Annotated in this window: 42 protein-coding genes and 1 pseudogene (2 of these 43 cut by a window edge); 27 read left to right on the top strand and 16 right to left on the bottom strand. The window is 71.3% G+C overall.

Annotated features, from left to right (window positions below; genetic code table 11):
• The 4 genes from IO36_RS06110 to IO36_RS06095 form a co-directional block, all read left to right on the top strand.
• Nucleotides 1-863, top strand: partial view of a M56 family metallopeptidase gene (locus IO36_RS06110; RefSeq protein ID WP_037616869.1) — the 3' portion only. 73 nt of this gene lie to the left of the window's left edge; the window shows 863 of its 936 coding nt (coding positions 74-936); its start codon lies off the left edge, out of view; it ends in the stop codon at nucleotides 861-863.
• Nucleotides 864-957: 94 nt separating this feature from the next.
• Entirely contained in the window at nucleotides 958-1,665 is a 708-nt protein-coding gene (locus IO36_RS06105) for an HAD family hydrolase (RefSeq protein WP_037616867.1), read from the top strand.
• Nucleotides 1,666-1,850: 185 nt separating this feature from the next.
• Nucleotides 1,851-2,081, top strand: a complete 231-nt coding sequence (locus IO36_RS06100) for a hypothetical protein (protein ID WP_037616865.1) — start codon at nucleotides 1,851-1,853, stop codon at nucleotides 2,079-2,081.
• A gap of 182 nt (nucleotides 2,082-2,263) precedes the next feature.
• Nucleotides 2,264-2,941, top strand: coding sequence for a TetR/AcrR family transcriptional regulator (locus tag IO36_RS06095; RefSeq protein WP_037616863.1), 678 nt, complete (start codon nucleotides 2,264-2,266; stop codon nucleotides 2,939-2,941).
• Nucleotides 2,942-3,065: 124 nt separating this feature from the next.
• On the opposite strand, the gene IO36_RS06090 is transcribed toward IO36_RS06095, so the two are convergent.
• Complete coding sequence (locus IO36_RS06090; RefSeq protein WP_037616860.1) at nucleotides 3,066-3,536, bottom strand: DUF6214 family protein; 471 nt, start codon at nucleotides 3,534-3,536, stop codon at nucleotides 3,066-3,068.
• Between the two features lie 214 nt (nucleotides 3,537-3,750).
• Here IO36_RS06090 and IO36_RS06085 point away from each other — a divergent pair, with 214 nt between their 5' ends.
• Nucleotides 3,751-5,100 (top strand): FAD-dependent oxidoreductase, encoded by a 1,350-nt coding sequence (locus IO36_RS06085; RefSeq protein ID WP_037616859.1) that lies wholly within the window; start codon nucleotides 3,751-3,753, stop codon nucleotides 5,098-5,100.
• Between the two features lie 3 nt (nucleotides 5,101-5,103).
• Here IO36_RS06085 and helR read toward each other — a convergent pair whose 3' ends face one another.
• Nucleotides 5,104-7,251 carry an RNA polymerase recycling motor ATPase HelR gene (gene helR / locus IO36_RS06080; protein WP_037616857.1) on the bottom strand — a complete coding sequence of 716 codons (2,148 nt, stop codon included), beginning with the start codon at nucleotides 7,249-7,251 and terminating at the stop codon, nucleotides 5,104-5,106.
• Between the two features lie 321 nt (nucleotides 7,252-7,572).
• Nucleotides 7,573-7,923, bottom strand: a complete 351-nt coding sequence (locus IO36_RS06075) for an ArsR/SmtB family transcription factor (RefSeq protein WP_037616855.1) — start codon at nucleotides 7,921-7,923, stop codon at nucleotides 7,573-7,575.
• Between the two features lie 171 nt (nucleotides 7,924-8,094).
• On the opposite strand from IO36_RS06075, the gene IO36_RS06070 reads away from it, so the two are divergent.
• Nucleotides 8,095-9,174, top strand: a complete 1,080-nt coding sequence (locus IO36_RS06070) for an NADH:flavin oxidoreductase/NADH oxidase (RefSeq protein ID WP_037617030.1) — start codon at nucleotides 8,095-8,097, stop codon at nucleotides 9,172-9,174.
• 131 nt (nucleotides 9,175-9,305) lie between these two features.
• Here the strand turns inward: IO36_RS06070 and IO36_RS06065 are convergent, their stop codons facing one another.
• Nucleotides 9,306-10,010: a sigma-70 family RNA polymerase sigma factor gene (locus IO36_RS06065; protein WP_078943015.1), complete on the bottom strand. Its 705-nt coding sequence runs from the start codon at nucleotides 10,008-10,010 to the stop codon at nucleotides 9,306-9,308.
• A 130-nt stretch (nucleotides 10,011-10,140) separates the two neighbouring features.
• Nucleotides 10,141-10,833 (bottom strand): hypothetical protein, encoded by a 693-nt coding sequence (locus IO36_RS06060; RefSeq protein ID WP_037617027.1) that lies wholly within the window; start codon nucleotides 10,831-10,833, stop codon nucleotides 10,141-10,143.
• Nucleotides 10,834-11,066: 233 nt separating this feature from the next.
• Here IO36_RS06060 and IO36_RS06055 point away from each other — a divergent pair, with 233 nt between their 5' ends.
• The 3 genes from IO36_RS06055 to IO36_RS06045 all read left to right on the top strand — a co-directional run bounded on the left by IO36_RS06055 (nucleotide 11,067) and on the right by IO36_RS06045 (nucleotide 15,894).
• Nucleotides 11,067-11,390 carry a hypothetical protein gene (locus tag IO36_RS06055; RefSeq protein ID WP_037616854.1) on the top strand — a complete coding sequence of 108 codons (324 nt, stop codon included), beginning with the start codon at nucleotides 11,067-11,069 and terminating at the stop codon, nucleotides 11,388-11,390.
• A 222-nt stretch (nucleotides 11,391-11,612) separates the two neighbouring features.
• A complete protein-coding gene (locus IO36_RS06050) occupies nucleotides 11,613-13,481 on the top strand; it encodes a phosphatidylglycerol lysyltransferase domain-containing protein (protein WP_051900050.1) in 1,869 nt (622 codons plus the stop codon).
• Nucleotides 13,482-13,734: 253 nt separating this feature from the next.
• The gene (locus tag IO36_RS06045; RefSeq protein ID WP_037616851.1) at nucleotides 13,735-15,894 is read left to right on the top strand and encodes a HEAT repeat domain-containing protein; all 2,160 of its coding nucleotides are present in this window, start codon (nucleotides 13,735-13,737) and stop codon (nucleotides 15,892-15,894) included.
• A 485-nt stretch (nucleotides 15,895-16,379) separates the two neighbouring features.
• Here the strand turns inward: IO36_RS06045 and IO36_RS06040 are convergent, their stop codons facing one another.
• Nucleotides 16,380-16,958, bottom strand: coding sequence for an Rv1733c family protein (locus IO36_RS06040; protein ID WP_037616850.1), 579 nt, complete (start codon nucleotides 16,956-16,958; stop codon nucleotides 16,380-16,382).
• 293 nt (nucleotides 16,959-17,251) lie between these two features.
• Here IO36_RS06040 and IO36_RS06035 point away from each other — a divergent pair, with 293 nt between their 5' ends.
• Nucleotides 17,252-18,337 (top strand): WD40/YVTN/BNR-like repeat-containing protein, encoded by a 1,086-nt coding sequence (locus IO36_RS06035; protein WP_037616848.1) that lies wholly within the window; start codon nucleotides 17,252-17,254, stop codon nucleotides 18,335-18,337.
• 211 nt (nucleotides 18,338-18,548) lie between these two features.
• Here IO36_RS06035 and IO36_RS06030 read toward each other — a convergent pair whose 3' ends face one another.
• The 3 genes from IO36_RS06030 to IO36_RS47650 form a co-directional block, all read right to left on the bottom strand.
• The gene (locus tag IO36_RS06030) at nucleotides 18,549-19,517 is read right to left on the bottom strand and encodes a hypothetical protein (protein ID WP_051900048.1); all 969 of its coding nucleotides are present in this window, start codon (nucleotides 19,515-19,517) and stop codon (nucleotides 18,549-18,551) included.
• A 148-nt stretch (nucleotides 19,518-19,665) separates the two neighbouring features.
• Nucleotides 19,666-20,064, bottom strand: a complete 399-nt coding sequence (locus tag IO36_RS06025; protein WP_037616845.1) for a peptidase inhibitor family I36 protein — start codon at nucleotides 20,062-20,064, stop codon at nucleotides 19,666-19,668.
• Between the two features lie 130 nt (nucleotides 20,065-20,194).
• Entirely contained in the window at nucleotides 20,195-20,629 is a 435-nt protein-coding gene (locus tag IO36_RS47650; RefSeq protein ID WP_209441156.1) for an ArsR/SmtB family transcription factor, read from the bottom strand.
• A 27-nt stretch (nucleotides 20,630-20,656) separates the two neighbouring features.
• Between IO36_RS47650 and IO36_RS49290 the strand changes: the two genes are divergently transcribed.
• The 10 genes from IO36_RS49290 (at nucleotide 20,657) to IO36_RS05975 (ending at nucleotide 36,791) form a co-directional block, all read left to right on the top strand.
• Complete coding sequence (locus IO36_RS49290) at nucleotides 20,657-21,085, top strand: hypothetical protein (protein ID WP_209441155.1); 429 nt, start codon at nucleotides 20,657-20,659, stop codon at nucleotides 21,083-21,085.
• A gap of 815 nt (nucleotides 21,086-21,900) precedes the next feature.
• Nucleotides 21,901-23,739: a VMAP-C domain-containing protein gene (locus IO36_RS42925; protein WP_051900043.1), complete on the top strand. Its 1,839-nt coding sequence runs from the start codon at nucleotides 21,901-21,903 to the stop codon at nucleotides 23,737-23,739.
• Entirely contained in the window at nucleotides 23,711-24,775 is a 1,065-nt protein-coding gene (locus IO36_RS06010; RefSeq protein ID WP_037616844.1) for an AAA family ATPase, read from the top strand. The genes IO36_RS42925 and IO36_RS06010 overlap by 29 nt, the downstream gene beginning before the upstream one ends.
• 146 nt (nucleotides 24,776-24,921) lie before the next feature.
• A complete protein-coding gene (fxsT, locus tag IO36_RS06005) occupies nucleotides 24,922-29,082 on the top strand; it encodes an FxSxx-COOH system tetratricopeptide repeat protein (RefSeq protein ID WP_051900041.1) in 4,161 nt (1,386 codons plus the stop codon).
• Between the two features lie 38 nt (nucleotides 29,083-29,120).
• Nucleotides 29,121-30,302: a hypothetical protein gene (locus IO36_RS06000; protein ID WP_037616841.1), complete on the top strand. Its 1,182-nt coding sequence runs from the start codon at nucleotides 29,121-29,123 to the stop codon at nucleotides 30,300-30,302.
• Nucleotides 30,303-30,335: 33 nt separating this feature from the next.
• Nucleotides 30,336-31,379 (top strand): effector-associated domain 2-containing protein, encoded by a 1,044-nt coding sequence (locus tag IO36_RS05995; RefSeq protein WP_051900039.1) that lies wholly within the window; start codon nucleotides 30,336-30,338, stop codon nucleotides 31,377-31,379.
• A 352-nt stretch (nucleotides 31,380-31,731) separates the two neighbouring features.
• Nucleotides 31,732-33,387: an HEXXH motif domain-containing protein gene (locus IO36_RS05990; RefSeq protein ID WP_051900037.1), complete on the top strand. Its 1,656-nt coding sequence runs from the start codon at nucleotides 31,732-31,734 to the stop codon at nucleotides 33,385-33,387.
• A gap of 582 nt (nucleotides 33,388-33,969) precedes the next feature.
• On the top strand, nucleotides 33,970-34,647 hold the full coding sequence (locus tag IO36_RS05985) for a uracil-DNA glycosylase (RefSeq protein ID WP_037616838.1): 678 nt from the start codon (nucleotides 33,970-33,972) through the stop codon (nucleotides 34,645-34,647).
• Entirely contained in the window at nucleotides 34,644-35,747 is a 1,104-nt protein-coding gene (locus IO36_RS05980) for an N-acetylglucosamine kinase (protein WP_051900035.1), read from the top strand. Before IO36_RS05985 ends, IO36_RS05980 begins: the two co-directional genes overlap by 4 nt.
• Nucleotides 35,748-35,870: 123 nt before the next feature.
• Nucleotides 35,871-36,791 carry a sirohydrochlorin chelatase gene (locus tag IO36_RS05975; RefSeq protein ID WP_107065646.1) on the top strand — a complete coding sequence of 307 codons (921 nt, stop codon included), beginning with the start codon at nucleotides 35,871-35,873 and terminating at the stop codon, nucleotides 36,789-36,791.
• A gap of 285 nt (nucleotides 36,792-37,076) precedes the next feature.
• Here the strand turns inward: IO36_RS05975 and IO36_RS05970 are convergent, their stop codons facing one another.
• Both IO36_RS05970 and IO36_RS05965 read right to left on the bottom strand, forming a co-directional pair.
• Nucleotides 37,077-38,123 carry a lactonase family protein gene (locus IO36_RS05970; protein WP_037616834.1) on the bottom strand — a complete coding sequence of 349 codons (1,047 nt, stop codon included), beginning with the start codon at nucleotides 38,121-38,123 and terminating at the stop codon, nucleotides 37,077-37,079.
• Nucleotides 38,124-38,665: 542 nt separating this feature from the next.
• On the bottom strand, nucleotides 38,666-40,165 hold the full coding sequence (locus IO36_RS05965) for an FUSC family protein (RefSeq protein ID WP_037617008.1): 1,500 nt from the start codon (nucleotides 40,163-40,165) through the stop codon (nucleotides 38,666-38,668).
• Between the two features lie 241 nt (nucleotides 40,166-40,406).
• Between IO36_RS05965 and IO36_RS05960 the strand changes: the two genes are divergently transcribed.
• Nucleotides 40,407-40,883, top strand: a complete 477-nt coding sequence (locus tag IO36_RS05960; protein WP_037616832.1) for an Lrp/AsnC family transcriptional regulator — start codon at nucleotides 40,407-40,409, stop codon at nucleotides 40,881-40,883.
• 168 nt (nucleotides 40,884-41,051) lie between these two features.
• Nucleotides 41,052-41,747, top strand: coding sequence for an HAD family hydrolase (locus IO36_RS05955; protein ID WP_037616829.1), 696 nt, complete (start codon nucleotides 41,052-41,054; stop codon nucleotides 41,745-41,747).
• Between the two features lie 144 nt (nucleotides 41,748-41,891).
• Here the strand turns inward: IO36_RS05955 and IO36_RS05950 are convergent, their stop codons facing one another.
• Entirely contained in the window at nucleotides 41,892-42,521 is a 630-nt protein-coding gene (locus IO36_RS05950; RefSeq protein WP_037616827.1) for a dihydrofolate reductase family protein, read from the bottom strand.
• 125 nt (nucleotides 42,522-42,646) lie between these two features.
• A complete protein-coding gene (locus IO36_RS05945) occupies nucleotides 42,647-43,711 on the bottom strand; it encodes an NAD(+)/NADH kinase (protein WP_037616825.1) in 1,065 nt (354 codons plus the stop codon).
• A gap of 621 nt (nucleotides 43,712-44,332) precedes the next feature.
• On the opposite strand from IO36_RS05945, the gene IO36_RS05940 reads away from it, so the two are divergent.
• The 3 genes from IO36_RS05940 (at nucleotide 44,333) to IO36_RS05930 (ending at nucleotide 49,002) form a co-directional block, all read left to right on the top strand.
• Complete coding sequence (locus tag IO36_RS05940; RefSeq protein ID WP_037616824.1) at nucleotides 44,333-45,013, top strand: class I SAM-dependent DNA methyltransferase; 681 nt, start codon at nucleotides 44,333-44,335, stop codon at nucleotides 45,011-45,013.
• Nucleotides 45,014-45,067: 54 nt separating this feature from the next.
• Complete coding sequence (locus tag IO36_RS05935) at nucleotides 45,068-46,882, top strand: SpoIIE family protein phosphatase (protein ID WP_425535510.1); 1,815 nt, start codon at nucleotides 45,068-45,070, stop codon at nucleotides 46,880-46,882.
• Nucleotides 46,883-47,412: 530 nt separating this feature from the next.
• Nucleotides 47,413-49,002 (top strand): multicopper oxidase family protein, encoded by a 1,590-nt coding sequence (locus IO36_RS05930; RefSeq protein WP_037616822.1) that lies wholly within the window; start codon nucleotides 47,413-47,415, stop codon nucleotides 49,000-49,002.
• A 434-nt stretch (nucleotides 49,003-49,436) separates the two neighbouring features.
• Here IO36_RS05930 and IO36_RS05925 read toward each other — a convergent pair whose 3' ends face one another.
• Nucleotides 49,437-52,427, bottom strand: a complete 2,991-nt coding sequence (locus IO36_RS05925; protein ID WP_245173133.1) for a helicase-related protein — start codon at nucleotides 52,425-52,427, stop codon at nucleotides 49,437-49,439.
• 157 nt (nucleotides 52,428-52,584) lie between these two features.
• Between IO36_RS05925 and IO36_RS05920 the strand changes: the two genes are divergently transcribed.
• Nucleotides 52,585-55,173, top strand: coding sequence for a DEAD/DEAH box helicase (locus IO36_RS05920; protein WP_078943012.1), 2,589 nt, complete (start codon nucleotides 52,585-52,587; stop codon nucleotides 55,171-55,173).
• A gap of 106 nt (nucleotides 55,174-55,279) precedes the next feature.
• On the opposite strand, the gene IO36_RS05915 is transcribed toward IO36_RS05920, so the two are convergent.
• On the bottom strand, nucleotides 55,280-55,702 hold the full coding sequence (locus IO36_RS05915; RefSeq protein ID WP_037616818.1) for a secondary thiamine-phosphate synthase enzyme YjbQ: 423 nt from the start codon (nucleotides 55,700-55,702) through the stop codon (nucleotides 55,280-55,282).
• Nucleotides 55,703-55,829: 127 nt separating this feature from the next.
• On the opposite strand from IO36_RS05915, the gene IO36_RS05910 reads away from it, so the two are divergent.
• Nucleotides 55,830-56,918, top strand: coding sequence for an NAD(P)-binding domain-containing protein (locus tag IO36_RS05910; RefSeq protein ID WP_245173131.1), 1,089 nt, complete (start codon nucleotides 55,830-55,832; stop codon nucleotides 56,916-56,918).
• Between the two features lie 207 nt (nucleotides 56,919-57,125).
• On the opposite strand, the pseudogene mltG reads toward IO36_RS05910, so the two are convergent.
• Nucleotides 57,126-57,671 (bottom strand): annotated as a pseudogene (gene mltG / locus IO36_RS05905) (endolytic transglycosylase MltG); its annotated part runs 291 nt beyond the window's last position; the annotation flags it as partial.

The raw sequence follows: 57,671 nt of genomic DNA, 5'->3' as shown, positions 1-57,671 counted from the left end.
CTGACTGGCCGGACCGGGAACCCGTGGTCGCCCTGTGGGTGTGGCAATGCGTGGTGGCGGCCGTCCTGTTGTGCTGCGTCCTGTCGATGACGCTGAGCGCGTCCGCCGCCTGGGCGGCCGTGCGCGGGCACGTCTTCGGCGGCGCTCCGGCGTCGGTCGTGGACGCCTACGCACCGGGTGCGGGCGCTCCCTGGGCCGCGGCCACCGCCGTGCTGCTCGCCTGCGGCGGCGCCTGGACCGCGGCGATGCTCGTCCGCGAGATCGTACGGGCGCGGGTCCGCCGCCGGCAGAGCCGCTCCGAACTCCTGGTGCGCGCACCGCTGTTGCCCGGCGAAGAGGCCGACTCCGATCGTCTCGTGGTCCTGGAGGGTGAACGCCCCGACGCCTGGTGGCTGCCCGGCACCGCTCCCCAACTGGTCATCACGACGGCCGCGTTGCGTCGCCTCAAGGGGCGTCAGCTGGACGCGGTGCTCGCCCATGAGCAGGGGCACGCGCGGGCCCGGCACGACTGGCTGCTGCACTGTTCGGCCGCGCTGGCCAACGGGTTTCCGCAGGTGCCGGTGTTCGCCGCGTTCCGTGACGAGATGCACCGGCTGGTCGAACTCGCCGCCGACGACGTGGCGTCGCGCCGCTTCGGCCGGCTCACGATCGCGCTCGCCCTGGTCGAACTCAACGAGGACCGGGGGGTGTTCGGACCCGGCCAGGCGCCGGACGCGCACGTGCCCCGGCGCGTCGACCGCCTCCTCACTCCCCGGGACCGGCTCACCACGGCCCGGAGGATGCGGCTGACGGCGGCGGCCGCCCTCGTACCGGTGGTACCGGTCCTCGTGGCCTTCGTACCGGGGCTGCGGGCACTCGGTTAGCACCGGGGCGTCGGCCCGCCCTGAGCCCCCGAGCGGGTGCGGCCGGCCGGGGGCTCCTTGACCGGCGGATCGTCCGGCGCGAAGGATCTCCCGTATGACGTTCAAGGGTGTGCTCTTCGACTTCTCCGGGACCCTCTTCCGCGTCGAGGACACGGAATCATGGCTGCGCGCGGTCCTCGCGGAGACCGGACACACGCTCCCGGAGCAGGAGCTGGCCGAGAAGGCGCGGGCTCTGGAGGCGGTGGGAGCGCTTGCGGGCGGGGCCCGGCCGGTGGTCCCGGTGCCGGACCGGCTCCGCGCCGTCTGGGAGGCGCGCGACCGGGGCACCGAGGAACACCGTGCGGCGTTCACCGGGGTCTCCCGGCAGGTGCCGCTTCCGGATCCCGCTCTGTACGACGCGCTCTACGACCGCCACATGCTGCCCGCCGCCTGGACGCCCTATCCGGACGCGGCCGAGGTGCTCGGGGCGCTGCGCGCGCGGGGTCTCGCCGTCGGGGTGGTCAGCAACATCGGATGGGACCTGCGGCCGGTCTTCCGCGAACACGGGCTCGACGCCCATGTCGGGGCGTACGTCCTGTCGTACGAGCACGGGGTCCAGAAGCCGGATCCGCGGCTCTTCGCGACGGCCTGCGCCGAACTCGGCGTCGCCCCGGAGGACACGCTGATGGTCGGCGACGACCGCGGGGCGGACGGCGGCGCCGCGGCCCTGGGGTGCGCGGTGCGTTTCGTCGACCATCTGCCCGCGGCGGACCGTCCGGACGGACTGCGGCCGGTGCTCGACCTCGTGGACCCACGCGGATGAACCGCTGAACGGCCGTTCGCCCGCCCTTGATCGCCCGCATCGGGGAATCCCGATCACAAAGGGCTGGCGCACGACCCTGGACGAGCCCTCATGGTCAATTCTTGGCCAACAAAGGCCAAATGCCTCGTAATTCGGGATCCATGGCTACGTTGGCGCCCTCGTCACACGCTTCCCCGAGGTTCGCCATGAAGACAGCGTTCTGGATCCTCCTCGCCGCCCTGCTCACCTGCGTCACCGCCACCGCGCTCCACAACACGGTGCACAGCGAAGACCGGGAGACGCTCGTCGGCAACGTGCTGCTGAGTCTGTCGGTCGGCTGGTACATGGTCACCAACTGGTGGCGTGCCTACCTCGCCGCCGCACACCGGCGCCTGCTCCCGGCCGAGTCGGGTGCGACGTGGGACGACCGCCCTTGAGGCCGCCCGAGGACGGCCGTCCCACGCCCGGCGCTCCCCCGGCGCCCGTCGCCGCGCGCCCACCTGAGGCGATCCCCCGCGTCGCCCCAGGTCGGCGGCAGCCCGGAACCGACCCGTGAGGGCCTGGATCCGGACGCGTTGAGTATAGTTGGCTGGCAGCCAGTCAACGCAGGAGTTACAGCATGTCCCCGCGAAGCGCCTCGGTCAATGAAGAGTTGCGGCGGCGTTCCCGGGAACGCCTGCTGCAGGCCGCGGTCGAGCTCGTGAGCGAGCACGGTTACGACGCCACGACGCTCGGGGACATCGCCGACCGCGCGGGATCGGCGCGCGGTCTCGTGTCGTACTACTTCCCCGGCAAGCGCCAGCTCCTCCAGTCCGCCGTGCACCGGCTGATGCACCGCACCCTGGAGGAAGCCCTCGAACGCGAGCCGCGCAGCGAGGACGGCCGGGAGCGCATGGCGCGTGCCATCGACGCGATCCTGGGTCTCACCCAGGACCAGCCGGTGCTGATGCGACAGCACATGGCCGGGCTGCTCCAGGCCGAGGGTTTCGTCCAGTGCCCGGAACAGGTGCGCCTGTCGGAACTGCTCGGGGACACCGTCGCCCGGTACGGATCGCAGCAGGTCACGACCGACTACCCGATGTTGCGCGCCCTGCTCATGGGGGCGGTCTACTCCGCCCTGGTGCCGGGCGTGCCGATGAAGGTGCCGGTGCTGCGCGCCGAGCTCTTCAAGCGCTACCGGCTGGACTGGGACATGGGAGTGCCGCCGGACGCCGACGGGTCGGACGGCCCCCGCGAGACGGACCTGTCCCGCTTCTTCGCGACCGGTCCCGAGCCCGAGGACGATCGCGCGAAGTAGCGCACCGCTCCAGGACGCGCCGAACGCGGCGAACAGCAGAGGCCCAGTTCCGGGCCGCGGGCTGCGGGCTCCGGGCTCCGGGAGCGCGTGCCGCTCCACACCCCGGTCGCGCGCCCGGCCCGCCTCAGCGGCGGGCGTGACGTGGTGTCAGGAATCCCGCGTCACGGGCCCCGGCGATCAGCCGCAGGGACTTGCGCCGGCTGTGACCGGTGGCGTCCATGACGGCGAGCACCGGGTCCACCCCTTCCTTCTGCGCCGCCCGGTACTCCTCCGCCACCAGCAGCCGGCCCTCGGCACCGCGCGGCCAGGCGGGGCGGGCGCGCCGCGCCTGGCTCTCCCGGTCCTGCTCGCGGCCGGCGGAGAGCCGGCTCCCGCACGCCTCGGACAGCGGTTCCTCGATCCACTCGGCGACCACCGCGAGATCGTCCAGCGAGAGCGGCGGCTCGGCCCGTACGTCCTCGATCGACAGGGCCGTCTCGGACAGCACGGCGAGCAGGTCGACCCGGGCCCCGTCGGCGAACGCCAGCCGGACGTCGAACCAGGACATGGCAGCCGAGCCGGACTCCCGAACCTCCCAGGCGGGCCGCACGGACACCTCGGCGTCCGCGCGGCAGCGGTCGGACAGATTAAGGAAAGATGCGTCTAGCACATACGGAACGTAACCGCATGATCACATTCCATACGAACGGACACGCGTACGGAAGGGACGCACCGCACCCTGTCAGCGGAGCACCCGGCGGTGCGATCCTGGAAGCACCAGCGATGTCCTGTCAGCGATCTTCCTGATCCCTCGGGTGAGGAGTTCCGCCGTGCTGCGTGTCGCCGTCGTGGGTTCGGGGCCCAGTGGGGTCTACAGCGCACAGGGTCTCGTCCAGCGGAGCGGCCCTCCCGACGTCCGCGTCGACGTGCTGGACCGGCTGCCCTGCCCCTTCGGGCTGGTGCGCTACGGCGTGGCGCCCGACCACGAGAAGATCAAGTCGCTGCAGAACAACCTGCGGACGGTCCTGGAGGACGAGCGGGTGCGCTTCCTCGGCGGTGTCGAGGTGGGGGCCGGCGGGGTGCCCGTGTCACGGCTGCGGGAGCTGTACCACGCGGTCGTGTACTGCGTCGGCGCCGCCACCGACCGGCGTCTCGGCGTGCCCGGCGAGGACCTGCCCGGCAGCTGGTCGGCGACCGAGTTCGTGTCCTGGTACAGCGCACACCCCGACTCGGCGGCCGAGGGGTTCGTGTCCGGAGTGCGCTCGGCGGTCGTCATCGGTGTCGGGAACGTCGCCGTCGACGTGACACGGGTCCTCGCGCGCACGGCGCCCGAGCTGAGCCCCACCGACATACCGCAGGCGGCGCTCGGAGCGCTGGCGGCCGGCGAGGTCTCCGAGATCAGCATGGTCGGGCGGCGCGGACCGTCGCAGGCCCGCTTCACCACCAAGGAGCTGCGCGAGCTCGGCGCCCTGCCGGGAGCCCGCGTCAGCGTGGACGAGGCGGAGCTGGCCCTCGATCCGGCCTACCTCGATCCGTCGGGCCTTCCGGCCGCCCGGCGCCGCAACGTGGAGGTCCTGCGGGGCTGGGCGTCGGCGGCGCCGCCGGACCGCCCGCGCGTGATCCGGCCGCGCTTCTTCCTGCGGCCGGTCGAACTCCTCGCCGACGGCGGCCGGGTGGGGGCGGTGCGGTTCGAGCGGACGGTGCCGGACGGAGCGGGCGGGGTCACCGGAACCGGCCGGTTCGAGGAGATCGAGGCCCAGCTGGTGCTGCGCTCGGTGGGCTATCGCGGGGTGCCGCTGGACGGGCTGCCGTTCGACGCCGGCCTCGGCACGGTGCCGCAGCGGGCGGGACGGGTCCTGCGCGACGGCGTGGTCTCGCCGGGCGAGTACGTGGCGGGCTGGATCAAGCGGGGCCCGACCGGGGTGATCGGCACCAACCGCCCGTGCGCGAAGGAGACGGTGGCCTCGTTGCTGGAGGACGCCCCCGCGCTCGGACGACGGGAGGCCGCCGAGGATCCGCTCGCGGCCCTGCGGGCCGAGGGGATGCGCCCGGTCGAATGGGCCGGATGGCTGGCGATCGAACGGGCCGAGGCGGAACTGGGGGCGAGACTCGGCCGCCAGGTCGTCAAACTGCCCGGCTGGGACGCGCTGTTGACGGCCGCACGGACGGCGGGGTCCTGACGGTCATGGACTCCGCAGGACGACGAGCCGCTGGGTCGCCCGGGTCATCGCGACATAGCGGTCGACGGCCCCCGCCACGCCGTCCCCGAACTTCTCCGGGTCCACGAGGACGACCAGGTCGAACTCGAGCCCCTTCGCCGACTCCGGCGTCAGCGAACGGATGCGGTCGGTGGCCGGGAACGTGGCATCGCCGATGACGCAGGCGATCCCCTCCGCGTGGTCGAGGAGCCAGGCGTCCAGGACCGCGTCCAGCTCGGCGACCCGGCCGTGGACGACGGGAACGCCGGAAGTACGCACGGAGACGGGCACGTTGGCGTCGGGCAGCGCGGCCCGGATGACGGACTCGGCCTCCGTCATGACCTCTTCCGGCGTCCGGTAGTTGATGGTCAGCGAGGCGACCTCGATCCGGTCGAGCCCGGCCCGCCCGAGCCGTTCCCGCCAGGACTCGGGGAAACCGTGCCGGGCCTGGGCGCGGTCCCCGACGACGGTGAAACTGCGGGACGGGCAGCGCAACAGCAGCATCTGCCATTCGGCGTCGGTGAGTTCCTGGGCCTCGTCGACGACGATGTGCGCGAACGGCCCGGCGAGCGGGTCCGCTTCGGCGGCGGGCAGTCCGCTCTCGTCGACCAGGCTGTCCCGCAGGTCCTGTCCGCGCAGCATCGTCACCGCGCCCTCTCCGTCGTCGTCGGCCGCGAGCACGTCGTCGATGACGGTGGCCATGCGCTCGCGTTGCGCCGCAACGGACGCCTCGTGGCGCCGCCGGCGCCGGGACGCCTCCGGATCGCCGAGCCGTTGGCGGGCCGCGTCCAGAACGGGCAGGTCGGACACCGTCCAGGCGCGCGGGTCCTGACGCTGCAGACGCCGGACGTCCTCGGGGCCGAGCCAAGGGGCGCACAACCGCAGATAGGCGGGCACGGTCCACAGGTCTCCGACCAGGTCGGCCGCGTCGAGCAGCGGCCACGCCCGGTCCAGGGTGCCGACAAGCTCCCGGTCGTGCAGCAGTGACCTGCGCAGCAGTTCGGGCGGGACGTCCTCGTCGTGCCTGTCCGTCAGGATCGCGACGAGGGCCTCCCGGATCCGGTCGCGGGCGTCGTTGTGCGGGATGCCCGGCTCCGCCGCCTCGAAGGCCTCGGCCCAGTCGTCGGCGGTCAGTTGGACCTCGGCCCAGGGGGTCGTGACCGTCGTCCCGTGCGCGGGCGGCTCCTCGTAGAACCGGACGGCCGCCTCGACCGCCCCCACCATGTCCGCCGACGCCTTCAGCCGGGCCACGCCCGGGTCGGGTTCGGCCGTGGCCGCGGCCCCCTCGGGGACGAGGTCGCGCAGGGTGCAGGTCCGTACGCCCTCTTCCCCGAGGCTGGGCAGGACGTCGGCCACGTAGGCCAGATAGGGCTGGTGCGGACCGACGAAGAGCACTCCGCCGCGCCGGTGACCGAGGCGGGGGTCGGAGTACAGGAGGTAGGCGGACCGGTGGAGCGCGACGACCGTCTTGCCCGTACCCGGTCCGCCGTCGACGACGAGCGTGCCCCGGGAGCCCGCCCGGATCACGGCGTCCTGGTCGGCCTGGAGGGTGGCGAGCACATCCCGCATCCGGGCCGAACGGCTCGCGCCCAGGCCCGCGATGAAGGCGGACTGGTCGTCGAGGGCGGCATGCCGCTCGAGCCCGTCGGCGGTGAACACCTCGTCCCAGTAGTCACTGATCCGGCCGTCGGTCCAGCGGTATCTGCGGCGGCTCGCCAGGCCCAGGGGGCGGGCGTGGGTCGCGGCGAAGAAGGGTTCGGCCGCGGGGGAACGCCAGTCGGTCAGCAGTCGGCGGCCCTCGCTGTCGGTGAGGCCGAGGCGCCCGATGTAGACGGGTGCCGAGCCGTCCGCGGGCACGACGTGACCGAGGCACAGGTCGAGTCCGAAGCGTCGCAGCGCGCGCAGCCTGGCGGTGAGCCGGTGGATCTCCAGGTCCCGTTCCAGCACCTCCCGGCCGAGGCCGCCGGGTGCCCTGCGCTCGGCGTCGAGGCGGTCGGACAGTTCGGCGAGCGTGTCGTCCAGGCACCGCGCGACGGCCGCGAAGTGCCGCTCGTCGTCGGCGATCAGTGCCGGCTCCGCCTTGGCGGACAGCGGGCCGGCGAGACGGAACGCACGCGTGGTCAGGGGGCTCATGTCAAGGGCCCCGTTCCGGTGTCGACCGACAAAAGCACACGCACGTCGTGACTCTCCCCATTCCGCAGCTTCCGGCTTCGGCCAGCGATTCTGCGGTACGACGGGGGCCTTGCCGCAAGCCCCCCTGTGCGCTATAAGTTGAGAGTGGCAAGGGAGAGGTTTCCCCTTGCCCTTTCTTTTTTTGCCGGCTCTTTCTGCCGCCGATTTCCGTCGGCTCTGCCAGTCAGCTCTGCCTGTCCGCGCTGTCCGTTCACCCTGTTCGCCCTGCTCGCCCACTCATCGCGGGCGCAAGGGCGTACGGGCGGCCTGTGGCCGACGCGGTCAGGCGCGCTCGGCCTGCCGGTCCGCGGCCGCCAGGATGCGGTCGAGGAGTCCGGGGAAGAGCGCGTCGAGGTCGTCCGAGCGCAGGCCGTTCAGCTTCGCCGTGCCGCGGTAGACCTGACGGACGACCCCGCTCTCCCGGAGCACCCGGAAGTGGTGCGTCGTCGTGGACTTGGTGACCGGCAGGACGAAGTCCGAACAGGAGAGCTCACGGTCCTCGGCGGCGAGCTCGCGGACGATCTGCAGCCGCATCGGGTCCGACAGGGCGTGCAGCACCGACTCCAGCCGGATCTCCGCACGCTCGGGATGCGGCAGATCACGGCCACTGGTGGTGGTGGCGGCGGGCGTCACGGCGGCTCCCCTTCGTCCGGGGGCCTCGGCCTTCGCCCCTCACGTCCGGCATCGTCCGGCGGCTTCACCCGACGCGGTCATTGTACGAGACCCATCGTAGTTTGACACTCGCCGTACTACGAGGTTTATCGTACGAGTCCTGTACCGGTCCCGCCATGAATGGAGTCGGCCGTGAGCGCCCTCTTCGAGCCCTTCGTCCTGCGCGACGTCACCATCCCCAACCGGGTGTGGATGCCTCCGATGTGCCAGTACTCGGCCGCCCCCGAGGGCCCCTCGGCCGGCGCCCCGCACGACTGGCACTTCGCCCACTACGCCGCCCGCGCCACCGGAGGAACGGGCCTGGTCGTCGTCGAGGCGACCGCCGTCTCGCCCGAGGGACGGATCTCGCCGTACGACCTGGGCATCTGGAACGACACCCAGGTCGAGGCCTTCCGCCGCATCACCGGCTTCCTGGCCGCACAGGGGACGGTGCCGGCGGTGCAGCTCGGCCACGGCGGGCGCAAGGCCTCGACCGACCGGCCCTGGAAGGGCGGTGCCCCGGTCGGCCCGGACGCGCACGGCTGGCGCCCGCTCGCCCCGAGCGCGGTCGCGTTCGACGAGGGCCACCCGGTCCCCGACGAGCTGACGGTGGACGGAATCCGGGAGATCGTGGGCCAGTTCAGGGAAGCCGCCCGGCGCGCGCTGGCCGCCGGCTTCGAGATCGTCGAGATCCACGGCGCCCACGGCTACCTGATCAACGAGTTCCTCTCCCCCCACTCCAACCACCGCACCGACGCCTACGGCGGCTCGTACGAGAACCGCACCCGCTTCGCCCTCGAAGTCGTCGACGCCGTACGGGAGGTCTGGCCCGAGGAGAAGCCGCTCTTCTTCCGCGTCTCCGCCACCGACTGGCTGGAGGACGCGGGCTGGAGCGCGGACGACACCGTTCGCTTCGCCGCCGAACTGCACGAGCACGGTGTGGACCTGCTCGACGTCTCCACGGGCGGGAACGCCTCCGGCGTCCGCATCCCCGTCGGCCCCGGCTATCAAGTCCCGTTCGCTGCACGGGTGAAGAGGGAGACCTCCCTGGCCGTCGCCGCCGTCGGTCTCATCACCGACGCGGAGCAGGCCGAGAAGATCGTCGCCAACGGAGAGGCCGACGCGGTGCTGCTGGGAAGGGAGTTGCTGCGCAACCCCTCCTTCGCCCGTCTCGCGGCACGCGAACTCGGCGCCGAGGTGCACGTCCCGGAGCAGTACCACCGGTCCGTCTGAGCACCGGAGGGCAGTAGGGGTGCGGTGGGGCCGGCCTCGGCAGGCCCCACCTCGGCATGGCAGGACCGGGCCCGGCACAGCAGGACCGGGCCCGGCCGAAGTGGATCCCGGCCGGGCCCGGCCCCGTACGGTCAGGCGGCGCTCGGTGCCACCCGCCCGGCCGTCAACTCGACGGCTTCGGCCGCCCCGGCCGCGTCCGCCGTCTCCGCCACTCCCCCGCTCTCCGCCTCGGCGAGCAGCGCCATGAGGGTCGCGCGGGCGCGCGCCACGCGGGAACGGACCGTTCCGACGGGGCAGCCGCTGACGCGGGCCGCCTCCGCGTAGGGCAGGCCCATCATCTGGGTGAGGACGAACGCCTCGCGCCGTTCGACGGGGAGCGCGGCCAGCAGTTCGTGCAGAGCGACACCGTCCTCGAAGCCGGGCAGGCCGAGCGGCTGCGCACGCTCCACCGCGGACTGCCAGTTCTCGGCTCCGGCCGACCGCGGCCGGGCGGCGGCGTGACGCAGGCTGTCGATCACCGCGCGGCGGGCGATGGACAGCAGCCAGGTCCGTGCCGAGGACCGGCCCTCGAACCGGTGCAGGCTGCCCAGCGCCCGCAGGAACGTGTCCTGGGCGAGGTCCTCGGCGGCCTGGGGGTCGGCGGAGTGGTGGGCGACATAGCGCACGACGTCACGGTGCAGCGCGCGGACGAAGCACTCGACGGCGGCCGGGTCGCCGGCGCGGGCGGCCAGTGCCCAGGCGGTCGCCGACGCGTCGGCCGGCAGCGCCCGGCCGTCGCCGTCCTCGTACCGCCTCTCGTGTCCGTGGCGGGGGACGGGCAGGGCAGGAGTGATCACCAGGTGTCCTTCTCGGGTCGACCGTGGTCCGGACCGCGCGAGGCGCGGGAGTCCGGTGGCGGGGTGCGGCCGTACGGAGGTACGACCGATGCCCGAGGCCCTCGGGAGGCGCCTCGGGGAACCGGCTGTCTCAGGCGACAGCGGACCCCACGGGCGGCCCCCGCGAAGTGATCGCGTGGACGAGAAGGAGGAGGCGCGGGGCACGGTCCGAGGTGCGCCGACGCGGCCGGAGCACGGGCCGGTACGGCGGTTCGGGCAGGGCGAGCAGCAGCCGCAGGGGTGCGGCGAGCCGTCCGGCCATCGCCCGCAGGACGCGGAAGACGGCGCGCTCGCCGTGTGCGAGCCACAGGCCGCACAGCAGGGCCGCGAGCGCGTGGGCGGCGAGCATGCCGAGCGATGACAGCGAGCCCGTCCCGGCTCCCCCCGGGAACAGATGTGCCAAGGGGCCGGTCCCCATGGAACCCATGTCCATGGAGCCCATCCCCGACATCCCCCTACCCGTCGACCCCATGTCCATGGAACTCATGTCCATGGAGCCCATGCCCATCGAGCCCGTAGCCGTGGGCGTGAGGGACCGCGCGATCGAGAACACGATGTGGAGGGCGGCCTGCGCGAGGACCACGACGGACACGACGAGCGCGAGCCCGCGCTCACGTCCGGCCAGGCACCAGCCCGCTCCGGCCGTGCCCGCTCCGGCACCCGCCAGCGCCCACCAGGCCACCGGTGAGCCGGACATCATCACGTGTCCGAGCGCCGCGAGCACCACACAGACGGCCGCGAACATCACGGCCCGCAGCACGCGCGTGCACCACCCGGCAGTCATGACGGCCCTCATCCTCGCATCCGGCTTCCGGACGTCGGGGAGGGGTACGGAAACCACCGCCCGGACGGCGGGCGGGACACCCGTGATCCGGATCACGGAGCCCCCGGACACCACCTCGGCATGGAGGCCGTCGCCCGGGGTATCCGCCGGAACGCGGCGGGCGCACCGCCGGACAGGGCCACCCTACGTACTGTAGGGTCCCCGCGGTGAGCGTCGTACATCAGGGAGAGCCCGTGAAGGAACGTGACGCCGGGCGCGCGGCACGCGGACCGGGGTCCGTGCTGGCGCTGCTCGTACCGAGCCTCGGCATCGCCGCACTCGGCGTGTACCACCTGTGCGGGTTCGACCTGCACGCCCTGCACGGACGCCCGCACCTCGGCGACGGACTGACCATGGCCGGGGTGATCACGGCCCTGGTCTTCGCGGGCGCGGCGCTCGGCGACCTCCTGTGGTGGGCCACCACGCGCGAGCGCCCGCTCGGCGACGGCGGGAACCCGTGCCCGGGCGGACACCTCGGGAGTCCCGGCCGCGACCGGGGCACGTCACCGCGCCATTGAGCCCGTACGACTCGGCCCCGCGCGCCGGCTACTGAGACCGCGCGACGCGGCCCCGTACACCGGGCTGGGACGACCTGGACGCGTCGTCCGTATTCTCAACTCCTCCTTACCTCTTCACGGCGTCCCTGTCTGGCCATAACCTCACTCTTCCCTACAAGATGTAGTGTTCCGGCCTCTGTCCCCACCGGTTCTCCCGGCCTCTCCCCAAGGTGATGCTCCACGGTGTCCGTACAACAGTCAGCGCTCATCCCGGAACAACGGAACGCGAGCTCGCGCCGCGGGACCCGGTCCGGAGGAGCCGGTGACGGAATCCGGCCGCGGGCCGCCGCGTTCACGGTCTGGTACCTGCGGCTGCTCGCCGTCCTCAACATCGTCGCCGTGATCTCGCTGCCGTTCCGCGAAGAGGTGCACGAGCACAACGGCGGCGAGTTCTTCACCCCCTATCTGGCCACCGCCGGACTGGTCTCGGCGGCGCTGGCGCTGTTCCTCGCGCTCGTGATGCGGCGGCGCAAACGGGCCGCCTGGATCTTCAACCTGCTGCTCGCCGGACCGCTGCTCGCGCTCTACACGGTGGCACTGACCCAGGACCGCTACCAGCGGCACGTCTTCAACTGGATCTCGGCCCTGCTCACGGCGCTGTTCGTCGTCGCGCTCCTGCTCGGGCGCAAGGAGTTCCAGGCCGTCGGGGACCGCTCGAATCCCCGCCTGGCACTCGCCGTCGGCGCGGGCGGACTGCTCGTCAGCGCCACCCTCGGCACCCTGCTCGTCAGCGCCACCAACCGCGTGTCGGGGACGCCGCTCGGCGACCGGATCGCCTACACCCTGCTGCGCGGGATCAGTGTCGGCCCGCTCGCCGACCGGTTCGACACGGTCGTCGCCCCCCGGTGGGTCGACATCCTTGTCAACGTCCTGATGGCCGCCACCTTCCTGCTGGTGCTGTACGCGTGCTTCCGTTCCCCGCGTGGTCTCGATCTCCTCGGCGAGGAGGACGAGACCCGGCTGCGCGCCCTACTGACCCGGCACGGGGAGCGCGACTCGCTCGGCTACTTCGCGCTGCGCCGCGACAAGTCGGTCATCTGGTCCCCGAGCGGCAAGGCGGCGATCGCGTACGGCGTCCGCGGGGGTGTGACCCTCGCGTCCGGCGACCCCATCGGCGATCCCGAGGCCTGGCCCGGCGCGATCGACGCCTGGCTACGGGAGGCACGGCGGCACGCGTGGACACCCGCGGTGATGGGCGCCAGCGAGGAGGCCGGCACCGTCTACGCCCGGCACGGCATGGACGCCCTGGAACTCGGTGACGAGGCCATAGTGGACCGGTCCGACTTCACCCTTGAGGGGCGCGCCATGCGGGGCGTCCGGCAGGCCCACAAGCGCGTCCGGCGCGCCGGTTACACGGTCCGCGTACAACGGCACGAGGACATCCCCGAGGCCGAGATGGCCGCCCTGACCGACAAGGCGGACCAGTGGCGCGACGGGGAGACCGAACGCGGCTTCTCGATGGCGCTCGGCCGGCTGGGAGACCCCGCCGACGGACGGTGCGTGATGCTGGAGTGCCGTGACGGCGAAGGGGAACCCCGGGCCGTCCTGAGCTTCGTACCCTGGGGCGAGCGCGGGCTCTCCCTGGACCTGATGCGGCGCGACCGGAACTCCGACAACGGGCTCATGGAGTTCATGGTGATCGAGCTGCTGCTGAACGCCGAGGAGTTCGGCGTCGAGCGGGTCTCGCTGAACTTCGCGATGTTCCGGTCGGTCTTCGAGCGCGGCACCCGGCTGGGCGCGGGACCCGTGCTGCGCCTGTGGTGCTCGGTGCTCACGTTCCTCTCGCGCTGGTGGCAGCTCGAATCGCTCTACCGCGCCAACGCCAAGTACCGGCCGGTCTGGGAGCCCCGCTACCTCCTCTTCGAGAAGAGCGCCGACCTCCCCCGCATCGGTATCGCCGCGGCCCGCGCGGAGGGCTTCCTCGCGCCGCCGGCCCTGCCGCGGTTCGCCTCCCGGCGCCCCGGGAACCCGGACCGGCGGGCCCCCGAACCGCCCCTGGCGGCGTCCTCCGCCCAGTCCGGCCGCTCCGCGTCGTCCGCGCCGGGCGAGTAGAGAATCCCGCACGGGCCTCGGCCCCACGGACGCACGGCCGGGTACCCAGCAGGGTGCCCGGCCGGTCCGTTTCGCCGCCCGCCTCCCCGACCCGCCGCCGATTCGGCGGCCCCGCACCCCGTCGAACGTCGGAAAACGGCCGTTCGCTCGGTAATTGGCCGGACCCGCGCCATCGACGGGAGGGTTCACGGGCGTCACTGTCAGTGCCGTGGTGCACACTCACGATCAATGGCCGCTCGCAGGGGGAGGACACGTGTTCAGGGGGATCGACGAGGTCGACTGGGCCTCGATGGAGCATGCCTACGGGAGCGCCGCGGACGTGCCGGAGCTTCTGCGGGGGCTCGCCTCGCCACTCCCCCAGGAGCGGGAGACCGCGCTCGACGGGATGTACGGCGCGGTGCACCACCAGGGCGACGTGTACGACTCGACGCTCGCCTCCATCCCCTTCCTCTTCGCCCTGGCCGAGCACCCGGGACTCCCCGACCGGGGCGGCATCGTGGAACTGCTCGCGAGCATCGGGGACGCCGATGACGCGGACGGCGACGGCGACGGCGACGGCGACGGCGACGGCGACGGCGAGGATGCCTCGGGGGGCGCCCACGCGAGTGGTGGGGACGAGACGGGGGATCGGCCGGACGCGGAGGACTCCGAGGGCTCGGCGGACTCGGCGGACTCGGCGGACTCGGCGGAATCAGGGGACCCGGCGGAGGACAACCACGCGATGGCGCGCGCGGCGGTCCGGGCTCGGGCCGCGGTCTTCCTGGACCTCGTCACGGACGGGGACCCGGAGGTGCGTCGCGCCGCGCCCTCGGCGCTCGTGCGCTTCCACGGCGAACCGGGGCGCGTCCTGACCCTGTTGAGCGAGCGGCTGCGCGACGAACCGGAGGACGGCGTCCGGCTCGCCCTGGTCGAGAGCCTCGGGCTCCTCGGCCGCCTCCACCCGGTCTCCGCGGCCCCGGCGGTGGACCGCCTGGTCGCGCTGTGCGGCCCGCCGCACGACCCGGGACTGCGGCTCGCCGCGCTCGGACAGCTCGCCGCGTCCGCCGCCGACCGGCTGCCCGGCGACCTCGTGGCCACGGTCGTCGCACTGCTGCACACCAGGTCGCAGCGGATTCGGCCGTACCGCGAACCCGTCCGGACGTCGTCCGACACGCTCATCGGCAGTCTGCGCCGCATACGCCCCGCGGACGAGGAGGGCGCCCGGCTCCTGCGCACGCTCCATCAGGCCCTGGGCGCCCGCACCGACGACCGGATCGCCCTGCTCAAGGGCCAGTTGAGCAGCGAAAACTCGGCCGACCGCTGCAATGCCGTCTGGATGTCCGCGGGGTTGTTCCGTGAATGGCGGGCCGCCCACCAGGAGACGGTCGCGCTGATCGGCGAGCAACTCGGCTCGGACGACGAGCGGTTGCGCGCCGCCGCCGTATCCGTCCTGGAGTTCCTGTTCACCCTGGCGGCTCCGGCGGCCGACCGGCTGGCCTCCCTCGTCGCGTCCGGCACGGACCCGCGGGCCCAGGGCGCGACGACGCTGCACCGTCCGCTGCGGGCCCTCGCCCGGTGCGGGGACGCGCGCGCGGTGCCGGCTCTGGCCGAGGTGCTGCGCCGCCCGACCGTGCCGAACGAGACCGGGTACGCGATCGGATATCTGGGGCCGGCCGCGGCGCCGCTGGCCCCGCTGCTGCGAGAGCGGCTGGCCGAGGTGCCGCTGGACTCCCCGGACACCTTCCACCGCGCCGCGCCGCTGCTGTCCGCCCTCGGCTCACTGCGGTACGCGCAGGCCGTCCCCGAGGTGCTGCGCCTGCTGCACGGCACCTCGCGCGAGCCGCAGCTCCGAAACCCCTTGGTTGGGGCTCTGGCCGGGGCGCTCGGCGCGTTCGGGCCGGAGGCGCGTGAGGCCGTTCCGGCCCTGCGGGACCTGTTGGCGGGCGAGAACGCCGTGGCGGCCGCCGAGGCGCTGTGGTCCGTGGACGGAGACGCGGAGGCGGCCCTTCCTGCACTGCTCGCCGCGCTGCCCCCGGAGCCCGAAGGGGGCTGTCACCGGACGGCGGCCGAGGCCCTCGGCCGGATGGGGACGGCCGCCGCCCCCGCACTGCCCCGGCTGCGCCGTCTGGCGCGCTCCGCCGAGACCGGGGCGCGGACGGCCGCCGTCTGTGCCCTGTGGGACATCGCCGGGGATCCGGACCCCGTCCTGCCGGTGTTCCGCGACGCCTGGCGGCGGAACCCGTACACCCGGCGCACCATCGGCGCGTGCCTCGTCCGGATGGGAGGAGCGGGCACCCCCGTCCACGACCTCGTCCGTACGGAACTGGCCTCCTCCCGCCGCCACCGCGCCCGCGCAGGCGGCCACGGCAGCCACGACGTACTCGACGACGAACTGCTCCTGCGGGACTGCCGGGCGGTGTTGGAGGCGGCCTGACGAAGCCCGGGTCCGGTGAGCGGCTGGGTCCTCTCGGGATCCGGTGAGCGGTCGGTGCCGTCGGGATCCGGGGGGCGGCGGGTGCCGTCAGGGTTCGGTCGGCGGCCGGTGCCATCGGGGTCCGTCGGCGGCCGGTTCCGTCAGGGTTCGGTGAGCGGCCGGTGCCATCGAGGTCCGTCGGCGACCGGTTCCGTCAGGGTTCGGTGAGCGGTCGCGGCCGTCAGGGGTCGGTCGGTGGCCGGTGCCATCGGGACCCGTCAGCGGTCGATGCCATCGGGGCCCTGCCGGTGGTCCGTGCCGTCAGGGTTCGGTCGGTTGCCAGTACCGCCAAGGTGCGGTCGGTAGCCGGTGCCGTCGGGGTCCGGTCAGCGGTCGATGCCATCGGGGCCCTGCCGGTGGTCCGTGGCGTCAGGGTTCGGTCGGTTGCCAGTCCCACCGAGGTGCGGTCGGTGACCGGTGCCGTCGGCAGCCGGGCCGGGGTTCGGTCAGGTCGCCGTCCGCCCCCACAGGGGGCCGATCCGCTCCCATTCCTCGTCCCATCGGTGCATGCGCCGCCGTTCCAGGCGGCCGCGGAGAAGTCGGCCGACGGCGAAGGGGACGGCGGCCACGCCGCTGCCCGCGAAGAGGCCGATCAGGGCGGCGCGCAGCCTCGCCACGGCGACGGTGACGGGCCGGGTGACCAGACTCCCCTCGGCGTCGGTCCACACCAGGACCGGCGTGTCCGCGGTGGTGCCCGCCAGGACCCGCACCTGGCCGGAACGGGACGTGCCGTCCGGTGCCGTCCAGCGGACCTTCGTCCACACCGCGCGCCCTGCGGGCTCGCCCGCGCCCGCCTGTGGAGCGTCCTCCATGAGCTGGGCGGAGACGGTGCGCGACTCGGCGCGCTCGCGCGCGAGCGTGTCCTCCACGGCCCCCGCGGTCGCCAGACCCGTGACCGCGCCGCCGAGCACCGTGAACACCCAGGCCGCGAGCATGATCCAGGCCTCCAGGACATCGCTCCGCCGCCGCAGCGGGTTGCGCCGCCACCGCCACAGCAAGACCTCGGGACCACGGAATGCCGCCATCAAGGGCATCCTCCTCACGACCGCACGGACACACCACGTCTCCCTCCTTTACGTGCGCACCCCGTGCGCTGCTCACGCCCCCTCCCCGCCCCCTCCCCGCCGGCTCGTGCGGCGGCGGGAACCGAAGGGCCCTCGGCGCCGGCGGCGAGCGCCCTCGGCAGCCGGGTCCGCATCCCCTCCGCCGTCGACACGACCCGCCCGACCTGCGGAAACGCCGGCCGAAGGGTGACTGTCGGTGCCGGGGTGCAGACTGGCCCGTAGCGCAGACAACGACGTCGCGGAGGTGGCCGGTCATGGCCGACGTACTGCTCACGGTAGGCACCCGCAAGGGTCTCTTCATCGGGCGACGGCGCGGCGGCGCCTGGGAGTTCGACGAGAGTCCGTACTTCAACGCGCAGGCCGTGTACTCGGTCGCCATCGACTCCCGGGGTGAGCGGCCGCGACTGCTGGCCGGCGGGGACAGCGCGCACTGGGGCCCGTCCGTGTTCCACTCCGACGACCTCGGCCACACGTGGACGGAACCCGCGCAGCCCGCGGTCAAGTTCCCCAAGGAGACGGGCGCTTCACTGGAGCGGGTGTGGCAGCTGCACCCGGCGGCCGCCGAAGCGGACGTGGTGTACGCGGGGACGGAACCGGCGGCGCTGTACCGCTCGGAGGACCGGGGCGAGTCCTTCGAGCTCGTGCGCCCGCTGTGGGAACACCCCACCCGCTCGAAGTGGGTCCCCGGAGGCGGCGGCGAGGGGCTGCACACCATCCTCACCGACGAGCGCGACCCGCGGGCGGTGACCGTCGCCGTCTCCACGGCCGGGGTCTTCCGCACCGCCGACGGCGGCGCGAGCTGGGAACCCGCCAACTCCGGTGTCTCGGCGGTGTTCCTTCCGGATCCGAACCCGGAGTTCGGGCAGTGCGTGCACAAGGTCGCGCGTGACGCGGCGAACCCCGACCGGCTCTACCTCCAGAACCACTGGGGGGTGTACCGCAGCGACGACGGGGCCGGACAGTGGACCGACATCGGCGCCGACCTGCCGTCCACGTTCGGTTTCACCGTGGCGGCACATCCCCACCGGGGCGACACCGCGTACGTCTTCCCGATCAACGCCGACGCGGACCGGGTCCCGGCCGACCGGCGCTGCCGTGTCTTCCGTACGGAGGACGCGGGCACCACCTGGGAACCGCTGACGGCGGGGCTGCCCTCGGAGGACCACTACGGCACGGTGCTGCGCGACGCGATGTGCACGGACGACGCGGACCCGGCGGGCGTCTACTTCGGCAATCGCAACGGCGAGGTGTACGCGTCGGCGGACGACGGCGACAGCTGGGAACAGCTCGCGTCCCATCTGCCGGACGTCCTGTGCGTCCGGGCGGCGGTCCTGGCCTGAGGTCGGTCGGGGCCTGAGGTCGGTCTGGGCCTTGGTTCGGGCGGGGCCTTGGCTCGGGCGGGGCCTCGACGGCGGGGCGCCACCGTGGGAGCGGCAACAGCGGAGCACCGCCGGGCCGACGCGCCCTGCGGTGACCTCGCCCGGTGACAGGAGCCCGGCATCCGATCCGCCTGCTTCACCTGCTCTGCCTGGCCTGCTCCTCGGGGACTCCTCATCCGTCCAGCACGGCGGCCGCGATCCTCACCCGGGCGTCGATCGCCTTCTTGATCCTGGCCAGGGCGGCACTGTTCCGCTGGATCGCCTGCCGCTGCAGCGCGACGTCGACCGCGTACCAGACGCCGACGACGTTGTTCCGCCGCTTGCAGTCCGCGTCGGCGCGGGCCGCCTCCTTCTCCTTCGCCGACGCGGTCCTCGTGCGCCAGGCGGTGTCGCCGGTGGCCGCGAGCGGGTCGGGGTAGGAGAAGCCGCGGGTCTCCATGCACCGGGACCACTTGGCGAAGACGGCTTTGACCAGAGGATGTCGTCGTGAGGACTCGAAGCTGTCGATGTTGATGTCGTCGGAGAGCTCCGCGTCACCGCCGGCCTCCGGTCCCTCGGAGAGCAGCCGTGCCCGGGCTTCCCCGACACAGCCTCCGGCGGGGATCTTCCGGCCCTTGTAGACCTGCCCGCCGGCCGCGGTGGAGCCGGGTTTGACGTGCGGGTCGTTCGTTCCGGTCAGGACGAGCGTCGTCCTCGAGGACAGCGCGGCGGGAGCGACGGCCGTCGGGGCGGTCCTGCTGCCAGCCGGAGCGAATCCGTCGACGGCGGCGGTTTTGGGGTCGGTCACGCCGTACCGGAACTGGGTCGGGGTCTTCGGCCTGAACACCGGGGCCGGGGCGGGCGCCGTGTAGTGCAGCCCGAACCGGGCCATGCACTGCTCGGTCAGTCTGGCCTGGGCCGCGGTCAGCTCGTCCGACTGCTTGTCGCTCAGGAGGTAGGGGGCGATCGGCAGCGTCCGGTCGGCTGCCGTGATCAGCCGCGGCACGGAGGAGACCTCCGGCATGACGGTGGCCGCGCCCTCGGGCCGGGAGGGTCCGGAGGACGACGGCGAGGCGGAGGTGCAGCCCCCGGCCAGCAGCACGGCGGCCGTCGCCAGGACGACAGCGGCTTTCGGGTGACCGGTGGCGGGGGAAGCGTTCATGGGCCGGTGTGTCCTCGATGCCGTGGGTGGGTACTCAAGGAGGGCCGAGTCTGCGGCCGGGGGGTGCCCCGCCCGGTGTCTGCGGGCGGGGCACCCCCTGCGTGAGGCTGTGGTGGAGAACCTCAGCCGGCCGGGACGTCCTGCCGGGTCAGCCGAACTTTCCGGAGGCGTTCTCGTTGCGCAGCGTGGTGTTGAAGTTGCCGCCGCCGCCCGCGGCGAAGCGCTGGCTCGCACCGGTGTAGTTGACGTGGTAGTACACGGTGAAGGCGTTGTTGAAGTCCCAGTTGTCGACCGAGGCGGCGTTGTTCCGGACACCCTGGCCCGCGCCGTCGCTGCCGTTGGCGCTGGTCACGAAGGTGTAGCCGGAGTAGTTGGGGATGTTGGGGAACTGCTTGAAGAACGCACCCTGGTAGTTGGGGTGGTAGTAGATGCAGGCGTAACCGGTGGAGCAGGTCGTGTCGGCCGCCGAGGCGGGGCTGACGGTGAGGACGGTGGCACCGGCGGCCATGACGGCTGCGGCGGCTGCCGCGCGACGTATGTTCTTCACGGTGTGTCGTATCCCTTCCGGTACGGATGCGGGCAGTCGCCATACTCGCCAGCGTGTTCGGTTCGGGGACACCCCTTTTCATCCCGGTCGAAACGCGCAGGTGACCGGCGCCCGGGCCATGCGTCCGGCTTCAAGTGCCTTCTGCATGAGCGGCGTTGACCAGGGCGGAGCCGGTCGAGGTGCGGGTGTGCAGGATGAGTTCGCCCTGTTGGAGGGTGCTCAGCAGACCCGCGGCCCTCAGCGCGGAGAGATGGTGGCTGACCGTGGCGGCCGACACGCCCACCCGGCGCGCGAGTTCGCCGGACGTGGTCGCCGTCCCGGTGGCGATCAGGATGGAGGCGCGGGTGCCGCCCATGAGCCGGCCCAGCGCCCGGACCGTCACCGGCCCCGCCGTGCTGTCGTACCCGGCGGGGTAGACGAGGACGGGCGGCAGGGCGGGATCGGCGAGCGAGTTCGCGGGTCCCTGCCCGAAGTGCGACGGGGTCAGGAGCAGTCCGCGTCCGTCCAGATGGAGCGTCTGGTCGACGGAGTAGCGCACATGCAGGACGGGCGGCGTCCACCGCATGAGCGGCCGGTAACTGTGGAGGAGACCGTGGACTCCATCGTCGAGAAGGGCGCGGGTGCGAATGGCCCGGTCCGCCTCGACGCTGTTGCGGATCACATTCCAATGGGGCGCGATGGCGATAGCCTGATAGTCGCTCAAGAGGCGCCGCAAGTCTTCCCGGGCGGCGGGATCCGCTTCGCGCAACCGCTCCAGCCAGGCGGATCCCCGGCCGCGTTCGAGGCGGTCGAGTTGCCCGCGCAGAACGTTTCGGGGAGTTCCGGCCACCGACTCGATGATCGATTCGATTCCTTCGCGCCGCCGGTTTTCCGGAGTCAAAAAGTCCGGAAAATATCCCGAGGCCGGGATCATCGGCATCAGCATGTGCCGAATGCGCTGCAGCAGATCACTACGGGACGCATCCGCCCTGACCTGCCGATACCACGATTCGTACCGTGCCACGGCAAGTCGCCTGCGTAATCGGAAGACACTCAATACCAGCTCCCACATGGGATCCGGCGACGAGCTCACCCTGGTTTTCAAGAGATCTTCGGTCGTGAAATGAATCCGCAGCATCCCCCACCCCCACGAGCCCCCGTGACTCGCCGGTCATTGTCTATACCAGGGTCGACCGGACCCGCAAGAAAAATTCCCGCATTTCCGGATGCATTGAATCCCGCCGCGGACGGCGCACAGAATAGAGCCCTCATCGGCCCGTATCAGCCTTCGCCATCCGGTCGGTGGCTGAATTTCCACCAGCGTTCAGGGCGACCGGTCGGATCGCTCTCTCGCGGCGTATCCGAATCTACTCGAAATGCCGTATCCGCCAGACACACAAACGACCCATGCCACCGCGAGCCCGCACTACGTCGATCACTAACCGGCTTGAACTCACGGGGCACCCCCCCTCCGACAAACAAGCGCCGACTCGGCCAACCGGTCGCGCAGCGCCCCGAAGGCCGCCGCCCGGCGGGAACGCGGCCTCGACGGGTTCCGGATGCACGCGACACCGGGGGCCGACCCGTCGCCCGGCAATACGTCCTGGCTCATCGGGCGATGATGCCGGGTCGATTGATTCACGATCCTCAACCTGGCCGGTTCCGGCGTGCTTTCGGCGTATACCGGATACCAGAAGACACCCGTCCACTGATCAGCTCGCGCAATACCAGGTCTCGGCAGTCACCGGACAGGCCAACAGTGACCTTCCTCAAGACAGAAAACTTACTTACCGTCAGAACGCATGCTAATTTTGAGATGCTGCTCTGATCGGATTGCTGTGTCCGGGGGGAGATCCGATGGCTGACGCGCGGGGCGGGCTTGAGGGCAGAGAGCGGGAGGAGTTCGTCGGCGTCATCGTCGAAGAGTTGCTTCACTGCCGTTTCCTCGACGAGGGTACGAGCCGGCGCACCGTCGGCGAGCACCTCGGGCTCTCCGCCGAGTTGTGGGAGGGAACCCTGCCCGCGTTCAGGGTAGAGGTCGCCCGCCATGTCAGCCTGGATCCCGCTGGGCGGGTCTCCACGTTATGCACGGTGGTTGGCTGGTACGACGAACCTCGACGGGAGTCGCTCTGGCTGCGCCTGCGTCCATTCCTCGCGACGCGGCCGGCCGACGGACCGCATCATCGCACCCCGTTACCCAACAGAGCCCCCGACCACGCACCACGACCTGACCGACCTTCCCAGGGCAGGCAGGGCTACGCCGAGGGGCCAAGATCCCCCGGCAGCCCGGAAGACAATGGCACGGTGTCCTCTCCACCCGCGACGACACCGGCGGTCGCTCGACTTTCCAGCCCGTTCACCGCCGACGAACACCGGCGCGTCCAGCAATTGCTGATGCTCGATCCGACTGGACCGCAGCAGATGCACAAACTGCGGGACAGTATCGGCTTCGAGCTCGGTTTCCCCGTTCCCGGTGAGCCATCGACAACGCTCGATCTCTTCGATGTCCTCGTGGACTTCAACGCTCCGCCGGATCACATACCGCCGTCGGTGGTCGCCCTGGAATGGGTAGCGATGCAGACCCCGGACAAGACCGCGGCGCACAGGTGTCAGGAGTGGGCAGAGCGATGGGCCCGGGACCATGACTGTCTGCCCGCCCTGCTGCGGCGACGACAGGCGCGGGACAAATGGCAGGCCGATCCTCGCGTTCCACGCGCTCTGCTGATCATGGTCGAGCCGGCGGAGGACGGAAGCGACGATGTGACGGTCCGGTACTGGATCAACGACTTGGCCGGCCACTGGGCTCCTCGCGCGGGGGAGGCGGCCGAGACACACATGACTGGACTCGCGGCAGCGGTGGAACGCGCACTTGCCGAGGGAGAGCGGCTGTGGGCAGCCTCTCGAGGAGAACCGACGGACGAGTTGCCGCCATTCGTCGAGTTCATCCTGCCCTATCTGCTGCTCAACCATGACGTCGCGCGGCTGGAGATCGGTGCGGACGAGCCGGGTGGCGTGGCAATCGGGCCTCGGTACTGCGTCCACCTGAGAAGTCTCGACCGCTTGCGACGAGTGCCCCACGATCCGTTCATCGCGAACCGGTGGCGGCAACGATGGCAGGAACTGCATCAGCACGGAACACGGCTTCACCACTGGGCCCACGGCGACAGGATCTCGTTGGATCGCTGGTCACGGTCGCTGACGCACAGACAGCAGGGCTCCACTCCGTACACGGCATTGGCCCTGGATGCGCCGAGGCAGGGAAGCCAGGCCCTGACGGCCCTGAAGCGGGCGATCGCCGAGGGGTTCGGACTGGCCCTGTGGGACCGCCGCGGCAAGCTGGAACCCCAGAGCCGCGAGACGATCGCGGAGCTGCTCGACAGCACCCGGACGGCCCACAGCGTGCCCCGGCGGGTGCAGGAGATGCGGGCACGCGCCGAGGCGGACATGGACGGAGACGTGTTCCTCGGCCGCCATGTCGCCTGCCTGTGGGACGACCCCGACAGGATCGTCGACTGCCAACCGTGGCAGTCCGCGCCGGGCGACCGACCGGCGCCGGCCCACCCATCCGGGCCCGAACGTTCGCAAAGCTCGGCGCCCTTCGACAACTCGCCAGACGCAGCAGGTCTTCCCCGAACGCCCAACTCGTCGACCGCCGAGGAGGCGCCCCATGACGACCGGCCCGGCCCGGCCCGGTGACGGATGGCGAGTGTTCCACGCCACCGGACAAGCCCCCGACAACATGCCCTCACCGTTACCGAAGGCGCCGCCTTGGCGACAGTTCCAAGGCGGTCCGCCGCTTCCCCATCCGAACCAGTGGGACGCCGGATCCGCTCGACGGCTGGGTGCGAGCAACCGGCTCGCGCAGCTCGGGGACGCCGAGATCGACGTGGTGAACGCCGCGATCCTGCTGCGTCGCCCCCTTCTGGTGACGGGCCCTCCGGGGATCGGCAAGTCGACTCTGGCCTATCTCATCGCTCGGGAACTCGGGCTCGGGCGGGTACTTCAGTGGTCCATCGTGAGCCGTTCGACGCTGCGGAGCGGGTTGTACGACTACGACGCGATCGGGCGCGCCCAGACGGTGGCGGAGCTCGCGACACGTACGAACACGGCCGATGCGGCGACCTCGACCGGACGAGCGGAGCACGACGCGCCGCCACGGCCGACGGTCGGAGAGTTCCTGACCCTCGGTCCGCTCGGCACCGCGTTGCTGCCTTACCGGTCACCGAGGATCCTGCTCGTCGACGAGCTCGACAAGGGGGACATCGACCTGCCCAACGACCTGCTGCACGTCCTGGAGAACGGGGCGTTCGACATTCCTGAGCTCGTGCGGACCGGTGAGGACCATGTCGAAGTGCACACGGACGACCCGCAGGGGCGAACGGTGGTCCAGCGCGGACGAGTGGAATGTGCCGAGTTCCCGATCGTGGTGATGACCAGCAACGGGGAGCGAGAGTTCCCTGCGGCCTTCCGGCGGCGCTGCCTCCCCTTGGAGATGCGTCCACCGAGCCGGGAACTGCTGCTGGCGATCGTGGAGGGACATCTGCGGCACCGGCCGGACGGGCTGGAGGATCTCGTGGAGGACTTCGCCCAGCGACTCGGCAACGGTGGCACCCACTCGGTCGACCAGCTCCTCAACGCCGCGCAGTTGATCACACAGAAGGGTTTCCCGGCGGGGTCACGTGGCAGAAGCCTGATCGAGACGCTGTTGCGCGACCTGTCCAAGGGGCCCTAGTGGCACCCCCTGACGACGCCGACGGCATCCGGTCGCATGCGGCACCCGGCGCGCCGGACGCCCCATCTGGAACCCGTCCCAGTTCGCCCGACGCACGGGGGCACGCCGGCGTCGCCGCACCGGCCGAGCGCGATGCCGCGCCAGATGTGCTCTGGACCGAGCTCGCCGATGCCGCATGGCTGGGCGCACTCTGGATCGCGGCAGACCGCCCGCTGCCCGCGGCCGTGGCACCCACCGAGCCTGTCACGAACGAGCGTCCCACCGCATTCTCGAGACCCCCTCTGCACGCCGCGGCCGCGCTGGAAAGCGCGGACGCAAGTCTCGCCACAGCCAACCGGACAGCCGGCACCGGACCGTCCGGCGGGCCACCCCAGGTCCGCCCCGATCCGCACGGCGACCTGGAGCTCCCCCTGCCCCCACCTCGCCTTCCGCGCGCGCCGCTGAGGGCACAGGCCCCGTCCGGGACGCTGCCGCTCGCCCGCGCACTGCGCCGACTCGCCCGGCGGCGGCCCTCCGCCCATCGGCGAGAACTGGACGAAGAGCTGACGGCAGATCGCATACTCGACGGCGCTTCCTGGCTGCCCGTGCTGCGACCGGTGCCGGAACGCGCACTGGATCTGGTGGTCCTGGTGGACGCCGGCGACACCATGCGGGTGTGGGAACGGGAATCGCGCGCCCTGTACGAGCAGGCGGCTTTGTCCGGTGCGTTCCGGGACGTTCGCACCGTCTCCTTGTCGCTGCCCTCGGACGGCGCGGCGTCACTGCTGCGGCCGGGCGACCGTCGGGCATCGCCGGCCGAACTCCTGGACCCACGGGGAGAACGGGCGTTCCTGCTGGTCACCGATGGACTGGGCGAGGGTTGGGCGTCAGCGGGCGCAGACAGGCTGCTGCGGCGTCTGGCAGCCCGCGGCCCCTGCGCGATCGTCCATCTGCTGCCAACGCATCTACGCCACCGCTCCGCGTTGCGCCCCTTCCCCGCGACCATCGCGGCGAGCGGTTTCGGACGGGCCAACACGACACTGACACAGGTCGCGGACGAGGAACTGGACGACCCTCTGCGGTCGCGGCCGCCTGCCGAACAGAGCGACGAAGTGGTCGTTCCAGTGCTGTCGTTGAAGGCTGCGTCCCTGAGGACCTGGGCTGATCTGGTAGTCGGCGGCGCAGGCTCGGAGCAGCGTTGTCAGGTGGTCCAGGCGGGAACACTGGCCAAGGAGCCATCGGCTCCGGGACTCCGGTACAGCGCGGGCAGCGCCGAGGCCGCTGTACGCACCTTCACTTCACTCGCCACCCCCACTGCTCGTCGGCTCGCTTCACATCTCGCGGCCGTACCACTGGCACTGGATACCGTTCAGGCCGTCCAGCGCCTGATGTTGCCCCTGTCGGGTCCGGAGCACCTCGCGGAGATCCTGATGGGCGGACTGCTGGAATGGCCCGGCCGCGACGGCGTCACCGTCGACTTCGGCGACGGGGTGCGTGAGGCCCTGCTCGCCGGCGGGACCCGCTCCGAACTCGCCGCGATCGTCTCCTGTCTCGTCGAACTCCCGCCCGGCCGGCCCGACCCGCGAGCGATCCGGCTGCGCGCTGCCCTGACAGACCCCGATCTGGCACCGCTACCGGATCCGAACAGCACCGACCGAGCCTGGGTGCGGCTCGAACTCGCCGTGCTGGAGGCGCTGTCAGGGCCGCATGCCCGGCGCGCACGCAGGCTCCGTGAGGCCCTGGAACATCCCGACCCGCCGGCCTCGGCACCCACGCGGCCCGACTCGAAAGGTGGCAGCGCGATGGCTCCCGAACCACCCCGCTCCGTCGGCGGCCGCCACGGTCCGCCGGGCATCAAAGGCCCCATGCCGCCGCGCAACGCCCACTTCATCGGTCGCGACGACATGCTCGCGACCGTCGCCGAGCAGTTGCAGCACGGCGAACTCGCGGCAGTCCTGCCCCACGCGCTGCATGGCACGGGCGGCGTCGGCAAGTCGCAGATCGCCATCGAGTACGTGTATCGGCATCAGCAGGAATTCGACGTGGTCTGGTGGATCCCGGCCGAGCAGCAGTCGATGGTGTTGTCGGCGTTCGCGGGTCTCGCTCGCGCACTGGGGCTCACCGTCGGACCGCAGCCGGGTACCGCCGTACCACGGGTACTGGAGGCACTCAGGGACGGTGACCGCTACGGACGGTGGCTGCTGGTCTTCGACAATGCAGAAGACGTCGACGGCGTAAGCCCTTTCATACCCACGCGTGGCAACGGGAAGGTCATCGTCACCTCACGCAACCAGGCCTGGGTCGGCGTGGCGAACACACTCACGGTCGATGTGTTCCGCCGGGAGGAGAGCCGAGACCTGTTGATGCGCCGCTCGCCCACACTCGGCGTGGACGAAGCGGACCGGCTCGCAGCCGCCCTCGGCGATCTTCCACTCGCCATCGAACTCGCCGCAGCCTGGCACGCGGCCTCGCACATGCCTGTCGACCGCTATCTGGTGCTCCTGGAGCACCATCGTGCCGAACTCGACGCGAGCGGGCTCGTGCACGACTACCCGTCTTCGGTCGCCGCCGCCTGGCGCATCACGCTCACCCATCTCCAGGCCGAATCTCCCGGCGTGTACCAGCTCCTCGGAGTATGCGGCTGCCTGGCCGCCGAGCCCGTCCCGTTGAGTATCTTCCGCAGCGGCGGGCGCATCAGCGTCAGTCGTGAACTCGACCCGATCCTGCGCGACCCGATACGGCTGTCCCGCGCCATCCGCGAGCTGTCGAAGTTCTCGCTCATCCGTGTCGACCACCGTCGCGACAGCATTCAGATGCACCGCCTCATGCAGAGCGTCCTCCGTACGACCACCGACCCCGCGGAACGCGAGGGACTGGTGCACACCGCACACTCCCTGCTCGCGGCCGCGAAGCCGGCAGGCAGCCCGTCGTCGCCCGGCCACTGGGACGGCTACCAGGCGCTTCTTCCGCACGCCGTGTCGTCGCAGGCGGCCGCGAGCCATGACGGCTGGGTTCGCGACCTCGTCGCGAACCTCGTGTACTACCTCTACTACTGGGGCGACCACGAGCAGGCCGTCGACCTGGCCGGGCAAGCCTGGGGCTACTGGAACGAGGACGACGGCGAGCCGGACACACTCGTCATCCAGATGGCCAAGCTGTACGCGTTCTGCCAGCGGATCATCGGCGTCGACCGGGACGCGTTCTCCCTCAACGAGCGAGCACTCGCCGTGTCGCGCAGCGCGAGCGTCCCGGAGGAGGAGCTCATCGACTCGATGTGGCAGATGGCCTTCGCCCACCGCTACCGCGGCAACTTCAGCGCCGCCCGGGCACTCGATCAGGAAGCCTTCGAGCGTGCCCGCAATCTGTTCGGTCCCGACGACCCGGACACCCTCAAAGCGGCGCACAGCTACGGCGTCTCGCTGCGGATGTGCGGCGAGTTCCAGACCGCCCGCGCGCTCGACGAGGAGACCGCGCGCCAATGGGAACTGGTCTACGGACACGCTGACGGTTTCACCCTGAACACCAGGAACGGACTGTCGATAGACATCCGCGAGTGCGGCGACCACCCACGTGCCCGCCAGCTCCAGGAGGACGTCCATGCCGCCTACAGGGCTGCGTTCGGGTCCGAGAACCCGGCGACGATCCGGGCGGCACGCGACCTCGCCGTCTGCCGTCGCCGGGACGGGGCGCTGGACGCCGGCTGGGAGCTCAGCGAGCACGTGCTCCAGCTGTTCGTCGAGAAGTGCGGACGCAACCACAGCGACACCCTTGCAGCGGCGGTCAACGTCATGGTGGACCGGCGCATCGGTGGCGAACTCCACCAGTCGCGCGAGATCGGCCAGGACACCGTGAACCGCTATCAGGAAGCCCTCGGCCACGACCACATGTACACGCTGATCACGATGGCCAACCTCGCTGCCACACATCGCGCACTCGGCCGGACCGACCTCGCGCGCGCCCTCGACGACATCGCACTCGCCGGGCTCAGATCGACCGTCGGCCCCAACCATCTCAATACCCTGATCGTGACCATGGGGCTCGCGGCAGATCTGCACCTGGAGGGCGAGCACGCCCACGCGGTCTCGGTCCAGGAGTCGCTGTTGCCACAGCTCACCAGGGTGTGCGGCACCGACCACCCGGTGACCCTGGCACTCCACGCCAACCTCGCCACCGATCTGACGGCCCTCGGCCGGAGCGAGTTCGCCCACGACCACACTCGGACCGCCGTCGACGGCCTCGCCCACGCAGTCGGCACCGGCCACGACTGGCTGCTCGCGGCCCGGGACGAGCGGCGCATCGAATGCGACACCTCGCCGATGCCACTGTGACGGACGCCAGACCACGTCAGCGGGCGAAGGAGGACCTCTTGACCACCGTCGTTTTCGTCCACGGGACCGGCGTACGCGAACCTGCTCTGAAGACACTGATCTCCCGTGTGGACGAGGGACTGCACCGCGTAGCACCCCACGCACGGCTGATCGCCTGCGACTGGGGCTCCGCACACGGCGCCACCCTGGCAGCGAACGGCGCCAGCATCCCGGGCGACGACGGCCGGCACCGCGGGGCCCGTGCCCCGGCGCACACCGGTGACCAGGCCCGCGCCGCCGAGTGGGAACTCCTCTACAACGACCCGCTCGCCGAGCTCCGCCTGATCGGCGCGGCAGACGCACCTTCCGGCCCCCTGCCTCCACATGAGGTCCCTGCCGACACGGCGATCCGCCACAGGCTCACCGAGCTGCTCGCCGACTCCGGCAAGCTGGAGGCGATGCTCCGGTTCACCGCCGCGTCGCACGGCGAGCAAGCGGTGCTCTCGCTCCTCGACGCTCCCGAACTCGGGGAAGCAGCACGATCGGCCGAGGCCGACACACTGGCGGAACTCGCTGCGCGCGCACTGGTCGCACGCGTCCTCGCCGACGCATCCGAGACCGGGGATCCGCTCTGTCCGACCGCTGATGACCGGGACGAGGCGATCGCGGTGCTCACCGCCCATCTCGGCGGTCGTCCTCCCGGCTCCGAGCGGGGACCGGCCCGCTTCCTTCTCCGGGCAGTTGCCCCACTCGCGTCCCGAGCAGCCGTCCGCCGCCGATCGTCCATCACCCGCGCGACCCACCCCGCGGCCGGCGACATCCTTCGTTACCTCGCCCGCGGCGACGCCCACCGCACTCACCTGGCCGACCTCATCCGCACACAGCCCTCGCCCGTCGTTCTGCTGTGCCACAGCCTCGGCGGCGTCATCGCCGTCGACACCCTCGCCACCCACTCCCTCCCCCAGGTCACCCTTCTGGTCACAGCCGGCTCCCAAGCCCCTTTCCTGTACGAGACCGGTGCCCTTCCCTCCCTCAGGCACCCACGGCCCCTGCCGCCCTCGTTCCCCGCGTGGCTCAACATCTACGACCCTCGCGACCTGCTCGCCTTCGCCGCCCAGCCCCTCTTCCCCGCACACGCCACCGATGTCCCGCTCTCCAGCGGACAACCGTTTCCCTACGCCCACAGTGCCTACTGGACCAACCCGGCGCTGTACGAGGCGGTAGCCAGGCGTCTGACATGAAGTCACCCAGGCGACCCGCGTACGAGGAGCACGATGACCAATTCGGCCGCGTCGCCCGACGCTGTTCATGCCCTGGTCGTGGGGATCGAGACCTACGCCTTCGGATCACGTTGGACGCTTCCGGGTCCCTCCGACGACGCTCTGCGCTTCCGCGAATGGCTGCTGGATCGCGAAGTCCCCGATCGCAACATCCGGCTCCACCTGGCCCCGGCTCCTGGCTGTGCACCGGACCTGCCCTACCGCTCATGCGATCGGTCGGCTCTGCGCCGCACGCTCGTCCAGGACCTCCCCGCCGCCTCTTCACAGATGCTCTGGGTGTTCTGGGGCGGTCACGGCTACCTCGACAGTCGAGGCCACCTGCGCCTGTTCACAGCCGACGCGTCCGAACGTGACGCCCTCAACATCGATCTGGACGATGTCCTCACCTACTACAACAGCATCGCCGTCCCCCACCACCCGGAACAGGTCTGGGTCGTCGACGCATGTGCGACGTTTCAGCAGGAGATGCGGCTCGCAGTCGCCCCGCCGACCGAGACCTTGCCGCACGCCGAGCCCGCCGACCGGTCGCGCCAGATCCACCTTCACGCGGCCCGCCGAGGACAACGCGCCGGGAACCTGCCGACAGACCGCACCGGCCACTTCTCCAGCCTCGTTCTGAGGCACCTCCACCTTCGGGACGACGCGATCGCTCCCCTCGACTCCGCCTTCGTGGAAGCTGTCGAGCGCGAAGCCCGTGCGGCCGAGAACGGAACCGTGCCCGCCTGGACACGCATGCGAGAGCCCGGACGGGACGTCGAGTTCGGCTCACTGGCGAGTACCGGACCACCGAGCCCCGTGCCCGCCACGGACCACATCATCAGCGGCCTCGTCAATGCGTTGTGCGAACGCCCTTGGGCATCGGATCCGGACATCCGGCAGAACCTCGTGGACGCCCTGCCGCGTCGGCTCCGCGAACACGTTCCGCGCTCGCGAACGTCCCGGTCGGATCTCGTCGGCATCGTGGTCCATCTCAGCAAAGTCGACGGGGGTCTGGACGCGCTGCGCGTGGCAATGACGATCGTCGACGGCTCCCGTTGAGACTTCTCGGAGGTGCCATGAGATGCCCTTGATTTCTGTTAGCCTCACGCGTGACCTGCCCACCCCCCAGGGCCGATGGCGTTTACCGCGAGCGTATGCCCTGCACCTCGACCGCGGTTCAGGATCAGACTCGAGGTGAGTTACCGAAGTGCCGCATCTGCCATCGGAACCTGTGGGCCGCTGGGAATCGGACCTGCCCGACATGGAGTCCGTGTCGCTGCAGAATCTGCGCACCGCCGCGCTGCCGACGCCCGACGAGCGGCTCCTCGACGAACTTCGCCGCCCCCGCGCCAATGCTCTGGGCGGATCGAATCCGGGCCGCGCCGAATAACAGCGCACAATCGGAGCAGACATGACTGCCCACGCTTCGTATCCCAGTCTGGATTTGTCACACGGAGACTTCGATGCTCTCGCGTCAGGCGGGGCCACTTCCACAGCCCTTGCTTTTCTCGAGAAGGGGGAACGAACGCGTCGACTCCTGCTGCTCAAGGGACTCCTCGACGCTCTCGCCGACCGCCCGGAGCTCATTGCGCGCGTTGGCCCGTGGACCCAGGCCTGGAGCCTTCTCGAACGGGTTGCCCGAACGGCACCCGAAGTCGCCGATGAACTACTCACCAGTCCGCAGACCGGCACCTGGTTGGCCCATACGCTGCGCCGCCTGCACCGGCAGAACACGCATGCGGACATGTGGACGGACACCGGGCGCCTCTTCGCTCTCGCCGCCGCTGCCGCACTGCGCTGTGGAATCGACGCGGATCTGCCCGTGCCGCTGCGGCACGGCAGCCTGTCGCTCCCGAGCGTCGGGCTCGTGACGGTCCCCGGACAGCACGCCGAGCACAGTGTGGGTCGACTGATCATCAATCAGGGCGCGTTCGCCCTGACCACGGATCAGGGAACCTCGCCCACCACGTCCTTGACGTCACCGGCGGCTGCCCATTGGACGCCGCTGCGAACCCTTGCTCCCGGCACCGTCACGCTCGACGATCTCGACCCGTACCGGGACCTGGACGAACCAGTGGCTCCCCAGCCCCTTTCCGCCGGCGAAACGGCCGGCTGGCAGAGCTTGTACGCCGAAGCACACGCCATCCTCACCGCAGACGCACCAGCACATCCCGACACCCGCGACTTCCTCGTCGCCGGAACCATGGACGCGGGTCGAATCCGCACCATCGTTCCGTGGCAGCCCAAGGACGCGGGCGACAACGGGGTGCACCGCCCGCAACTCTCCGCCTCCACCGGTGACGCCTACGCCTCCATGATTATCTCGCGACCGCCGGATGCCGTCCGGCTCGCCGAGACGATGGTTCACGAATTCCAGCACAGCAAACTCGCCGCCCTGCTCCACCATTTCCCCCTCCTCGACGACGATCGGGCCGAACGCTTTTACGCCCCTTGGCGCAGCGATCCCCGCCATCTCACCGGGCTCCTGCACGGCGCCTACGCCTTCACCGGAGTCGCCGGTTTCTGGCGACTCCGCATGCGCGACGCGTCAAGTGACAGAGCCGCGCGGGAATTCGCGGCGTACCATTTCGCCCTGCGCCGTCTCCAAGCTCGTCTGGTCGTGAGGACGCTGGGCCAGTCGGGCCGACTGACTCCGCCCGGATGCGTCATCGTGAACGGTCTGGCCCTGACGCTCACCGACTGGCTCCACGAAGAGGTACCTGAGCCCGCTCTCTACCGCGCGCGCACCGCCGCCCGGCTGCACCGCACGGAGTGGCGCCTGCGCAACCTCCGCCCGCCGCTCCACGATCCCGTACCCTCGGACGACTCGTGGCCTGACCCTCGTACTCCTGGTTTCGCCCATGTCTCGGCGCACCCGACGACCGCCGACGAGTTGCTCGCAGCGGGAGACCCCGCTGCCGCCCGCTCGATGTATCACGGAGCCTCGCCGCACGACCCCTCCGTCCGTGCGGGCGTCATCGTCTCGACCGCACTCGCCTTCCCCGGTCGCGCGGCGGCCGCGGCACTGGCCCGTCCCGAGTTGGATCACGTCCCCCAACCCTCTTGAGCAGTGACCTGACGATCGGCATGGCCTCGTGGAGGACTGACGAGCCACACCACCGCGCGAGGGAGAATGTTCCCCATCGATGGACAGAACCCTGCCCGCCTCCGGGACAGCTGAGGGTTGGATCTGCCCACAACTGCGCGCTCGGGTAAGAGAGTTCCTTTCCAGCCAAGGACAGGATGGCGAGGGTCCTCGGTCTGCGCCCGAGGACCCTCACATTAGGCCAGTTGCAAGTTCACCTGTTCGGCTATTCGGCGGGGAAGGAAAGTCATTCGTCCGACTGAAGGGCCCGGACGTCGTCGAAGGGGTGCTGGAAGGCTCGCAGGACGTTCCGGCAGGCAGGTAGCTAGGTGCGTCCGGCCGGGACGCGAACGGCTCGCGACGCCGGGACGCGAGGTCCGTCGTCCACCGAGGCCCTGTCGACGTCGTCGCGCGCGAACCCCTCGATCGAAGCGCGCCCAACGGCCCACCGTGGCAAGCACCTTGCGCCCGAAGGCGTCCGATTCGGCAACGAAACGGTCATCCCCGGTCGCTGGACGGCCACCGGTTTGATCTCGGCCATGTGTACGGCAGTAGGGTGACGCCGTGGCACCACGACCGTTGCATGAGATCGTCGAACCGGGCTGGGCGAAAGCCCTGGAACCCGTGGCCGGACGGATCGCCCAGATGGGCGACTTCCTGCGCGCGGAGATCGCCGCGGGACGCACCTACCTGCCGTCCGGGGCGAACGTCCTGCGGGCCTTCCAACAGCCCTTCGACGACGTCCGCGTCCTCATCGTCGGACAGGACCCCTACCCGACCCCGGGACACGCGGTGGGACTGTCGTTCTCGGTGGCCCCCGAGGTGCGCCCGCTGCCACCCAGCCTGATCAACATATTCCGCGAGCTGAACACCGACCTCGGGGCGCCACAGCCGTCGACCGGTGACCTCACCCCCTGGTCGCAGCAGGGCGTGCTCCTGCTCAACAGGGCCCTGACAACAGCGCCCCGCAGCCCCGCGGCCCACCGCGGCAAGGGCTGGGAGGAGGTCACGGAACAGGCCATCCGGGCGCTGGCCGCGCGTGGCCGTCCCCTGGTGTCCATCCTGTGGGGCCGCGACGCGCGCAATCTGCGCCCGCTGCTCGGCGATCTCCCCTCCGTGGAGTCCGCGCACCCCTCGCCCATGTCGGCCGACCGCGGCTTCTTCGGTTCGCGCCCCTTCAGCCGCGCCAACGACCTGCTGGCCAGGCAGGGAGCGGAGCCCGTGGACTGGCGCCTGCCGTGACCCCCGACGGCGTGCACGGCGAACCCCGGGACGGGCAGGGCCCGTCCTTGGTGCTGGCCGTGGACTCCGGAGGCTCGGGGCTGCGGGTGGCCCTCGCCGCGTGCACGCCACCGGTCGACGCCCCCTTCCCCGCACATGGTGGGGCCGCGCCGTCTCCTTCCCCGGCCCCGCTGGGTGCGCCTCTGACCTCCACGGAGCCGGTCCGTACGGGCCCCGGCGGGATCTCGGCCGCGCACCTGCTCGAACAACTGCTGCCGATGGCGCGGCGGTTGATGACGGAGGCCGGCGCCGAACGGCTCGGAGCCGTCGCCGTGGGGGCGGCGGGCCTGGCCACCCTGGGCGACGAACTGCGCGCCGAGCTCCCGACTGCGCTGCGGCGTGAACTGGGCGTCCGGCGGCTCGCCCTGGCGGCCGACGCGGTCACCGCGTACACGGGCGCCCTGGGCACCCGGTCGGGTGCCGTGATCGCGGCGGGCACCGGCATGATCGCGATCGGCACCGACCTCACGTCCTGGCGCAGGGCCGACGGATGGGGTCACCTGCTCGGCGACTGCGGCGGCGGAGCCTGGATCGGCCGCGCCGGTCTGGAGGCGGCCCTGCGCGCCTTCGACGGCCGCCCCGGCGGCTCGGGCGCGCTGCTGTCACGGGCGGAGGAGATGTTCGGACCTGTGCCGGGACTGCCCGGCCTGCTGTACCCGCGCACCGACCGGGCCGCCCTGCTCGCCTCCTTCGCGCCGGAGGTCGCCGACCGCGCCGCCACCGATCCCGCGGCCGCGGACATCCTGCGGGCCGCCGCGCGCCACATGGCCGAGTCGGCCGCCGCGGTGTGCCCGGCCGACGGCGAGCCCTCGCTCGCGCTCACCGGGGGCGTGTTCAACATGGGCGACGCGCTTCTCGGGCCGCTCGGTGAGGAGTTGGCGCGGCGGCTGCCGCACGCCCGGCGGGTACCGGCCGCGGGCGACCCGCTCGACGGCGCCCTGCGGATCGCGGCCGACCTGGCCGCCGACCGGCTCGTGCTGCCTCCGGACGAGCGGATGCTGTTCGTGGCGGCCGAAAAGCCGTACAGGGACATTCATGACCCGAATTCCCCGCAGGTCTGACAAGTCGACGCGTACCGATCACTTCTGATCCGCTCGTAACTCATCAGACAAAAGCGGACGGATACCGCTCACCTGCACCCTCCCCGAACAGGGGAACCCGAGAAACCAGTAACATGCGGCGCCATGAGCTCCCCCACTGGGCCCGCGTCCGGCCTGCCAGTACGAATGCCGCGACCCCGCCAAGCCGGGCGGCACCGCCGTCCGGAACCTCTGGCGGCTCCTGAGGGCGCGCCCGCGCTCGTCCTCGCGGTGCCGGGCACCCCCAGCGCCGCCACGCGCAGCCTCGCCGAAGAGGTCGTGAGCATCGCCCGCTCCGAGCTCCCCGGCCTCGATGCCCGCATCGGTTACGTGGACGGGGACGACGAGTTCCCCACCCTGCAGTCCGTGCTGTCCCACGCCGCCGAGGAGCGCACCGCGCGCTTCGAGCAGGCCCGCGCCGCCGGCTCCGACGTCTCCGAGCCCGACGGCCCCGTCGGCATCGTTGTCCCGCTGCTCGCCGGCCCGGACAACGCCCTGCTCCGCCGGATCCGCCAGGCGGTCATGGAGAGCCGCGTCGCGGCCGAACTGACCGACGTCCTCGGCCCGCACCCGCTGCTCGCCGAGGCGCTGCACGTGCGCCTCTCCGAGGCCGGTCTGGCCCGCGCCGACCGCGCCCGCCTGTTCACCGTGGCGACCGCCGCGGACGGCATCGTGCTCGCCACCGTCGGCGGCGAGGACGCGGTGCAGGCTGCCGGCATCACCGGCATGCTGCTGGCCGCGCGGCTCGCCGTGCCGGTCATGGCGGCGGCTCTCGACGAGGAGGGCTCCATCGCGGCCATCGCCGAGCAGCTGCGCGACTCCGGTTCGCAGCAGCTCGCGCTCGCCCCGTACCTGATCGGTCCGGAGCTCGACGCGGGCCTCCTCGAGGCCGCTGCCAAGGAGGCCGGCTGCAGCGCCGCCGAGGCGCTCGGCCCGTACCCGGCGATCGGCAAGCTCGCGCTCTCCCAGTACACGTCGGCGCTGGGTATCGCCCCGCCGCAGAACCAGGGAGCGCCGGCCTTCTAGTCGGCCGCCTCACCCGCACCACCCGTACCGCCCGCACGTCGAAAGGGCCCGCTCCTGAATCAGGAGGGGCCCTTTCCCATGGGCGGAGTACGGCTTCCCAAGGGTGGAGTACGGCTTCCCAAGGGCGGAGTACGGCGTGGCACACCATCCGGCACGCCTCCTACGGGCGGCCGGCGTGCCCCGGGGGCGCGGACACCGAGTACGGCCGGACGGGCCGGAAGCACGGCCACCCCAGGTGCGGCCGGACGTGGCGGGGACCCGGACACCCGGGTGCGCCCGCCGGGATCAGCCGAGGACCACGCAGGACGCCGCCGGCGCCGCGATCGAACCGGCGCGGTGCGGGACGCCGGTGTCCGGATCGACGTTGAACCAGGTCACGTCGCCGGAGCGCTCGTTGGCCGCGTACAGGAAGCGACCCGAGGGATCGAGGGTCAGCGCGCGGGGCCAGACCCCGCCGCAGGACACCTCTCCGACGAGCGTGAGCCCCTCCCCCGCGGCGTCGACGCCGAGCACGGAGATGGTGTCCCGGCCCCGCGTGGCGGTCCACACGAAGCGGCCGTCGGGCGCGACGACGATGCCCGAGGGGTAGGCGTCCCCGTCCGGGGCGCCGGACAGCACGGACGTCTCGCCCACGGGCCGCAGCGAGCCCACGGCGCCGTCCCAGCGGCAGACGGTGACGGTCGGAGCGAGTTCGTTGAGGACGTACGCGTATTCACCGCCGGAATGAAAGGCCAGGTGGCGCGGTCCGGAGCCGGGACGCAGGGCGGTCTCGCGGTGCAGGGTGAGCTCGCCGCCGTCCAGAGCGCACACCCGGACCGAGTCCGTGCCGAGGTCGACACTGACCGCCCAGCGGCCCGTGGGGTCGGGCTGGACCTGGTGGGCGTGCGGGTCCCGCTGCCGCTGGGCGTGCGGACCGGATCCGGTGTGCCGGAGCACGCTGGAGGCGGCGGGCGCCAGCGCCCCGCCGGGCCGGACGGCCACCGCGCTGACACTGCCCGAGCCGTAGTCGGCGGTCAGGACGTGCCCGTCGAGGACGCTGAGGTGCGTGGGTCCGCTGCCGCCGGTCGGGGTCGGCGGACCGGTCAGTTCCGGTCGGTCGCCGTGCACGCGGTAGGCGGCGACCGCGCCCTCGGCGGTCTCGCTGACCGCGTAGAGGACGTCGCCCGCGTCCGCGAGGGCGAGGTACGAGGGGTCGGGCACGTCGTCGACCGCGCTCAGGACGGTCAGCGCCCCGCTGTCCGGATCCACGTCGGCGGTGAGGACGCCGAGGCCTCCCGCCGCCGTGAACGACCCGATGAACGCCCGCTGCCGCCGCCCGCCGTCGTCCGCCACTTCTGTTCCCCTCTCGGTCCCGCGTAACCGTCGGGGCGACGGTAGCAGCCGGAATGCTGCGGTCTAGACCAAGGTGCGGAGCGGTGCACTGAGCAGCCGAAACGGGTCCCGGTCCGCCGGCTGACCGGGACGACGGGGGCGTGTCACAAGCACTCCAGGGCCACGAGGGCGTACCGCACGCGGACCGGGCACACACCGCGCGCTCCGCCCGAGTCCGGCCGGACAGCCCGCCGAGCCCGTACGGCGACCGGCCGGACAGCCCTGCGAGTCCGTACAGCGACCGGCGGGCCTCGACCCGGAGTGCGTACGACGGCCTGCGGGCCTCGACCCGGAGTCCGTACGACGGCCATAGCGCGCCGCTGGACGGCCCGCCCGGCCCCTACCGCACCGAGGGCTCCCCAAGCCGTCCAACGGGCACCCAGACCCCGTAGTGGATCTTGTAGACGGCCCGACCCCTGTAGGAATCCGGACGCACGAAAGGGCCCCTGGAATGCCGGAGCATCCCAGGGGCCGAAAGACAGTGCCGCGTCGACGTCGGAGCGTCAGACGCCGACGAGCTGCGACTCGCGTGCCGGACCGCGCAGCGGTGTCGCCATGTCGACGAGCGCCCGCTCCAGTCCGTGCAGGTGCACGAGCGCCTGCTCGGCACCGGGGTGATGGCCGGGGACCGCGTGGTGGAGCGCCGGGGCGCCGCCCGGTACCGCGCCGACCAGGGACTCCATGGCCGTCTCGACCCGCCGGCAGGCCGCCGTGAGGCGGGCGTCGTGCGAGGCGTCCCGGTCCGCGGCGACCACGACCAGGCCCCGCACCTCGCGGGCGCAGTCGTCCAGCAGGACCAGGATCGCGCGGGCCCGCTCCTTGCGCTGCCGCATCGGGTTGAGCGGATGCACGAGGGGCGCGAGCGCCATGCGCACACGGCCGAGGAGCGCTTCGAGTTCGCCGGCGAGCGGCGCGGGGTCGGCCTCTTCGTCGCCGGCGAGCCGCCGGGCCGCCGCCGAGGTGCAGCCGTGCACGGCGTGCAGGGCGCGCTCGATCCATCGGTCGGTGACCGTGTGCGTGGTGATCGGCAGGACGAGGGCGACCGCGAGCGCGGCGCCGAGCGCGCCGACGCCGGTCTCGGCGAGCCGGAGGACCAGCAGCCCCGGGTGCAGCACGCCCAGCAGCCCGTAGAGCAGGCCTGCCATGACGGTGACGAAGAACATCATCCAGCTGTACGAGGGAGCCGCCGTGTAGAAGATCCCGAAGACGCTCACCGCGACGAGGACGGCGGTGGGCGCGGGCGCGCCGTGCAGCGGGACGGCGATCAGGAGCCCGGCCACGATGCCGGTGAGCGTGCCGACGACCCGCCGGAAGCCGCGGACGAGCGTCTCGCCGCGCGAGGCCGTGTTGACGAAGATCCACCACGCGGTGCCGACGGCCCAGTACCAGCGGTCGTGCGAGAGCAGTTGCCCCGCGGCGAGCGCGAAGGCGCAGGCCGCGGTCGCCTGGAAGGCCTGCCGGGTGGCCGGACGGTCCAGCCCGCGCCCCTCGAGGGGAAGCGGCGCGGCGGGCAGCGGGCTGCGCCGCTCGATGCACCAGGCGCCGAACCGCACCGCCGAGGAGGCCGCCAGCGACAGCGCGACGGCGGCGTACAGCTGCGGAAGCTGACCGGGCACGGCGTGCAGGAACTGGGTCGTGAAGAACATCATGAACGCGAAGATGCCGAGCGCCTGCCCGCGCGGGCCGAAGCGACGGGCCCACACCCCGGCGAAGACCACGGCGAGCCAGGTCGCGTCCCGCAGCAGCGGCGCCCCGTGCAGGGAGGTCGCGGCCGCGAGGACCGGGACGCCGGCCACGGGGAGCAGCGCGGTGGTGCCGGCCTGGCCGCGCACGGTCGGGTCGCCGACCGTGAACAGCGCGAGGAGCGCCGCGAGCCCTCCGGCGATCGAGGCGGGGAGCGAGAGTCCGGTCATCTGGCACAGGGCGACCGCGAGGCCGATCCCGGCCACCGCCCGCAGCGAGACCCGAAGCCGGAACAGTCCCGGATCCGGCGCCATGAACATCTTCTTCACCGTCGGCAGCCCGCCCCCACTTCGCGATCAACACGGATTCCGGCATGCGCAGGCGCACATGCGAAAGGCGCTGCGGGTCCGGTACGGCGTCCTTGCCGTCCGGCGCTGCGCAGCGCCATCGATACGGACAAGGTACGCGGCCGTCCATAAGTGGCTCAACCGGCGCGTTGAGGGCTGTGCCATTGGTACAGTCGAAGAAGAACATTTTCGGCCGCGAGGAGGCCAACGGACCATGCCTGTGGACGAGCTCGACACCCGCATCCTGCGTTTGCTCCTGGAGCAGCCGCGTACGAGCGTCCGTGAATACGCCCGCATCCTCGGCGTCGCGCGCGGAACGCTCCAGGCCCGTCTGGACCGGCTGGAGCGGGACGGGGTGATCACCGGGACGGGTCCCTCGCTGTCGCCGGCCGCTCTCGGCCATCCCGTGCTCGCCTTCGTGCACATCGAGGTCACCCAGGGCCATCTGGACGACGTGGGCGACGCGCTGGCCGCCGTGCCGGAGATCATCGAGGCGTTCTCGATCACCGGAGGCGGCGATCTGATCACCCGGGTCGCGGCGCGGGACAACGCCCATCTGGAGGATGTGATCCAGGCGCTGATCAGCCTGCCGGGCGTGGTCCGCACCCGGACCGAGGTGGCGCTGCGCGAGCGGGTCCCGCACCGGCTGCTGCCGCTGGTGGAGTCGATCGGACGGGCGGCGCAGGGCTGAGCCCGCCGCTGGAGGATTCACCCCGAGCCCACCGCGGGTCGCTCGCTCCGAGCCCACCGCAGGTGGTTCACCCTGAACCCGCCGCAAGTGGTTCACCCCGAGCCCCCGCGAGTGGTTCACCCCCGGACATCGCCCGGGTACGGATCGCTCCTGGGCATTCTTGACCGCATGAGCACCATCGACGGCATCTCCGTCATCTTCGATCTCGACGGAACGCTTGTGGACAGCGAACCGAACTACTTCGAAGCCGGACGCCTGACCCTCGCCGAGCACGGTGTCACCGGCTTCACCTGGGCCGAGCACGAGCGGTACGTCGGCATCGGCACCCGCGAGACGATCGCGCTCTGGAAGGAGCGCTACGGTCTGACGGCCCCGCTCGAAGCGCTCCTCGCCGAGACGAACCGCCGCTATCTGGAACTGGCCCGCGCCTCCACTCCGGTGTACCCGCAGATGCGGGCCTTCGTGGAGCTGCTGGCCGCGGCCGGCGTCCCGATGGCGGTGGCCTCCGGTTCCTCGGCCGAGGCCATCGAAGCCATCCTGACCGGCACGGGTCTGGCCTCGCGGATCACGACCGCGGTGTCGGCCGACGAGGTGGAGCGCGGCAAGCCCGCCCCCGACGTGTTCCTCGAGGCGGCGCGCCGACTGGGCGCCGCCCCGGCGGACTGCGTGGTCCTGGAGGACGCCGCTCCGGGCGCGGCCGCGGCACACGCGGCCGGGATGCGCTGTGTCGCCGTCCCCTACATCGCCGAGCAGGCCGACGATCCGGCCTTCGCACGGGCCGGCCTGCTCGTACGGGGTGGTCAGGCCGCCTTCACGGCACGGGCGGCGTACGACTGGCTGGCCGACCGGGGCACGCGTTCCTGAGCCGGCAACGTTCCTGAGCCGCGACGCGCGGAGGCGTCGGGAGCACGGCGCGGATCGACGCAGGCATTGGGAGCGCGGCGCTGACCGGCGCAGACCCTGGAAGCACCGCGCTGACCGGCGTGGCCGCTGGGACCATTGCGCCGGTCAGCGGCGGACCAGCCGGGCGTGCGCCGCGGTCGGTGATCCGACCAGGTCGACCACCCGGTAGCCGTCGATCCCGTCCCCGAGGTCGTCGAACAGTCGCTCTCCCCGGCCCAGCAGCTGCGGGACCACGGCGATGTGCATCTCGTCGACGAGTCCCGCGCGCAGGTACTGCTGGACGGTGGACGCTCCGCCCGAGAGCTGGACGTCCTGGCCCGCCGCCGCCTCGACGGCACGGGCGAGGACCGTCTCCACGGGTTCGTCGGTGAAGTGGAAGGTCGTCCCGCCCTCCATCACGACCGAGGGCCGCAGGTGGTGCGTGTGCACGAACACGTCGTTGTGGAACGGCGGGTTGGAACCCCACCAGCCCGTCCACGACTCGTCCTCCCAGGGCCCGCGCCACGGCCCGAACATGTTGCGGCCCATGATGGTGGCGCCGATGTTGTCCTTGCTGCGCTCCACGTACTCGGCGTCGACTCCCCCCTTGCCGTCGGCCAGGTCGCGCATCGCCGCGAACATCCACTCGTGCATGTCCCCGAACCCCTCGCCGAGCGGCTGCTCCAGGCTCTGGCGGGGACCGGCGGCGTAACCGTCGACCGAAACGGTGATGTTGTGTACGCGCAGCTTGGGCATGACCGTGCTCCTGGGGTCCGTGGTGTCGTGCTCCGTGATGTCGTGCTCTCACCCGTACGTCGAACGGGACGCGCCCGGATCGACAGCCCCTCGCCACTTTCCCTCAGGACCGGACGGCGCCCGGGTCACCGCGCCGCCGACGGAGGCGGCAGGCGCAGTTCGGCCAGGTCCGGCGGTACGGGGGTGTCGGGGCGGAAGAACGGGGCGGGTTCGTCGTCGGCCGCCGTGGCCGGTGCGTCGGTGAGGCGGAAGCGGTCGCGCAGACGGCCGTAGAAGTCGGTGGGGCGCAGCCGGACGAGGCGAACGCGCTGCGGGGCCCGGAACACCCCGATCCAGTCGCCGGGGCCGAGCACCCCTCGCAGCTGGCCGTCGATGCTGACGGCGGCCTGGCCCGAGTGGGGCAGCACCCGCAGGGCCACGGGCTCGTCCGGCGCTGCGACCACGCTGCGGTCGAACGTCATGTGCGGCGCGATCGGGGTGAAGACGACCGCGTCCATGTGCGGGGAGAGCACGGGGCCGCCCGCGGCGAAACTGTAGGCGGTCGAACCGGTGGGGGTGGCCACGGCGAAGGCGTCCGCCGAGTAGGCGGCGAGCCGCCGTCCGGCGCAGTAGACCCCGACGCTGACCTGGTGGTCCCGGGCCAGTTTCTCCAGGACGACGTCGTTCAGGGCCGTGACGTCCAGCGCCACTCCCCAGCCGTCTCCCTCTTCCGTCTCCGCTCTGACCCGCGGCGGCGGGAGCGCGGGACCCCGTCCGTAGCAGAGCACGGCCTCGATCTCCCCGGGGATCTCCAGGGCCCGGTTGGCGCGCATGGTCAGGGTCATCCGTTCCTCGACGGTGGCCTTCCCGTCGTGGACCGCCTGCAGCGCACGGGTGACGTCGGCCGCCGGGACCTCGGTCAGGAATCCGACCTTGCCGAGGTCGACGCCGAGCACGTCGGCGCCACTTTTGACCGCGATCCGGGCGCCGCGCAGGAACGTGCCGTCGCCGCCGAGGGTGACGACGAGGTCCGGGTTCCCGGCCGCCTCCGCCTCCGCGCGCCCGCCGCGACGGCCCTGGTCACCGGCCCAGACGTCGATCTCGGTGCACCGGATGCCCCGCGCGTCGCACCAGCCGTGGACGGCGCGGGCGACATCTACGGCCGCCGTCCGCCCCTGGTGGACGACCAGACCGACACGGTGCACGGACACGGCGACCTCCAGGTCCCCAGGGGGCGTGGACGCGTGCCGGGGCCCACCGTCGACGCCGGGAGACCGGGGCGAGCCGGTCCGGCGCCGGGCCCGGGGCACGATTCGATCCTTCCATGAATACGGCGATTCGGTCGGACGGGAAGCGGACCGTCGGGCCCGGCAGTCCGATCGGGGCCATTCGATCCCGGCTCTCCGACCTGGGGGTGTCCGGTCCCCGCGGTCCGCGCGCGAAGCCCGTGCAATACGGCCGTCCGGACACCCTCAACTCCGGCTTTCGAAGAACGGCTTCGCCATCTCGTGCGCCCTGGGCGCGTGTTGGCACCGCGCGCCGCCGGAGCCGCCGATCACACCGGGCGGATTCCAGCCGTGTCGCCGCAACCCGGTTCGGCAACCTGCTTCCGCTCAGGCCGAGTTCGGATGCTGCCAGCGGTGAGGCAGCGCCTTGGCGAGTCGTTCCGCCGGCCGAACAGATTCGGTCACTCGGGCATCCCTGCGAACGCTGAACGACTATCGTCTCGAATTGACGTCTCCTGAGCGACAGCTACGGCTCGGAGGTTCCGTCACGGCCGCTTTCCTCCGTATTCCGGACTGCTTCGACAGCCCCCATGAAAGGTTCCTTTCGTGATCAACAATAATCGTGGGACTAATTACGAGAGCGTCCTGCTCGACCGCAAGGGCCAGGCCGAAGCCTTCGACGCCATCGGCGACCGCTACGACGAGGCCTTCCCGCACAAGGAGGGCCAGGTCACCGCGGGCGAGTGGCTGGTCGGGTCACTGGGCGAGGGAGCGCGCGTCCTGGACCTCGGCTGCGGCACTGGGGTGCCCACCTCCCGCCAGCTGGCCGACGCCGGGTTCGACGTCGTGGGGGTCGACCTCTCCGGCCGCATGGTGGAGCTCGCGAGTTCCTACGTCCCCGGCGCGACGTTCCATCAGCTGGACCTCGCCGACCTGCGCCCCGGCGGTCCGCGCGACCTCGGCCGCTTCGACGCCGTCGCCGCCTTCTTCTCGCTGCTGATGCTGCCGCGCGCGGAGATCCCCCTCGCCCTGCGGACCGTCCGTCATCTGCTGTCCCCCGGGGGCCTGTTCGTCCTGTCGATGGTCGAGGCGGACGTGGACGACTTCGCGATCCCGTTCCTTGGGAACACGATCAGGGTCTCGGGCTATCTCCGGGAGGACCTGCACCGGGTCGTCGAGGAGGCCGGCTTCGAGATCGTCAGGGAGAACTCGTACACGTACGCCCCCGCGGTGACCGACGTCCCGCCCGAGGAGCAGGTCTTCCTGTGCTGCAGGCGGTGCGACTGAGGAGGCCGAGTCCGAACCGCGGACCGCGCCACCCATCTGGACGGGACAGAACGCGTGACCGAGCACCACACCCCGCACGAGGGGACCGCACCGCCCCGGGGCCTTCCACCGGCCGCCGCCGTGACGGACGGAGGCGTGCCGCAGACCGACCGCCTCCGGTACCTCGACGTGGCGACGCGGCGGATCGCCCGGGGGATGGACCTGGACGGGACCCTCAGGGAGCTGCGGCAGGCTGCCGTACCGGCGTTCGCGGACGCCGTCTTCATCCACCTGGACGATCCCCTGCCGGTGGGTACGGAGCGGCCGACGGCCCCCCTCGTGCTGCGGCTGCACAGCGCCGAACGAGCGGAACCGCCGGCACGGCACCCCGACGCGGCCCCGGAGCCGAGGACGGCGCCTCGCTCCGCCACGGCACAGCACCCCGACGCGGCCGCCATGGCCCCGCTCCCCGACGCCGCCCCCCGCGTGGAGCCGGCCGGCGGCGGACGGCTCGCGGAGCTGCTCCGGGACGGGCGTCCCGCGTTCGGTGACGCGCCCGGCAACGCGCCCGCCGTCGCCGAACTGCTCGCGGCGGCGACCGGCCCCGCGGGAGCGCTCCCGCCCGGCCACCGCCTGATCATCGCGCCCCTGCACGGCAGCCATCACGTCCTGGGCGCGGTCGTCCTGCTCCGGAGCGCGCACCGCCCCGCCTTCACCGGCGACGACCTGCTCGTCGCCTCGCAACTCGCGACGCACACCGCGCTCGGGGTCCAGAAGGCGGTCATGTACGGCCACGAGGCTTCCGTCGCGGACACGCTCCAGCACACGATGCTCCCGTCGTCCCTGCCCGAACCCACCGGCATCCGGCTGGCCAGCCGCTATCTGCCGGCCTCGAAGACCGCCCAGGTCGGCGGCGACTGGTACGACGCGATCCCCCTGCCCGGCAATCGTGTCGCCCTGATCGTCGGCGACGTCATGGGCCACTCCATGACCTCCGCCGCGATCATGGGCCAGCTCCGCACCATCGTGCAGACCCTCGCCGGTCTCGACCTGCCGCCCAACGAGGTCCTGCACCACCTCGACGAGCAAGCCCAACGGCTGGGCAGCGACCACATCGCGACCTGCCTCTACGCGATCTACGACCCGATCGCGCACCGCCTGCTCATGGCGAACGCCGGCCACCCGCCCGCGCTCCTGCTCCACGAGGACGGCCGGGCCGAGGTGCTCGGGATTCCGCCCGGTGCCCCCATCGGCGTCGGCGGGGTCGTCTTCGAATCGGTGGAGATGGCCGCACCCACCGGAGCGACCCTGGTGCTCTACACCGACGGGCTCGTCGAGTCCCGGGACACGGACATCGGCAGCGGTCTCGAAGCGCTGCGGGACCGGCTCCAGAGCACCGCGCAGGGGCTCGGCTCGCTCGAGGTGCTCTGCGACCACGTCCTCGGCACGCTGGGCCCGGGGACCCGGGACGACGACATCGCCCTGCTCACCGCGCGGTTCGAGGGCTTCCCCGCGGACAGCGTCGGCTACTGGTTCCTCGCCCCGCATCCGATGACCGCGGGGCAGGCGCGCCGGCTGACCCGCAGGGCCCTGCGCCGCTGGGGCCTCGAGGCACTGATCGAGCCGACGGAGCTCATGGTCAGCGAGATCGTGACGAACGCCGTGCGGTTCGCCTCGCGGCCGCTGTCGCTGCGACTGCTGCGCACCGACGTGCTCCGCTGCGAGGTGACCGACGACTCGCCCCAGGTGCCCAGGTTGCGTCAGGCCGGCCTCGGGGACGAGAGCGGTCGCGGCCTCCACCTGGTGAATCAACTCGCCCTGCGCTGGGGCGCGACACGGGTGAGCAGCGGCAAGGTCGTGTGGTTCGAGCAGAAGATCCCGTCGAAGTAGCGCCCGCCCGGACCGGCTTCCGGATTCGCCCGATTCGTCATCGAAGGTTCCACGGTCGGCATACCCGTCCGGGGTAGGCTGGCGGTCCTAGCTCGCAGGAAGTGCGGACGCCCCTGATGACGGTACGAGAGTTGCCCCGGGCCCGGTTCGACGGCGCCGCCCTCCGGGCCGGCGGTCCGATCGTCACACCGCACCCGGCCGCAACCACCGCCGTATCGCTCTGTCACGGAACCACCGACACCACAGCCGTACCGCCCCCTCACGGGACCACCGGCACCACCGCCGTACCGCCCCCTCACGGGACCGCCGGCAGCACCGCCGTATCGCCCCCTCACGGGACCACCGGCACCACCGAGGTGCCGCCTTCGGAGCCGCACGGCGGGCCGCGAGCGGCCGAGAGGCCCGTCGTCCGTCCTCGTCTCACCGCGCACATAGGCAGCGTCCCCACGGCTTCCCGCGTCCTCTGACGCCGCCCAGCCGTGTGGGGACCACCCCTTACCGCCTGTCGCGCATCGAGAAGAGGACCCTTCGTGAACAGCATCGACCGTCGCACCGTCCTCGCCGGACTGGGAGCGGCAGCCACCGGCCTGGTCGCCGCCTGCGGCAAGGACGCCCCCGAGACCCCCGCCCTCCTCAGCCCCACCGGTTCCCAGGTCGCCCGCGTGGAGCGGAAGCGCAGCGCCACGGGAAGGGTCCAGGGCCTGACCGTGACCGCGGCGCCCGCCACCCTCGACCTGGGCGGCGGGGTCCTGGCCAAGTCCTGGGCCTTCGACGGCCGGGTTCCCGGCAAGGAGGTCCGGATCTCCGCCGGCGACACGCTCTCCGCCGAGCTGTCCAACCAGTTGCCCGACGGCACCACGACGTCCATCCACTGGCACGGCATCTCGCTGCGCGGCGACATGGACGGGGTCCCGCCGGTCACCCAGGACCCGGTGCGGTCCGGCTCGAACTTCACCTATCGCTTCGTCGCCGACAAGCCCGGCACGTACTTCTTCCACCCGCACGTGGGCATCGAGGTCGACCGCGCCCTGTACGCGCCGCTGATCATCGAGGACCCCAGGGAACCGCTGTCGTACGACGACGAGTGGGTCGTCGTTCTCGACGACTGGCTGGACGGCGTGACCGGCACGCCGGACGACGTCTTCGCCGAGCTCAGCCACGGGATGTCCGGCATGAAGATGAAGAACGGTGGTCCGCGGCGTTCGGAGTCCTCACGGCACCCGTCCATGGCGGCGCCCTCGTCTCCCTCTGAGACCTCTCCCTCCGGCGACGGCGCGACGACGCGGTTCCGGCTCAGCGGCGCGGCCAGCCCCCTGCTCGGCCGCGACGCCGGGGACGTGAACTACCCATATCACCTGATCAACGGGCGCGTGCCGACCGACCCGGCCTCGTACACCGGCAAGCCCGGCAGCCGGGTACGCCTGAGGATCATCAACGCGGGCGCCGACACCGCGTACCGGGTGGCGCTCGGCGGGCACAAGATGACCATCACGCACACCGACGGCTTCCCCGTCGACCACGAGGAGGTCGACGCCCTGCTCGTGGCCATGGGCGAGCGGTACGACGTGCTGGTCACCCTCGACGACGGCGTCTTCCCGCTCGTCGCGCTCGCCGAGGGCAAGGACGTCTCCGGCATGGCCCTCGTCCGGACGGGTTCGGGAGCTCTCCCGGATCCGGCCGTGCGGCCGGGCGAGCTCGACGGCCGGACCGTGACGGCCGGGCAGCTGCGGGCGAGCGACGGCGCACGGCTGGAGGCCAAGGAGCCCGACCAGGTCATCCGCGTCAAACTGACCGGCAGCATGGGCGGCTACGACTGGGCGATCAACGGCAAGCGGTTCGACATGAACGACCCGACCGCGGACCCGCTGCTCGTGCAGGAGGGCCAGCGGGTCCAGCTCGACTTCATCAACTCCTCCGGCATGTGGCACCCCATGCACCTGCACGGCCACACCTACCAGCTCGGCGACGGCGGCCCGCGCAAGGACACGACCATCGTGCTGCCGAGGTCGAAGGTGTCCGTCGTCTTCGACGCCGACAACCCCGGACAGTGGATGCTGCACTGCCACAACGCCTACCACAGCGAGGCCGGGATGATGGCGCTGCTGGCCTACGGGGCCTGAGTCGGGGGAGCTCGCGTCGACGACGACCCCGGGCCGGCTCACCGGCCGGTGAGCCGGCGGGGGGAGAGCTGGCTGGGCGGTTCGGGGCAGGCAGCCTTGCCGTCTCGCGGTCCCGGGTCGGACCGCCTGACGTAAGGCCGTCCGGAATCGTCAGTCAGCGGTCAGCGGAAGCTCAGCCGCACCTCGCGGTTCGGGTTGTCCCGGTTGGTGTCCTCGTCGTGAGCGGTCGGCGACGGCCGGTACGACCTGTTGGCGTCGCGACGCCTTTGTCTGGCACTCGATCGATCAGCAGCCGTTGCGCTTGGTCACCACCGTCGTCGTCCCTGCGAGCTCTCCCACTATCGCTTCAACTCACTGAGCAAGCAGCAACTCCCGTCCACAGCCCGCAACAAGCGGGCGATGTCGTCGGCGCTCAGCGAAACGGAAGCTCACTCTCAGGAAGGCAGATCGGAGGCGCTCAGCACGACCGCCGCGGTAAGGATCCGTGGCGGCTTCGTCGACATCTGCTGTTGGTGGTCGATCAGGTCGAGACGCTTGCGGAGCCGCACATCGAGCTCGACCGCTTTACGGCGGAGGCTATCGGAGGACTCCCTGGGCTTCTCACCTCTGCATTCCTTCTCGGAGGCCGTCGCAGCGTCGAGGAGCAGCCGCTCACTCTCCGAGGTCAGGCGTTTTGCCACCAGATCACGGGTCCTGGTCAACTCGGCCAGGCGACGAGGCTGGACTTCTGCCAGGTATTCGGGAAGCTGGTTGGCGATGATCCAGGTGGTCGCCTTGGACTCGGCGTCCGCCAGCCAAGGCAGCCCTTCCACGACGTCGGTCGCCACGCCGTCGGGCGCCGCAGCACAGTCGAGGTAGGGCGCGGGGCCGGCCGGGTGCACGGTGCCGCGACAGTCGACGTAGGCGTACGAGAACCGTCGGGCCACCGACTCCCCTGTACCGTCCACGACCTCTTCGACGACCCCGACGAGGAGGCGCGGTGCGTCAGGAGCGGCCGAGACGAGGACGGTGCCCCGGCTGAGGGCATCCCCGAAGTTCCGGATGGTTTCCGCCATGACGGCGTCGTGCAGCGGGTGGCCGGGGGCGAGCAGGTCGACATGGGCACGGTCGTCGGGCTGGACCCGGCCGAGGTCGAAAGTGACGTGGTCGTACTTGGTGGGGATGGGCCCCTTGCCCGCCGATCGGATGTGTTGTGGAACGTGGGAAATCTCGTGACGACCCTGTGCCCGCTTGACGATCCGGCCACCAAGCCGGGTGAAGGCGTCCTTGAAGGTCGATTCGATGTCGTGCGGCTCAAGACGCCGGGCACCGGCATCATCCATGGTGGTGCGCAGAACGCAGAGATCGGCATCCGAGAGGTGCTCCGATGCGAGCGCGCGTTCATCCAGGAGATTCTTGAGGCCATCTCCGACGGTGCTGCCGATGACCTCGTGCATTCTTCCCTTGACAGCCGGCTGCTCACCGTACTGGATCGCCTCGAGGAGCAGGTGTCGCAGCGGAGCCTCGGCGAATGCCTCTCCCAGGACGTCGAAGACCTTCCCGCCGTACGTCTCGCGCATCTGGTCGAGTTTCTCCAGCAGGCGTGTGAAGACCTCGCCCTCGCGGGTGTTGGAGGCGACGAGGTTCCAGAGCCGACAGACCTCCTCCTGGCCGATGCGATGGATACGGCCGAAGCGCTGCTCGATACGGTTGGGATTCCAGGGCAGGTCGTAGTTGATCATCAGATGTGCGACCTGCAGGTTGAGTCCCTCGCCTGCGGCGTCGGTGGCCAGTAGGATCCGAACGTCGCGGTTTTTGGTGAATTCCTCGGTGATCTGCCGGCGTTCTGCCCGCCGCACGCCGCCGTGAATGGCCTTGACGGCATCAGCACTCCCCAGCAACGAGCTGATCTTGGCCTGCAGGTAGCGAAGCGTGTCGCGGTGCTCGGTGAAGACGATCAGTTTCCGCGGGTGCCCCTCGGTGTCCGGCACCAGCGCGTGGTCTCTGAGGAGGGCGGACAGCTCGGTCCACTTACGGTCCGTGCCCGCCTCCCGGACCCGCTGCGCCGTCCGCACCAACGTCCTCAGCTCGACGAGCTCGGCATCGAGCTCCTCAACCGTGCGTGCAGCCGTCGCCGCATCGAGCAGTTCCTCCTCGATCTCCTCGATCTCCTGGGCGTCGAAGTCGTCGTGGTCGAAGGATGCGAGGTCGACGGTGGGCATGCTCTCGCGACAGGTGCCGTCGAGGATCTCCTGTCTCCTGCACTCCAGGCGCTCGGTACGCCGGACGAGGCTCTTGTAGATCGCCTCGGGACTGGAGGCCAGCCGTCGCTGCAGCACGGTAAGTGCGAAACCCACGGTGTTCTTGCGTGTGCCGCCAATGCGGTCGGCGCGGTTCATCCCTGCTCGGACGTAGTGGGTGACGTCTTCGTAGAGGTCGTACTCGAGTGCTGTGAGCTCGTAGGGGACGGTCTCAGCCACTCGCTCGGGAAAGAGTCTCCTGCCCTCGAAGGTGAGCAGGTCCTCCTTGATCATGCGCCGCATGATTCCGCTGACGTCGGCACCCATCTTCTGCCTGCCCTCGAACCGGTCACGGTCCAGCAGGGTGAGGAAGAGCTGGAAGTCCTCCTCCTTTCCCGAGTGCGGGGTCGCGGTCATCAGGAGCAGGTGGCGTGTGATCTCCCCAAGCATCTCGCCGAGCTGGAAACGCTTGGTCTTCTCCACTTTGCCGCCGAAGTAGTGACCACCCATGCGGTGCGCCTCGTCCACGACGATCAGGTCCCAGTCCGTCTCCTGGAGCTGTGCCTTCAGGTGCTCGTTGCGGGAGAGCTGGTCCATGCGGGCGATGAGAAGCGGGTGGGCCTCAAAAACGTTGAGATGGAGCTGCGAGTCGGCGAGCTGGTTCGTGAGCAGATCGAAGCGGAGGCCGAACTTGAAGAAGAGCTCGTCCTGCCACTGCTCGACCAAGCCTCCTGGAGCCACGACGAGGCACCGTCTGACGTCGTCGCGCAGCAGCAACTCCTTGATGTAGAGCCCGGCCATGATCGTCTTTCCCGCACCCGGGTCGTCGGCGAGCAGGAAGCGGAGCGGCGTACGAGGCATGAGTTCGCCGTACACAGCGCGAATCTGATGCGGGAGCGGCTGGACATCGCTGGTCGCCACGGCCAGCATCGGGTCGAACAGGCCCGCCAGCGAAATCCGCTGAGCCTCGGCGACCAGTTTGAAGTCACGTACATTCGCGTCGAAGGCGCGGCTGCCGCTTCGGGCGATACTCAGTCTGTCCTCGTCCCTCCGGAAGACGACCTGCTGGTCGAGAGCACCCCCGGCCGTCTTGAAGGTCAGCTCGACCGCACTCCCGCCGTGCGGCTGGGCGGCAATGAGCGTGACGACCTCCGCCGGTACGAGTCCGTCGATCCGCAGCCCCGGCTTGAGCTCCTCGAGCAACACGTGCACAACCTCCGCTTGGCAGCCCGTGAACGCTACTCGGACGTTCCGGCGATGTCGTGATCCCGTCGACTTGATCGATCGGGGTCGCTAATCTTCCCAGAGGTCATGCGAGTCGGCGGGGGCAATGGAACGAGAAGCACGTCATCACCTGCGTGGTGTGGTGGACGACGTCAGCGGTTGGCACGAGCTCGCGGCGGGGATCGCCGAGCGGCGTGGGCCCGTCGAGTCAGCGGCGGAGGACGCCGCCAGGCAGCTCCTCGACCGCGTGGTCTCGCTCGGGACCAAGACCACCACCTCATGGCGCGTCCTGCAGGTCTCACCCTCCGACGCCGGCCTGGTGACCGCCCTGGCTTGCCGCCAAGCACTTCCGGCGATCACGGCCGGTAGCCGGCAGGGCATCCGTCGGCTGACCGACGACGCCGGCCAAGCGCTGACAGCTGTCCGCGCGTTGTTCGGTGCCCGCCGGATCTTCTCGGGCAAGAGCCGCAAGGAGGAAGCGGAGCAGGCTGCCGCCTCCCTCTTGTCTCTCCACGAGGCGATCACAGGCACCCGACTCATACCCGAGCTGGAAGGCCTGGCGGCGTGGGACGGGAAGGCCGTCCCGGCGGTCGACTCCTCGGCCGTGCTCGACGAACAAGTCGGCCTCGCCCCGCGCCTCGGCGCCGGAGCCGAACTCGTCGGTCGGCATGAGCTGGACCCCGCCGGGACCGCACTCACCGCGATCGACCGTGCTCTGCACCGCGAGAGCGAGTTCAGAGCGGCTGTCAAGGCCGCCGGCAACGCCGTCCGGCAGACCGAGGTGCGCAAGCTGGTCACCGAGATGCCCGTCGAACGACTCAAGGACGCGACCAGCGGCCAACTACGCATCATGGCACTGCTCGATGCCGGAATCCGGACCGTGCAGCAGGTCCTCGACCAACGGTCGCGGATCCGGTCGCTCCCCGGTGTCGGGGACACCACGGGAAACCGGATGATCGGCGCCGCACAAACCATCTGGCAGACCACGATGGACGAGATGCCGATCCGCATCGACATCAAGGACCGCTCACAGGCCACCACGAAACTCCTCACGGCGATGCGGGCCTGGGACGCGGCGCGATCGATCCGCAGCGCGACGTCGGACCTCGCCGCCGCCGACGCGGTACGACCGCTCCTTCAAGGCCTCGCACCCCAGGCTTCCCACGTGGTGCTCCTTCCCAGGGCCCGGACCGTCGCCGAGCTGCGTACCGCGCTGGCGGCCGTCGAACGCCGAGGGGCCGTCCTCGACGGCGGGGACAGTGCTGCGGGCGGTGACCCTTGGGAGGACTTCCTCTCCCGGCCGGCCGACTACTACGCGATGCTCGCGGAGCTCGGATTCCTGGCCGACGACGCCGAGAAGAGCCAAGGCGACCTGCCGGCCGAGATCGTCGAGGCGGTCAGGGAACTCACCCTCGACACCACCCACCTCAGGGCGTCCCTGCGCGGGTACCAGTCCTTCGGCGCCCGCTTCGCGATCGTGCAGCGGAAGGTCGTCATCGGCGACGAGATGGGTCTGGGGAAGACGGTCGAATCCCTCGCCGTGCTCGCCCATCTACGCGCCAAGGGATCCTCTCACTTCCTGGTGGTGTGCCCGGCGGCCGTCGTGACCAACTGGGTGCGCGAAGTCCAGGCCAAGTCGGCTCTGCGGGCATACCGTCTCCACGGACCTGCTCGCGACGACGCGCTGCGGTCCTGGATCCGCAGCGGCGGAGTCGCCGTCACCACCTATGACATCCTCGGATGGCTGGAAGAGCGCATTCCCGAACGCGCCGAACCGGCGTGCTTGGTGTTCGACGAAGCGCACTACATCAAGAATCGGCACGCCAGGCGAACCCAGCGCTCCACAGGCCTGATACAGCGCTCCGAGCGAGCAATCCTCCTCACGGGCACCCCGCTGGAGAACCGGCTCGAGGAATTCCGCAATCTCATCGGCTACCTCCGGCCGGATCTTCCGATCGACGCCTCGGAGATCTCTCCTCGCCAGTTCCGGAAACAGGTGGCACCGGCCTACTTGCGGCGCAACCAGGAAGACGTCCTCACCGAGCTCCCGGAGAGGCTGGACATCGACGAGTGGCTGCCGATGTCCAGCGCCGATGAGCAGCACTACCGATCTGCCGTCATCGAAGGCAACTTCATGGCCATGCGCCAGGCCGCCCTGCGGGCCGGGGCCAAGTCCGAGAAGATGCAGCGCCTCATCGACATAGTCCAGGAGGCGGAGGAGAACCAGCGCAAGGTGCTGGTCTTCTCGTATTTCCGTGATGTCCTCGACTCAGTGGTGTCCAACCTCCCGGGGAAGGTGTTCGGGCCCCTGACCGGCTCCGTACCCGCGGCGGCACGTCAAAGCATGGTCGACGATTTCTCCCTGGCCCCCCATGGGGCCGTCCTCGTCGCACAGATCGTGGCGGGTGGCGTCGGCCTGAACATTCAGTCGGCGTCGGTCGTCGTGATCTGCGAGCCTCAGCTCAAACCGACGACGGAATGGCAAGCGATCGGCCGCGCCCACAGGATGGGGCAACTGGAGTCGGTGCAAGTGCACCGCTTGCTCTCCGAAGAGGGTGTGGACCAGCGCATCATCGAGATCCTGGCACGCAAGAACCAGCTCTTCGCGGATTTCGCCCGGGTCTCCGAGACGGCGGAGAGTGCCCCAGAAGCGTTCGACATCACGGACGCCGAGCTGGCACGGGAAATCGTGGCGGCCGAGCGGGAGCGCCTCCTCTCAAGCGGCTGAAGGCGGCGAGGTACGGAGCCGACCGCGGTCGGCTCCGTACCAGGCGCCCTCCTCTCTCACCGTCAGTACGGAGAATGGGCGGCTCGCCCCAGCTGAACGATCTTGATCAGCCTAGGAAGCTCAGCCGCACGTCGCGGTTCGGGTTGTCCCGGTTGGTGTCCACGAGGCACACCGACTGCCATGTCCCCAGCTCCAGGCTCCCGTCCACCACCGGCAGGGTCGCGTGCGGCGGGACGATGGCCGGCAGGACGTGGTCGCGGCCGTGCCCCGGGCTGCCGTGACGGTGCTGCCAGCGGTCGTCCGCGGGGAGCAGGGAGTGCAGGGTGGTCAGGAGGTCGTCGTCGCTGCCGGCACCGGTCTCGATGATGGCGATTCCGGCGGTGGCGTGGGGGACGAAGACGTTCAGGAGGCCGTCGCGGCCCGCGGCGACCTCGCGGAGGAAGGCCTCGCAGTCGCGGGTGAGGTCGACGACCGTCTCCGACGTACCCGAGGAGATGTGCAGGACCTGCGTGGTGAAGGCATCGGACATGCCTCAATCCTCTCCCATGCGCCGGGTCCCGGCCTGTGACGCGAACACCCGGCAGGCCGTACGTCCCGTGGCTCATAGCACGGTGTCGGGCGGGAAGATCCCGGCGCCCGGCCCGGTTCGTAGAAGCGTGAACGACATCAGGGTGAACGCGCGTGAGGTCGATGTGGTCGTCGTCGGGGCCGGTCAGGCGGGCCTCGCGGCCGCCTACCACCTGCGGCGCACGGGCTTCGAGCCCGGGCGGGACTTCGTCGTCCTCGACCACGCGCCGCGCCCCGGCGGAGCCTGGCAGTTCCGCTGGCCGTCGCTGACGTACGGCAAGGTGCACGGGATGCACTCCCTGCCGGGCATGGACCTCACGGACGCCGACCGGGACCGCCCCTCCTCCGAGGTCGTCTCGGAGTACTTCGCCGCCTACGAGCGCGCGTTCGACCTGCGGGTACAGCGGCCGGTCGACGTCCGCGCCGTCCGGGAGGGCACTGGTGGGCGACTCCTCGTGGAAGCCCGCGAGGGTACGTGGTCGACCCGGGCGCTGGTCAACGCGACGGGCACCTGGGACCGCCCGTTCTGGCCCCGCTATCCGGGACAGGAGACCTTCCGCGGGCGGCAGTTGCACACGGCCCAGTACCCCGGCCCCGAGTGGTTCGCCGGGCGGCGCGTGGTCGTCGTGGGCGGTGGCGCCTCCGGCACCCAGCATCTGATGGAGATCGCGTCGCGGGCTGCGGAGACCACCTGGGTCACCCGGCGTCCCCCGGTCTTCCGCGAGGGCCCCTTCACCGAGGAGTTCGGGCGGGCCGCCGTCGCGCTCGTCGAGGAGCGGGTCCGGCAGGGGCTGCCGCCGCGCAGCGTGGTCTCGGTGACCGGGCTGCCGCTGAACGACGCGATCCGGCAGGCGCTGGCCGACGGCGTGCTGGACCGGCGGCCGATGTTCGACCGGATCACCCCCGACGGCGTGGAGTGGGCGGACGGGCAGCGCGTGGACGCCGACGTGATCCTCTGGGCGACCGGATTCCGGGCCGCCATCGACCATCTGGCACCGCTGCGTCTGCGTGAGCGGGGCGGCGGCATCCGGGTCGAGGGAACGCGCGCGGTCGCCGACCCGCGGATCCACCTGGTCGGCTACGGGCCCTCGGCGAGCACCATCGGCGCCAACCGGGCCGGCCGGGCCGCCGTACGGGACATCAGGCGCCTGCTGGAGGACGTGCCGGTCGCCGTGTGACACGGCGGAACCCGCTCAGCTCGTCGGAACGACCGTGGGGGTGTCCGCGGGAGGCACCGCGGGCGTTTCCACCGCGGGCGCGGTCGGGGAGGTCACAGGCGGCGCCGTGGGAGGGGCGACGGACGTGACCGCGGGAGAGGCCGCCTGGGGAGCTGCGGGCGAAGCCGCCTGAGGGGTCGTGGGGGAAGTCGCCTGAGGCGTTGTGGGCGAGACCGCGGGCGACGCGCTCGTGCGGTGCAGCCGGTTGAACTCGGCGACGTTGCGCTCGTGTTCCTGGTAGCTGGCCGTGAAGCGGGTGTCGCCCTTCTTCACCGTGACGAAGTACAGCCATTCGCCCGCGGGCGGGTTGATGGCGACCCGCATCGCCTCCTCGCCGGGGTTGGCGATGGGTGTGGGCGGCAGGCCCATGCGCTGATAGGAGTTGTACGGGCTGGCGAGCTTCGTGTCCGCCTCACTGGTGTTCAGGGTGGAGCGGTTCAGCGCGTAGTTGATGGTGGAGTCCATCTGCAGCGGCATGCCGCGTTGCAGCCGGTTGTAGATGACCCGGGCGACCTTGCCCATGTCCGCCTCGGTCGCCGCCTCGGCCTGCACGATGCTCGCGATCGTGACGGCCTGATAGACGTTCATGGCGTTGCGCTGCGCGCCCGCGGCGATCGGTGCTCCGTTGAACTTCTTGTTCGCGGTGTCGACCATGAAGGTCAGCAGGGACTCCGGGGTCGCTTTCTCACCGATCGGATACGTCGCCGGGAAGAG

The sequence above is a fragment of the Streptomyces aureus genome, assembly GCF_000725495.1.
GTDB classification, from domain to species: Bacteria; Actinomycetota; Actinomycetes; order Streptomycetales; family Streptomycetaceae; genus Streptomyces; species Streptomyces aureus_B.
Note: the sequence above shows the minus strand (reverse complement) of the source record. Positions and strands in the feature narration are given on the sequence as shown.

Coding starts and splice junctions, on each gene's coding strand:
- IO36_RS06105 (WP_037616867.1), top strand. CDS start 958: ATGACGTTCAAGGGTGTGCTCTTCGACTTCTCCGGGACCCTCTTCCGC.
- IO36_RS05975 (WP_107065646.1), top strand. CDS start 35,871: ATGAGCTCCCCCACTGGGCCCGCGTCCGGCCTGCCAGTACGAATGCCG.
- helR (WP_037616857.1), bottom strand. CDS start 7,251: ATGAGCCCCCTGACCACGCGTGCGTTCCGTCTCGCCGGCCCGCTGTCC.
- IO36_RS06100 (WP_037616865.1), top strand. CDS start 1,851: ATGAAGACAGCGTTCTGGATCCTCCTCGCCGCCCTGCTCACCTGCGTC.
- IO36_RS05995 (WP_051900039.1), top strand. CDS start 30,336: ATGACCAATTCGGCCGCGTCGCCCGACGCTGTTCATGCCCTGGTCGTG.
- IO36_RS05990 (WP_051900037.1), top strand. CDS start 31,732: ATGACTGCCCACGCTTCGTATCCCAGTCTGGATTTGTCACACGGAGAC.
- IO36_RS06010 (WP_037616844.1), top strand. CDS start 23,711: ATGACGACCGGCCCGGCCCGGCCCGGTGACGGATGGCGAGTGTTCCAC.
- IO36_RS06035 (WP_037616848.1), top strand. CDS start 17,252: ATGGCCGACGTACTGCTCACGGTAGGCACCCGCAAGGGTCTCTTCATC.
- IO36_RS05965 (WP_037617008.1), bottom strand. CDS start 40,165: ATGTTCATGGCGCCGGATCCGGGACTGTTCCGGCTTCGGGTCTCGCTG.
- IO36_RS05915 (WP_037616818.1), bottom strand. CDS start 55,702: ATGTCCGATGCCTTCACCACGCAGGTCCTGCACATCTCCTCGGGTACG.
- IO36_RS47650 (WP_209441156.1), bottom strand. CDS start 20,629: ATGCGGTGGACGCCGCCCGTCCTGCATGTGCGCTACTCCGTCGACCAG.
- IO36_RS05955 (WP_037616829.1), top strand. CDS start 41,052: ATGAGCACCATCGACGGCATCTCCGTCATCTTCGATCTCGACGGAACG.
- IO36_RS42925 (WP_051900043.1), top strand. CDS start 21,901: ATGGCTGACGCGCGGGGCGGGCTTGAGGGCAGAGAGCGGGAGGAGTTC.
- IO36_RS06060 (WP_037617027.1), bottom strand. CDS start 10,833: ATGACTGCCGGGTGGTGCACGCGCGTGCTGCGGGCCGTGATGTTCGCG.
- IO36_RS05960 (WP_037616832.1), top strand. CDS start 40,407: ATGCCTGTGGACGAGCTCGACACCCGCATCCTGCGTTTGCTCCTGGAG.
- IO36_RS06030 (WP_051900048.1), bottom strand. CDS start 19,517: ATGAACGCTTCCCCCGCCACCGGTCACCCGAAAGCCGCTGTCGTCCTG.
- IO36_RS06040 (WP_037616850.1), bottom strand. CDS start 16,958: ATGGCGGCATTCCGTGGTCCCGAGGTCTTGCTGTGGCGGTGGCGGCGC.
- IO36_RS06095 (WP_037616863.1), top strand. CDS start 2,264: ATGTCCCCGCGAAGCGCCTCGGTCAATGAAGAGTTGCGGCGGCGTTCC.
- IO36_RS05950 (WP_037616827.1), bottom strand. CDS start 42,521: ATGCCCAAGCTGCGCGTACACAACATCACCGTTTCGGTCGACGGTTAC.